The organism is Peteryoungia ipomoeae (assembly GCF_004912165.1).
GTDB classification, from domain to species: Bacteria; Pseudomonadota; Alphaproteobacteria; order Rhizobiales; family Rhizobiaceae; genus Allorhizobium; species Allorhizobium ipomoeae.
Genome location: NZ_STGV01000003.1, coordinates 438443 through 495628, shown reverse-complemented (window position 1 = coordinate 495628; position 57186 = coordinate 438443). Strand labels below are relative to the sequence as shown.

The 57186-nt window shown below is 61.4% G+C and carries 52 protein-coding genes, 1 tRNA gene and 1 riboswitch (2 of these 54 only partly in view); of the genes, 28 read left to right on the top strand and 25 right to left on the bottom strand.

Features of this window, described 5'->3' with window-relative positions:
• On the top strand, positions 1 to 708 hold the final stretch of the coding sequence (gene secD, locus FAA97_RS12215; protein WP_136598797.1) for a protein translocase subunit SecD. Its footprint begins 1809 nt before the window's first position; the window shows 708 of its 2517 coding nt (coding positions 1810-2517); the start codon falls outside the window, past its left edge; the stop codon is at positions 706 to 708.
• 40 nt (positions 709 to 748) lie between these two features.
• Here secD and FAA97_RS12210 read toward each other — a convergent pair whose 3' ends face one another.
• Positions 749 to 1006: a helix-turn-helix domain-containing protein gene (locus tag FAA97_RS12210; RefSeq protein ID WP_136598796.1), complete on the bottom strand. Its 258-nt coding sequence runs from the start codon at positions 1004 to 1006 to the stop codon at positions 749 to 751.
• Positions 1007 to 1118: 112 nt separating this feature from the next.
• Between FAA97_RS12210 and FAA97_RS12205 the strand changes: the two genes are divergently transcribed.
• From FAA97_RS12205 to mnhG, 6 genes are read left to right on the top strand one after another with little or no spacing between them, the layout of a single operon-like run.
• The gene (locus FAA97_RS12205) at positions 1119 to 4040 is read left to right on the top strand and encodes a monovalent cation/H+ antiporter subunit A (RefSeq protein ID WP_342774469.1); all 2922 of its coding nucleotides are present in this window, start codon (positions 1119 to 1121) and stop codon (positions 4038 to 4040) included.
• A complete protein-coding gene (locus tag FAA97_RS12200; protein ID WP_136598794.1) occupies positions 4040 to 4372 on the top strand; it encodes a Na+/H+ antiporter subunit C in 333 nt (110 codons plus the stop codon). The genes FAA97_RS12205 and FAA97_RS12200 overlap by 1 nt, the downstream gene beginning before the upstream one ends.
• A 2-nt stretch (positions 4373 to 4374) precedes the next feature.
• Positions 4375 to 6009 carry a monovalent cation/H+ antiporter subunit D gene (locus FAA97_RS12195; protein WP_136598793.1) on the top strand — a complete coding sequence of 545 codons (1635 nt, stop codon included), beginning with the start codon at positions 4375 to 4377 and terminating at the stop codon, positions 6007 to 6009.
• Positions 6006 to 6482, top strand: a complete 477-nt coding sequence (locus FAA97_RS12190; protein ID WP_136598792.1) for a Na+/H+ antiporter subunit E — start codon at positions 6006 to 6008, stop codon at positions 6480 to 6482. The genes FAA97_RS12195 and FAA97_RS12190 overlap by 4 nt, the downstream gene beginning before the upstream one ends.
• Positions 6479 to 6760, top strand: coding sequence for a K+/H+ antiporter subunit F (locus FAA97_RS12185; RefSeq protein WP_136598791.1), 282 nt, complete (start codon positions 6479 to 6481; stop codon positions 6758 to 6760). Before FAA97_RS12190 ends, FAA97_RS12185 begins: the two co-directional genes overlap by 4 nt.
• On the top strand, positions 6757 to 7107 hold the full coding sequence (mnhG, locus tag FAA97_RS12180; protein ID WP_136598790.1) for a monovalent cation/H(+) antiporter subunit G: 351 nt from the start codon (positions 6757 to 6759) through the stop codon (positions 7105 to 7107). The genes FAA97_RS12185 and mnhG overlap by 4 nt, the downstream gene beginning before the upstream one ends.
• 82 nt (positions 7108 to 7189) lie before the next feature.
• Here mnhG and FAA97_RS12175 read toward each other — a convergent pair whose 3' ends face one another.
• Together FAA97_RS12175 and FAA97_RS12170 are read right to left on the bottom strand one after the other, a co-directional pair.
• Complete coding sequence (locus FAA97_RS12175; protein ID WP_136598789.1) at positions 7190 to 9313, bottom strand: sensor histidine kinase; 2124 nt, start codon at positions 9311 to 9313, stop codon at positions 7190 to 7192.
• Entirely contained in the window at positions 9310 to 10050 is a 741-nt protein-coding gene (locus FAA97_RS12170) for a response regulator transcription factor (protein WP_136598788.1), read from the bottom strand. Before FAA97_RS12170 ends, FAA97_RS12175 begins: the two co-directional genes overlap by 4 nt.
• Positions 10051 to 10318: 268 nt before the next feature.
• Between FAA97_RS12170 and FAA97_RS12165 the strand changes: the two genes are divergently transcribed.
• The 5 genes from FAA97_RS12165 (at position 10319) to FAA97_RS12145 (ending at position 16621) form a co-directional block, all read left to right on the top strand.
• A complete protein-coding gene (locus FAA97_RS12165; protein ID WP_168800990.1) occupies positions 10319 to 11287 on the top strand; it encodes an ABC transporter substrate-binding protein in 969 nt (322 codons plus the stop codon).
• Positions 11288 to 11394: 107 nt separating this feature from the next.
• The gene (locus FAA97_RS12160; RefSeq protein ID WP_136598787.1) at positions 11395 to 12420 is read left to right on the top strand and encodes an ABC transporter substrate-binding protein; all 1026 of its coding nucleotides are present in this window, start codon (positions 11395 to 11397) and stop codon (positions 12418 to 12420) included.
• 78 nt (positions 12421 to 12498) lie between these two features.
• Positions 12499 to 14730: an ABC transporter permease gene (locus tag FAA97_RS12155; RefSeq protein WP_136598786.1), complete on the top strand. Its 2232-nt coding sequence runs from the start codon at positions 12499 to 12501 to the stop codon at positions 14728 to 14730.
• Positions 14727 to 15785, top strand: a complete 1059-nt coding sequence (locus FAA97_RS12150; protein WP_136598785.1) for an ABC transporter ATP-binding protein — start codon at positions 14727 to 14729, stop codon at positions 15783 to 15785. The genes FAA97_RS12155 and FAA97_RS12150 overlap by 4 nt, the downstream gene beginning before the upstream one ends.
• A gap of 32 nt (positions 15786 to 15817) precedes the next feature.
• The gene (locus FAA97_RS12145; protein ID WP_136598784.1) at positions 15818 to 16621 is read left to right on the top strand and encodes an inositol monophosphatase family protein; all 804 of its coding nucleotides are present in this window, start codon (positions 15818 to 15820) and stop codon (positions 16619 to 16621) included.
• A 122-nt stretch (positions 16622 to 16743) separates the two neighbouring features.
• On the opposite strand, the gene FAA97_RS12140 is transcribed toward FAA97_RS12145, so the two are convergent.
• The 9 genes from FAA97_RS12140 to FAA97_RS12100 all read right to left on the bottom strand — a co-directional run bounded on the left by FAA97_RS12140 (position 16744) and on the right by FAA97_RS12100 (position 26702).
• Entirely contained in the window at positions 16744 to 17793 is a 1050-nt protein-coding gene (locus FAA97_RS12140) for a sn-glycerol-3-phosphate import ATP-binding protein UgpC (RefSeq protein ID WP_136598783.1), read from the bottom strand.
• The gene (gene ugpE / locus FAA97_RS12135) at positions 17793 to 18641 is read right to left on the bottom strand and encodes a sn-glycerol-3-phosphate ABC transporter permease UgpE (protein WP_136598782.1); all 849 of its coding nucleotides are present in this window, start codon (positions 18639 to 18641) and stop codon (positions 17793 to 17795) included. The genes FAA97_RS12140 and ugpE overlap by 1 nt, the downstream gene beginning before the upstream one ends.
• 10 nt (positions 18642 to 18651) lie before the next feature.
• Complete coding sequence (gene ugpA, locus FAA97_RS12130) at positions 18652 to 19533, bottom strand: sn-glycerol-3-phosphate ABC transporter permease UgpA (protein ID WP_136598781.1); 882 nt, start codon at positions 19531 to 19533, stop codon at positions 18652 to 18654.
• 77 nt (positions 19534 to 19610) lie between these two features.
• The gene (ugpB, locus tag FAA97_RS12125) at positions 19611 to 20918 is read right to left on the bottom strand and encodes a sn-glycerol-3-phosphate ABC transporter substrate-binding protein UgpB (RefSeq protein WP_136598780.1); all 1308 of its coding nucleotides are present in this window, start codon (positions 20916 to 20918) and stop codon (positions 19611 to 19613) included.
• A gap of 378 nt (positions 20919 to 21296) precedes the next feature.
• Positions 21297 to 21935 carry a 3,4-dihydroxy-2-butanone-4-phosphate synthase gene (gene ribB, locus FAA97_RS12120; RefSeq protein WP_136598779.1) on the bottom strand — a complete coding sequence of 213 codons (639 nt, stop codon included), beginning with the start codon at positions 21933 to 21935 and terminating at the stop codon, positions 21297 to 21299.
• 116 nt (positions 21936 to 22051) lie between these two features.
• Positions 22052 to 22196, bottom strand: a riboswitch (FMN riboswitch).
• Positions 22197 to 22357: 161 nt separating this feature from the next.
• Complete coding sequence (locus FAA97_RS12115; RefSeq protein WP_136598778.1) at positions 22358 to 23146, bottom strand: SDR family oxidoreductase; 789 nt, start codon at positions 23144 to 23146, stop codon at positions 22358 to 22360.
• Between the two features lie 18 nt (positions 23147 to 23164).
• Positions 23165 to 24658: a sugar ABC transporter ATP-binding protein gene (locus tag FAA97_RS12110; RefSeq protein ID WP_136598777.1), complete on the bottom strand. Its 1494-nt coding sequence runs from the start codon at positions 24656 to 24658 to the stop codon at positions 23165 to 23167.
• 21 nt (positions 24659 to 24679) lie between these two features.
• Complete coding sequence (locus tag FAA97_RS12105) at positions 24680 to 25615, bottom strand: substrate-binding domain-containing protein (RefSeq protein WP_136598776.1); 936 nt, start codon at positions 25613 to 25615, stop codon at positions 24680 to 24682.
• Between the two features lie 112 nt (positions 25616 to 25727).
• Positions 25728 to 26702 carry an ABC transporter permease gene (locus FAA97_RS12100; protein WP_136598775.1) on the bottom strand — a complete coding sequence of 325 codons (975 nt, stop codon included), beginning with the start codon at positions 26700 to 26702 and terminating at the stop codon, positions 25728 to 25730.
• 204 nt (positions 26703 to 26906) lie between these two features.
• Here FAA97_RS12100 and FAA97_RS12095 point away from each other — a divergent pair, with 204 nt between their 5' ends.
• The 5 genes from FAA97_RS12095 to FAA97_RS12075 all read left to right on the top strand — a co-directional run bounded on the left by FAA97_RS12095 (position 26907) and on the right by FAA97_RS12075 (position 32033).
• Positions 26907 to 27716, top strand: a complete 810-nt coding sequence (locus FAA97_RS12095) for a transketolase (RefSeq protein ID WP_136598774.1) — start codon at positions 26907 to 26909, stop codon at positions 27714 to 27716.
• Entirely contained in the window at positions 27716 to 28684 is a 969-nt protein-coding gene (locus FAA97_RS12090; protein WP_136598773.1) for a transketolase family protein, read from the top strand. Before FAA97_RS12095 ends, FAA97_RS12090 begins: the two co-directional genes overlap by 1 nt.
• A 69-nt stretch (positions 28685 to 28753) precedes the next feature.
• Complete coding sequence (locus FAA97_RS12085; protein WP_136598772.1) at positions 28754 to 30223, top strand: FGGY family carbohydrate kinase; 1470 nt, start codon at positions 28754 to 28756, stop codon at positions 30221 to 30223.
• Positions 30224 to 30245: 22 nt separating this feature from the next.
• Positions 30246 to 31196 carry a sugar-binding transcriptional regulator gene (locus FAA97_RS12080; RefSeq protein ID WP_136598771.1) on the top strand — a complete coding sequence of 317 codons (951 nt, stop codon included), beginning with the start codon at positions 30246 to 30248 and terminating at the stop codon, positions 31194 to 31196.
• Positions 31197 to 31247: 51 nt separating this feature from the next.
• Entirely contained in the window at positions 31248 to 32033 is a 786-nt protein-coding gene (locus FAA97_RS12075; RefSeq protein WP_136598770.1) for an SDR family NAD(P)-dependent oxidoreductase, read from the top strand.
• A 347-nt stretch (positions 32034 to 32380) separates the two neighbouring features.
• On the opposite strand, the gene FAA97_RS12070 is transcribed toward FAA97_RS12075, so the two are convergent.
• Positions 32381 to 32454: transfer RNA gene (locus FAA97_RS12070), tRNA-Gln, on the bottom strand.
• A gap of 274 nt (positions 32455 to 32728) precedes the next feature.
• Here FAA97_RS12070 and FAA97_RS12065 point away from each other — a divergent pair.
• The 3 genes from FAA97_RS12065 to FAA97_RS12055 all read left to right on the top strand — a co-directional run bounded on the left by FAA97_RS12065 (position 32729) and on the right by FAA97_RS12055 (position 36372).
• A complete protein-coding gene (locus FAA97_RS12065) occupies positions 32729 to 34408 on the top strand; it encodes a Ppx/GppA phosphatase family protein (RefSeq protein WP_168800983.1) in 1680 nt (559 codons plus the stop codon).
• A 2-nt stretch (positions 34409 to 34410) separates the two neighbouring features.
• On the top strand, positions 34411 to 35190 hold the full coding sequence (locus FAA97_RS12060) for an RlmE family RNA methyltransferase (RefSeq protein ID WP_136598768.1): 780 nt from the start codon (positions 34411 to 34413) through the stop codon (positions 35188 to 35190).
• A 201-nt stretch (positions 35191 to 35391) separates the two neighbouring features.
• Positions 35392 to 36372, top strand: coding sequence for an MBL fold metallo-hydrolase (locus tag FAA97_RS12055; protein ID WP_136598873.1), 981 nt, complete (start codon positions 35392 to 35394; stop codon positions 36370 to 36372).
• A gap of 45 nt (positions 36373 to 36417) precedes the next feature.
• Here the strand turns inward: FAA97_RS12055 and FAA97_RS12050 are convergent, their stop codons facing one another.
• Entirely contained in the window at positions 36418 to 36729 is a 312-nt protein-coding gene (locus FAA97_RS12050; protein ID WP_136598767.1) for an ATPase inhibitor subunit zeta, read from the bottom strand.
• 278 nt (positions 36730 to 37007) lie between these two features.
• Here FAA97_RS12050 and guaB point away from each other — a divergent pair, with 278 nt between their 5' ends.
• From guaB to adhP, 4 genes are all read left to right on the top strand, one after another.
• A complete protein-coding gene (gene guaB / locus FAA97_RS12045; protein WP_136598766.1) occupies positions 37008 to 38498 on the top strand; it encodes an IMP dehydrogenase in 1491 nt (496 codons plus the stop codon).
• 82 nt (positions 38499 to 38580) lie between these two features.
• The gene (locus FAA97_RS12040) at positions 38581 to 38994 is read left to right on the top strand and encodes an MAPEG family protein (RefSeq protein WP_136598765.1); all 414 of its coding nucleotides are present in this window, start codon (positions 38581 to 38583) and stop codon (positions 38992 to 38994) included.
• A gap of 79 nt (positions 38995 to 39073) precedes the next feature.
• Positions 39074 to 39949, top strand: coding sequence for a dienelactone hydrolase family protein (locus FAA97_RS12035; RefSeq protein ID WP_136598764.1), 876 nt, complete (start codon positions 39074 to 39076; stop codon positions 39947 to 39949).
• Between the two features lie 173 nt (positions 39950 to 40122).
• The gene (adhP, locus tag FAA97_RS12030) at positions 40123 to 41151 is read left to right on the top strand and encodes an alcohol dehydrogenase AdhP (protein WP_136598763.1); all 1029 of its coding nucleotides are present in this window, start codon (positions 40123 to 40125) and stop codon (positions 41149 to 41151) included.
• A gap of 65 nt (positions 41152 to 41216) precedes the next feature.
• Here the strand turns inward: adhP and FAA97_RS12025 are convergent, their stop codons facing one another.
• Positions 41217 to 41672 carry a hypothetical protein gene (locus FAA97_RS12025; protein WP_136598762.1) on the bottom strand — a complete coding sequence of 152 codons (456 nt, stop codon included), beginning with the start codon at positions 41670 to 41672 and terminating at the stop codon, positions 41217 to 41219.
• 185 nt (positions 41673 to 41857) lie between these two features.
• Between FAA97_RS12025 and FAA97_RS12020 the strand changes: the two genes are divergently transcribed.
• Positions 41858 to 42988 carry a patatin-like phospholipase family protein gene (locus FAA97_RS12020; RefSeq protein ID WP_136598761.1) on the top strand — a complete coding sequence of 377 codons (1131 nt, stop codon included), beginning with the start codon at positions 41858 to 41860 and terminating at the stop codon, positions 42986 to 42988.
• Positions 42989 to 43194: 206 nt separating this feature from the next.
• The gene (locus FAA97_RS12015) at positions 43195 to 43827 is read left to right on the top strand and encodes a TetR/AcrR family transcriptional regulator (RefSeq protein WP_136598760.1); all 633 of its coding nucleotides are present in this window, start codon (positions 43195 to 43197) and stop codon (positions 43825 to 43827) included.
• Between the two features lie 3 nt (positions 43828 to 43830).
• Here FAA97_RS12015 and FAA97_RS12010 read toward each other — a convergent pair whose 3' ends face one another.
• Positions 43831 to 44784: a LysR substrate-binding domain-containing protein gene (locus FAA97_RS12010; RefSeq protein WP_136598759.1), complete on the bottom strand. Its 954-nt coding sequence runs from the start codon at positions 44782 to 44784 to the stop codon at positions 43831 to 43833.
• Between the two features lie 182 nt (positions 44785 to 44966).
• Here FAA97_RS12010 and FAA97_RS12005 point away from each other — a divergent pair, with 182 nt between their 5' ends.
• Both FAA97_RS12005 and FAA97_RS21390 read left to right on the top strand, forming a co-directional pair.
• Positions 44967 to 45251: a YjiS-like domain-containing protein gene (locus FAA97_RS12005; RefSeq protein WP_136598758.1), complete on the top strand. Its 285-nt coding sequence runs from the start codon at positions 44967 to 44969 to the stop codon at positions 45249 to 45251.
• A 210-nt stretch (positions 45252 to 45461) separates the two neighbouring features.
• Entirely contained in the window at positions 45462 to 47987 is a 2526-nt protein-coding gene (locus FAA97_RS21390; protein WP_136598757.1) for a methyl-accepting chemotaxis protein, read from the top strand.
• Positions 47988 to 48071: 84 nt separating this feature from the next.
• On the opposite strand, the gene FAA97_RS11995 is transcribed toward FAA97_RS21390, so the two are convergent.
• The 9 genes from FAA97_RS11995 to FAA97_RS11955 form a co-directional block, all read right to left on the bottom strand.
• Entirely contained in the window at positions 48072 to 48983 is a 912-nt protein-coding gene (locus FAA97_RS11995) for a DUF937 domain-containing protein (protein ID WP_136598756.1), read from the bottom strand.
• 116 nt (positions 48984 to 49099) lie between these two features.
• On the bottom strand, positions 49100 to 50473 hold the full coding sequence (locus tag FAA97_RS11990; RefSeq protein WP_136598755.1) for a glutamate--cysteine ligase: 1374 nt from the start codon (positions 50471 to 50473) through the stop codon (positions 49100 to 49102).
• Positions 50474 to 50631: 158 nt separating this feature from the next.
• Positions 50632 to 51369, bottom strand: a complete 738-nt coding sequence (locus FAA97_RS11985; RefSeq protein WP_136598754.1) for a 16S rRNA (uracil(1498)-N(3))-methyltransferase — start codon at positions 51367 to 51369, stop codon at positions 50632 to 50634.
• 19 nt (positions 51370 to 51388) lie between these two features.
• A complete protein-coding gene (locus tag FAA97_RS11980) occupies positions 51389 to 52894 on the bottom strand; it encodes an inorganic phosphate transporter (protein WP_136598753.1) in 1506 nt (501 codons plus the stop codon).
• A gap of 168 nt (positions 52895 to 53062) precedes the next feature.
• The gene (locus tag FAA97_RS11975; RefSeq protein WP_206110005.1) at positions 53063 to 53572 is read right to left on the bottom strand and encodes an NUDIX hydrolase; all 510 of its coding nucleotides are present in this window, start codon (positions 53570 to 53572) and stop codon (positions 53063 to 53065) included.
• 190 nt (positions 53573 to 53762) lie between these two features.
• Positions 53763 to 54521 (bottom strand): HAD-IIB family hydrolase, encoded by a 759-nt coding sequence (locus FAA97_RS11970; RefSeq protein WP_246041423.1) that lies wholly within the window; start codon positions 54519 to 54521, stop codon positions 53763 to 53765.
• Positions 54503 to 55834, bottom strand: a complete 1332-nt coding sequence (locus FAA97_RS11965) for a glycosyltransferase family 4 protein (protein ID WP_136598752.1) — start codon at positions 55832 to 55834, stop codon at positions 54503 to 54505. Before FAA97_RS11965 ends, FAA97_RS11970 begins: the two co-directional genes overlap by 19 nt.
• 110 nt (positions 55835 to 55944) lie before the next feature.
• Positions 55945 to 56634: a LutC/YkgG family protein gene (locus FAA97_RS11960; RefSeq protein WP_136598751.1), complete on the bottom strand. Its 690-nt coding sequence runs from the start codon at positions 56632 to 56634 to the stop codon at positions 55945 to 55947.
• 3 nt (positions 56635 to 56637) lie between these two features.
• A protein-coding gene (locus tag FAA97_RS11955) for a LutB/LldF family L-lactate oxidation iron-sulfur protein (protein ID WP_136598750.1) crosses the window boundary here: on the bottom strand, positions 56638 to 57186 show its final stretch. Its footprint extends 876 nt past the window's final position; only the last 549 of its 1425 coding nucleotides appear in the window; its start codon lies beyond the right edge, outside the window — the gene reads right to left on this strand; it ends in the stop codon at positions 56638 to 56640.

The window sequence follows — 57186 nt, the reverse complement described above, 5'->3', positions numbered from 1 at the left end:
CAGGAGTTTGGGGACAGCAATCACGTCATGCTGCGGCTTGAGCGGCAGCCGGGTGGAGAGCAGGCCCAGACGGATGCGGTGACCAAGGTCCGCCAGACAATCCAGACGATCGATCCCTCGGCCAAGATCGAACGCACGGAAGTGGTTGGCCCCAAGGTCAGTGGTGAACTGGCGACAGCAGGTCTGACGTCGGTCATCCTCGCATCGCTCGCCATGCTCGCTTACATCTGGGTGCGGTTCGACTGGCCCTTTGCCGTCGGCGCGATTGCCACCCTGATCCTCGACGTGACGAAAACGATCGGCTTCTTTGCGTTGACCGGATTGGACTTCAACCTGACCGCGATTGCCGCCTTGCTCACCCTGGTCGGCTACTCGGTCAATGACAAGGTCGTGGTCTATGACCGGATGCGCGAAAACATGCGTCTCTACAAATCGATGCCGTTCCGCGATCTGATCAACCTCTCGATCAACGAGACGCTGGCCCGAAGCCTCTATACGTCGGCGACGGCGTTCCTCGCCATGCTGCCTATGGCGATCTGGGGCGGCAGCGCGGTCGAAAGCTTTGCCGTACCCATGGTGTTCGGCATTTTCATCGCCGCATCGTCGTCGGTCTTTATCGCAGCGCCGATCCTGCTCTTCCTCGGAGACTGGCGGAGCCGGCGAAAGGCGCGCCTAGGAGAGGTCGTAGCCGAGCAGCAGGCTGCCTGAAATTCTGAGGCGGGCCTGCCTGAAACAGGTCCGCCTCAGGTCAATCTACGCTCGACATGAAGCAAAGGCCGGGACAACCTTGCGCATTGGTGAATCGCAGTCCGGCCTTTTCAAAAGCAAGCTTCAATTGCGCTTCCGTCGAGCGATGCATGCCGTGCCGCTGGCCTTCGAAGTCGCGGATCGTACTGCGGGAAACCTGCGAGTGGGTCGCCAGGTCTTCCTGTGTCCAGGCGAGATATCCGCGCGCCGCTCGGCAGAGCGCCGGGGAAAAAACGGGGTCAGATTGGGGTTGATCCATGCTCAAACCTGCCTACATAGGGTGATATCACCCATTTAGGGTGAGAATCTGGTATTTCTAGGTTCGAGACATGGTTCTCGGTTAATGTGGTGAAGGGGGACCGGATTTTGGGATAACGCTGGACGCTTCGATGCTCTTGCTGCTGATGCTGGTGCTCCCCTTTGTGGGTAGCCTTGTCTCGGCCTTTATTCTCAACACGACATCGCGCGATTTGCCAGTTCTCGTGGCTGGCGCCTCGACGCTGCTGGCGCTCATTGTCACCGCGTCTGCCTATCCTTTCGTCACCCATGGTGGTGTGTTGCGGTTCACGGCAGAGTGGCTGCCGCAGTTCGGGCTCGATTTTGCCCTGCGGCTGGACGGCTTCGCATGGATCTTTTCCATGCTCGTCACGTCGATCGGCCTCCTCGTCATCCTCTATGCCCGCTACTACATGGGCAAGGACGACCCCATTCCGCGCTTCTTCTCGTTCCTGCTCGCCTTCATGGGGGCGATGCTCGGCATTATCGTGTCCGGCAATGTCATCCTGCTGTCGATCTTCTGGGAACTGACCAGCATCTTTTCCTTCCTGCTGATCAGCTACTGGCACACGAATGCTGCGGCCCGCGATGGCGCGCGCATGGCGCTGACGATTACCGGCATCGGCGGTTTCTGTCTGCTGATCGGTATGCTCCTGCTGGGCAAGATCGTTGGCAGCTATGACCTCGACAAGATCCTGGCTTCGGGCCAGATCGTGCGCGAGCATCCGCTCTATCTGCCGACGCTGATCTTCATCCTGCTCGGTGCGCTGACCAAAAGCGCCCAGTTCCCATTCCATTTCTGGCTGCCGAATGCGATGGCGGCGCCAACGCCCGTCTCGGCCTTCCTGCATTCCGCCACCATGGTGAAGGCCGGCGTCTTCCTGCTCGTGCGCTTCTGGCCGGTCCTTTCCGGCACCTACGAGTGGTTCATCCTGGTCGGCCTTGCCGGCGTCTCGACCCTGCTGCTCGGCGCCTTCCTCGCGATGTTCCAGCGCGACCTCAAGGGCCTGCTCGCCTATTCGACGATCAGCCATCTCGGGTTGATCGTCACGCTTCTCAGTCTCGGCAGTCCCCTGTCGACGGTGGCGGCGATCTTTCACATGCTCAATCACGCGACCTTCAAGGCCTCGCTTTTCATGGCGGCCGGCATCATCGATCATGAGACGGGCACGCGCGACATGCAGCGCCTGAGCGGCCTCTATCGCTTCATGCCGGCAACGGCGACGCTTGCCATGGTCGCAAGTGCCGCCATGGCTGGGGTGCCGCTGCTGAACGGTTTTCTCTCCAAGGAGATGTTCTTTGCAGAAGCGGTCGAGACGCATGCCAATTCCTATCTCGACGTGATCCTGCCTTATGTGGCGACGCTCGCGGGCCTTTTCAGCGTCGTCTATTCGCTGCGCTTCATTCACACGGTCTTCTTCGGGCCGCCGCCGGTTGGTCTGCCCAAGGAAACACTGCATGAGCCGCCGCGCTGGATGCGGGTGCCGATTGAAGTGCTGGTGGTCGTCTGCCTCGTGGTCGGCATTATTCCCGCGATGACGATCGGGCCATTTCTGCAGACAGCCGTCGAGAGCGTGCTCGGAGCCCGTACGCCGCAATACAGTCTCAGCATCTGGCATGGCATCAATCTCCCGCTCGTGATGAGCCTTGTCGCGCTGGTCGGCGGTTTCCTGCTCTACATGGCGATGCGCGACTATCTCTCGCGCTGCGAGGATGGGCCGCCCTATCTGCGGCGCCTGCGCGGGCAGCGCCTGTTCGAGCGCGTTCTGGTTGCCGTTTCCTGGCGCTGGGCGCGTATTGCCGAAAGCCGGCTCGGCACGCGCAAACTTCAGCCGCAGCTCAGATGGATTGTTGCCATGGGCTTCATCGCGGCAAGCCTGCCGCTCTATCTCTCCGGCTTCGAGCGAAGGCCGATTGTTTTCTCGGCGATCGATCCGTCCTTCGGACTTTTGTGGATCGTCGGCATGGCACTGGCCATCGGGGCCGCCGTTGCCGCCAAGTATCACCGTCTGGCCGCGCTCATCATGCTCGGCGGGGTAGGACTCATTGTCTGCATGACCTTTGTCTGGCTGTCAGCGCCGGATCTTGCGATCACCCAGCTCCTGGTCGAGATCGTGACAACGGTTCTGATCCTGCTCGGTCTGCGCTGGCTGCCGAAGCGTTCTCCCGATCTCGGCGATGTCATGACCCTGCGCAGCCGCTTCCGGCGCTTCCGCGATCTGGCGCTCGCAATCACCTGCGGTCTCGGCATGTCGGTTGTCGCCTTCACGGTCATGACAATGCCGGTGCCCGATGCCATCGCAAGCTACTTCCTGCAGAATGCCTATACGGAGGGTGGCGGTCGCAATGTCGTCAACGTGATCCTTGTCGACTTCCGAGCCTTCGATACCTTTGGCGAAATCGCCGTTCTCGGCATCGTCGGGCTCACGGTCTATGGCCTGCTGCGCCGCTTCCGTCCGGCCGAAGACAGCATGGAACTGCCAGAGCAGCAGCTGACACAGAACCGCTTCGATGCCGATCAGCCGGAGCGTTCACCGGGCGACATGATGCGCGATTATCTGCTCGTCCCATCGGTGATCATGACATGGCTCTTCCCGGTCATTATCACGCTTGCCGTCTATCTCTTCATCCGCGGGCACGATATGCCCGGCGGCGGCTTCTCGGCCGGTCTTACCCTGTCCATCGCCTTCCTCCTGCAATATCTGGCGGGCGGCACGCGCTGGGCCGAGGACCGGATCCGCATCCTGCCCCTGAGATGGATGGGAGCGGGAATATTGACGGCTGCGGTCACGGGCATCGCTGCCTGGCTTCTCGGCTATCCCTTCCTGACAACGCATTTCCGCTATCTGGAGATCCCCCTGATCGGAAAAGTGCCGGCTGCCTCCGCGCTTCTTTTCGATCTCGGTGTCTTCATGCTGGTGGTCGGCGCCACGGTCCTGATCCTGGTCGCCCTTGCGCACCAGTCCATCCGCATCAACCGCCTGAGGGCACTCGACGCCAAGGGGGAGAAGCGCTGATGGAAATCATCCTGTCGCTCGCCATCGGTCTGATGACCACCTGCGGGGTCTGGCTCATTCTGCGGCCTCGGACGTTTCAGGTCATCATTGGATTGTCGCTGCTCTCCTATGCCGTCAACCTGTTCATCTTTGGCGTGGGCGGCGTCAAAAGCAACATGCCGCCGATCCTGGAAGACGGGGTGGTGTCGACCACCCTTACCGATCCCGTTCCGCAAGCACTGGTGCTCACGGCCATCGTCATCGGCTTTGCCACCACCGCTCTCTTCCTCGTCGTGCTTCTCGCCGCTCGCGGCCTGACCGGCAACGACCATGTTGACGGGAGGAACGAGTAGTCGTGCTTGACTGGAGCCATCATCTCATCATCACCCCCATTCTCCTGCCGATGGCAACGGCAGCCCTTCTGTTGTTCATTGACGAGCGCAGCAGAACGATAAAGGCACTCGTGAGCCTTGTTGCTGTCGTCATACTGTTGGCAAACGCCGCCATGCTGTTTGCGATCGAAAGCGGCCCGAACGCCTTCGAGAATGTCTACCTGCTCGGCAATTGGTCGGCACCATTCGGCATCGTGCTCGTCGTCGACGGCCTTTCGGCCATGATGCTGTTGCTGACATCCATCCTGGCGCTGGCCGCGCTGGTGTTCTCGCTTGCCAAATGGCACGCCGTCGGCGCGCATTTCCACAGCCTGTTCCAGCTCCTGCTGGCCGGTGTCAACGGTGCGCTGTTGACGGGTGACCTGTTCAATCTCTTCGTCTTTTTCGAAGTCATGCTCGCCGCCTCCTATGGCTTGCTGCTGCACGGCACGGGAACGCTGCGCGTCAAGGCAGGGCTGCACTACATCGCCATCAATCTTGTGGCGGCGCTCTTCTTCCTCATCGGGGTGAGCCTCGTCTATGGCACCGCGGGAACGCTCAACATGGCCGACCTTGCCATGCGCATGCCCGAGATGGAGCCGGATCGGCTGATCCTGATGGAGGCGGGGGCCGCCGTGCTTGGCGTGGCGTTCCTAATCAAGGTCGGCATGTGGCCCCTCTGCTTCTGGCTGCCGACCGCCTATAGCGCTGCATCCGCGCCGGTGGCCGGCATGTTCGCGATCCTCAGCAAAGTCGGCATCTATGTCATCCTGCGCCTGACCATGCTCCTCTTCGGCGATGGTCCGTCAGCAGGCTTCGGTGCGGAAGTGCTTCTGATCGGCGGGGCGGCGACACTCGTCTTCGGCACCATCGGCGTCCTGGCGTCCCAGGCGCTTGGGCGACTTGCCGGATATTCTGTTCTCGTGTCATCCGGCACGCTTCTGATGGTGCTTGGCATCAATGACGGTGTCGTGTCCTCAGGCGCACTGCTCTATCTGGTCAGCTCCACCTTGACCATCAGTGCCTTCTTCATGCTGATCGAGCTTGTGGAACGGGGACAGGATGCTGGCGCCAACGTGCTTGCCGTCACCATGGAAGCCTATGGAGACGGGGAGGAAGCCGATATCGAGGACGGCAATGGCACGGCCATGCCGGGCACGATGGCGATCCTCGGCATCTGCTTTGCCGCTTGCGGCATTCTGCTATCCGGGCTTCCGCCGCTTTCCGGGTTCATTTCCAAATTCGCCATGCTGTCTGCCATGATGGGCACCGGCTCGATCGGCACAACCCCCGATGCAGCCGTGTGGGTTCTGATCGTGCTTGTCATCCTCTCCGGCCTTGCGGCCCTGATTTCGATGACGCGCGCCGGGATCCGGACATTCTGGGGCTCGATAGAGGGGGCGGTTCCGCGGGTCCTCGTCGTCGAACTGGTGCCGGTGATGATCCTGCTCTTGCTGACGCTGGTTCTGACGATCGAGGCAGGCCCTGCCATGACCTATATGGATACGACGATCAGAAGCCTTGCCGATCCATCCGCCTATATCGACGCGGTCCGCAATGCTGACGTTGTCGCCGATCAAGGTCCGGTCACCGTGGAAGAGGGGGCAGGCGAACCATGATCCCCTATCCGCTGCTCAGCCTCTCCTTGCTCGCCATGTGGCTGCTGCTCAACGATTTCACGCTTGGCCATCTGGTCCTTGGATCGGTCGTTGCGACTTTTGGCGGCTGGGCCATGGCTTCCCTGAGGCCCGACAAGCCGAAGCTGAAGAAATGGTATCTGCTGCCCAAGCTCCTTGTGTTGGTCTTCGTCGATATCATCCGCTCGAATATTGCGGTCGCCGCATTGATGATCAGTGGCAAGCGCCAGAAACACACTTCAGCCTTCATCACGATTCCGCTGGAGATCGAGCATCCGACAGCGCTCGCCATCATGGCCGTCATCCTGACAAGTACGCCGGGTTCGGCCTGGCTTGCCTATGACGCCCGCCGCAAGACCGTTCTGATCCACGTCCTCGATCTGGTCGACGAGGAACAATGGGTAGAAAACATCAAGCATCGCTACGAACGCCTGTTGCTGGAGATCATCGAATGAGTGCCATCATTCTTTTCACCGCCGTCTCGATTGCCAAGGTGCTGCTAGGGCTCGCCCTGATGATCGCGGTCGTGCGCATCTTTATCGGTCCGCGCGCGCAGGACCGTATCCTTGCCCTTGATGCGGCTTATGTGATCGCAATGCTGATGCTTGTCACTTTCGGAATTGGCAGTGGCAGAACCGTCTATTTCGAGGCGGCCTTGGTGATCGGCCTCCTGGGTTTCGTGGCAACCGTGGCGCTGGCCAAATTCCTGATGCGCGGGGAGGTGATCGAATGACCATGCCTGTCGCCGATCTTCCGCTCTGGGTGGTCATCGCCGTTTCCACGTTTCTGCTGCTCGGCTCCGGGCTGACGCTGCTCGGTGCCATCGGACTTCTGCGCCTGCCGACGTTCTACGAACGCATTCACGCACCGACGCTCGGCACAAGCTGGGGTGTGGGGGCCATCATGCTGGCCTCGATCCTCTACTTCTCGATTGTCGGCTCCCGAGCGATCTTGCACGAAGTTCTCATCGGCATATTCGTCACCCTGACGACCCCGATTACCCTCATTCTCCTCGCCCGCGCCGCCCTCCATCGCGATCGCACCGAGGGCAACCCCTCTGTCCCGGTGGATGGCTCTTGAGACCTGCCCGGTAGCGGTTGATCCTCAGCGGGCGATGGCGACAGGAACTGCCATTCGACGGATCGCTCGGCTCCGCTCGTGTTCAGTTTGCGCTGGCGTTCCATCCCACCTCGACGAATGGGAAGGAAAGCTCCACGCGAGTGCCGTCGCCCAGGCGCGATGCAATCTTCACCTCACCGCCTGACTGGCGGACGAAGCCGTAGACCATGGCGAGCCCAAGCCCGGAGCCGCCGGTTTTCGAGCGGGTGGTGAAATAGGGCTCCATCGCCTGGTCGAGGACTTCGGGCGACATCCCGACCCCTTCGTCGATGACGGCGATCACCAGATCCTGACTAGCCCTTCGCGCCTCGACACGGATCGTCCCGCCCTCCGGCATGGCGGCGGAAGCGTTGAGGCAGAGGTTGAGAACGGATTGCTCCAAGAGGGCGGGATCGAGATTGACGGTCGGCAGATCTGTGGCCAATCCCAGCTCCAGCCGGTTGCGGGAGCCGATCGCCATTTCCAGGACGTCCGACATGCCATGCAGGATGGTCGCGACATCGATCGAGGCCGGACGGATCTGCTGCTGGCTGCCGACCGACAGCATGCTGGAGGCCAGCGCCCGGCCACGCTCGGCCGCCTTGCGGATGCGCCCGAGATGGCGCTTCTGCCGTTCGGTGAAGTCCGGTTCGCGCTCGAGAAGCCCGAGACTGCCCGTGATGATGCCGATCATGTTGCCGACCTCGTGGCTTACCTGATGGGTCATGCGCATCACCACATCCAGACGCTGGGCACGGGCCGCCTCCACCTCCTGTCGGTCCATGGCGGTGACGTCGCGGGCCAGCAGCACCACGCCGCCATCGGGTTGCCGCGAGGCGGAGATCTCGACCACCTGATCGTCGACGAAGCGATGCCGGAGAACACGGCGCTCGACGAGCGAGCCGCCGTCGCCCTCCGTCGGCATCAGCAGCGGATCGATCTCCGGCACGGTCCCGACAAAGCGCCTGAGCGGCATCTTGCGGGAGGAGCCCGTCTGCCGCATCAGTTCGATGATGCGGCGGTTCATCGTGATCGGCCGGCCCTTGGAATCGAAGAGGGCAATCCCCTCGTTCATGGTCCGGAAGGTCGAGCGGATCGTGCGCGCAGCCGCTTCCGCCGTCCGGCGAAGACGGGATACGCGATCGACGCTTTCCTTGAAGGCGCGGAAGGCATCCAGCAACCGGATCAGCTCAGTCTCCGTCCCGGCATAGACGGGCGGGCCGACATTTTCCTCGCCGCGGGCCAGCGCATTCATGCCCCGCGAGAGGTCGCCGATCCCGTGCGACACGCGCATGACCGAGCGGATCGAGAGGATGGCCAGGATGACGACGGCGAAGGAGGCAAGCACGATCATGCCGAGCAATTGGCGCAGCGCCTTCGACGTCGCCTCGAGGTTCTTGTTCAGGGCGCCGGCGACCAGTTCGCTCTGGGTCTCGGTCGCATGCGAAAGATCGCGCGAGATGGTATGCAGGCGCGAAACGGACGCGCGGATCGTGAACATTTCAAGCAGGTAGCGCGTCTGCGCCTCGAAGATCCGTCGATAGGGTTCCAGCTGCTCCGCTGACACCCTAAGGTCTGGCCCCGGTACGATCATCCTGGCGGAGGTTTCGGCAACGAAGCGTCGTTGCAACTCGCCAAGCTGGAAGAGGCTGTCCGACGTCGACGCCGATTGGGCGATGCCGTTCAGACGCTGCCGCAGATCCTGATCCTGGATGACCTGGGCTGTCGCGATCTCTCCAAGCGCCACCGCCGCCTCGGCCTTGTGGTCCTGCGCCGCATCGGCATTGGCGGCGAGCGCCAGTGTCTGGACCTCGATGCTTTCAAGAAGGTCGATGATCCGCCGCGCACCGTTGCCCTGTAGGGATGGCCCCGGCTGGTCGGGAGACATGGTGTTGAGCAGCGCTTCGACCTGCGCCACCACTGCACGGCTTTCGCTGGAGACCCGATAGGGCGAGGTCGCATTCATCAGAAACGGTGCACTCGAGACGAGGTCAGACACCTGGCGGGAGACAAGCGAGGCCTTGGCCAGGCTGGAGAAGGCCTGCACGCTGTAGGCCGACATCTCGTTACGCGCCCTCTGAAGGCCATAGATTGCCACAGCCGAAAGGATGAGGACCGAGACGCAGATGAAGGTGATCGCAAAGGGCAATCGAAAGGCGATGGAGGAGAGGAAGGCCCGGTTGATCAAGGTGAAGACCCGGCCTCGTCCGTATGCAGTACATAGCCCTTGCCGCGGCGGGTCTGGATATGCCGTGGCAGGTCGGGGTTACGCTCGATCTTGCGCCTCAGGCGCAGAACCAGGACATCGACGTTGCGATCGACGAAGCGCTCGGTCTCGGCGCCCATCCGATCAAGGATCTGCGATCGGCTCACCGGGATGTTCGGCGTTTCGGCGAGGATCTCCAGCAGGGCGAATTCCGCCGTGGTAAGCGTCCGTGTCGGATCGGCAAGACAGCGGGCGCGCCGTTGGCCCAGATCGATCGACCACTCGCCAAGCCTGAGCTCCGTTGGGGACTGCTCCCGCTCAACCTCCCGTTCGTGCCGCAGTTGCGGATGCGTGCGGCGGAGCACCGCCTTGATCCGCGCGGTCAATTCATTGGGTTCGAACGGCTTGACCACATAGTCGTCGGCGGCGGTTTCGAGGCCAAGCACCCGGTCCGTGGCGCTTCCTGCGGCCGTCACCATGACGATGCCGACATCGGTCTGGGCGCGCAGTCGCTGGGCAAAGGCGCGGCCCGAAAGACCGGGCAGGTTGTGATCGACGAGGACAAGCTGAACGGTTTCACGCTGCAGCAAGGTCTGGGCCGCCTCGGCAGACGGAGCCGTCACGGGTGTCCACCCCTCGGCCTCGACAAGGTCGCAGATAAGCTCCGCCATATCCGGATCGTCCTCGACGATCAGAATTTTCACGCTCTGATTCAGCACGGTGTAGTCCTCCCAGGCCCAGCATAGTCCCACCGGGTGAAAACGCCAAAGGCTTGGTGATTATCGAACACTGTCACAATTGTAATATTTGAAATCTCTGAAACGGCTGGAGAGGTGCCTGTTGAAAAATCGGTAACCATTCTCCGATTGAAAGCATGAGAGGATCCGGCGATGCTGGTCTCATTGGAACGGGGAGGTTCCAAGGGAGGATGACTTGACGTTATTGACCGCCATCGGTGCCGGGGTTCTTGCGACCCTCGCCACGGCCATGACCTGCCAGGCTGCCGAACCGCTGAACGTTCTGTGCGGCGTCGACGAAGTCTGGTGTGCGGTGATGGAGCAGACCTACGAGGCGAAGACGGGTCTTGCCGTCAACATGCCCCGCTTGAGCACCGGCGAAATTCTGGATCGCGTTCGCGCCGAACGTAGGGCGCCGACCTTCGATGTCTGGTTGGGCGGCACCGGTGTCACGCATTTGCAGGCAGCTTATGAAGGATTGCTCGAGCCGTATCGCCCGAAGCAGGAAGCGGACCTTCTGCCCTGGGCACGCAATTTCTTCTCGCTCTCCAGCGGCAAGTCCGCCGGCCTTTATGCCGGTGCGCTCGGTTTTGCGTATAACGAGGATCTGCTGGCATCGGCAGGTCTGCCCGCGCCGAATTGCTGGAAGGATCTCGCCAAGCCGATCTATCGCGGCCATATCCTCTCCGGCAATCCGCATTCCTCAGGGACGGCGTTCACCACGCTCGTGACGCTGGTGCAATTGCTCGGCGAGGACGAGGCCTTTGCCTATATGCGTGCGCTTGGTCAAAACATCACCGAATACACAAAGGCCGGTGCCGAGCCGGTCAAGGCGGCTGGACGGGGAGAGATCACCATCGGCATCTCCTTCATGCATGACGCGGTGACGCAGAAGCAGGCCGGTGCGCCCCTCGTGATCGTCGCGCCTTGCGAGGGGACCGGCTACGAAATCGGTGCGGTCAGCATCGTCAAGGGCAGCCGCAATCTGGAGGATGCCCGCCGTTTCGTCGATTTCGCATTGAGCCCGGAAGGGCAGGCGACCGGCGCTGCGGCCGGCCAAAACCAGGTGCCGTCGAATGCGAAGGCCATGCTGCCGCCGGCCGCGCCCGACATCTCGATGATCAAGATGGTCGATTATGATTTCGCCACCTTCGGTTCCCCCGAACAGCGAAGTCGGCTCTTGAGCCGCTTCGACAGCGAGATCAATCCGACGAACTGATTTTTCACGACCGGACCTCGCCTGGCACAGCGCCCCAGGGACGCTGCCGCCGAAGGCTTGTCCAAATTCCACGACTTCCATCAGACGCAAGCAACAGGAGGATACCCATGCGACTGACAGTGCTTTCCACCCTTTTTCTCGCCACGACGAGCCTTGCTGCCGGCTCGGCGCTCGCCGCCGGCGACCTGAACCTCATCTGCGCGGCGGATGTCGTCATCTGCGAGCAGATGAAGGGGGATTTCGAGAAGGACCACGACATCAAGGTCAACATGGTGCGCATGTCCTCGGGCGAGGCCTATGCCAAGATCCGCGCCGAAGCCCGCAATCCGAAAACTGACCTCTGGTGGGCGGGCACCGGCGACCCGCATCTTCAGGCCGCATCCGAAGGCCTGACGGAGGAGTACAAGTCCCCGATGCTCGACCAGCTGCAGGATTGGGCGAAGAGCCAGGCCGAAAGCTCGGGCTTCAAGACGGTCGGCGTCTATGCCGGTGCGCTCGGCTGGGGCTACAACACCGACATCTTCAAGCAGAAGGGCTACAAGGAACCCAAGTGCTGGGCTGATCTGCTGGCGCCGGAACTGAAGGGTGAGCTCCAGATCGCCAACCCGAATTCCTCGGGCACCGCCTATACGGCGCTTGCCTCGCTGGTGCAGATCATGGGCGAAGACAAGGCTTTCGAGTATCTGAAGGCGCTTAACGCCAACATCTCGCAGTATACCAAGTCCGGCTCGGCACCGGTCAAGGCGGCAGCCCGCGGCGAGACCGGCCTCGGCATCGTCTTCATGCATGACGCCGTCGCGCAGATCGCCGAAGGCTTCCCCGTCAAGTCGATCGCGCCTTGCGAGGGAACCGGCTACGAGATCGGCTCCATGTCGATCGTCAAGGGCGCTCGCAACATGGAGAACGCCAAGATCTGGTACGACTGGTCGTTGAAGCCGGAAGTCCAGTCCCGCATGAAGGATGCCAAGTCCTTCCAGCTCCCGTCCAACAAGACCGCCGAAATCCCCAAGGAAGCGCCGCGGTTCGAGGACATCAAGCTGATCGACTACGACTTCAAGACCTATGGCGACCCGGAAAAGCGCAAGGCGCTGCTCGAGCGCTGGGATCGTGAAATCGGCGCCGTCGCGAACTGACGCTGCGTCCCTCCGGCCGGCAGTCCGATGACTGCCGGCCCCCTCCCATCTTTGCTTTCCCCTTTGACGAGGTCGACCATGAGACATGGCAACCGCAGACTGGACCTGTTGCTGGCCTTTGGCGCTGGATCCTTCACTCTGCTTCCCTGGTACAGGCAGGAGTCCGGCTTTTTCGGCCTGAACTGGCTCGGCGATTTTCCGTTTTCGGCGGAGACCGCGCCGGGGATCCTGCAGCTCTTCGGCCATGGTCGCCTCTGGCTCTTCGGCGTCGTCCTCTTCTTCGGTCTCGGGGTCGCCGCGCGCTTCATCGCAGACCCGATGCGGCGCGGCGCGTTTCTTGCCGCGGCCGGTGCCGCCGGTCTCGTCTATCTCTGCCTGCAAGGCGTGGCGATCGGGTTTTCGGGCTGGACGTGGGGGATCAGCGAGGGCCTTTTTGGAGCGCTTTCCGACGGACAGCCCTCCATGGGCGCTGGTGCCGTCTGCATGGCGATTTGCTTCGTCCTGATGTTCGCCTTCGGGCTTGTCGAGCGGGGCGTGATGAAGGGGGATGCCTTTGTCGTCGGCTCGATCTCGATGCTCGTCTTCCTCGTCTTCGTCTTCGTTTTCTACCCGATCGGCAGCATGCTTGTGGCGGCAGTGCAGGATTTCGACGGTTCGTTCAAGCCAGATGGCTTCATTCGCAATCTTCAGGATCCCAGCATCTGGAGCCTGAACTGCGTGATCGGTGACGGCCGCTGCGGTGTCGCCTGGCGCACGTTCACGCTTGCCATCATGACCGCTTCTGCCTCCACCCTGCTGGGTCTTGCCTTCGCACTGGTTGCCACGCGCACCCGCTTTCCCTTCAAGAAAGGCCTGCGGCTTCTGACCGTTCTTCCAATCATCACACCACCCTTCGTCATCGGTCTCGCGCTCGTTCTGCTGTTCGGCCGGGCCGGCGTCGTCACCGAGACACTGTCCAGCCTGTTCGGCGTCGAGCCCGGTCGCTGGCTTTACGGCCTGACCGGCATCTGGATCGCGCAGGTATTGTCCTTCACCCCGATCTCCTTCCTCGTGCTGATCGGCGTCGTCGAGGGTGTCAGTCCATCGATGGAAGAAGCGTCGCAGACCCTTCGCGCCGATCGCTGGCGCACCTTCTGGCGGGTATCGCTGCCGCTGATGAAGCCGGGTCTTGCCAATGCATTCCTCATCGGTTTCATCGAAAGCATGGCCGATTTCGGCAATCCGCTGGTGCTCGGCGGCAGCAATGGCGTGCTCTCGACCGAAATCTTCTTCGCCGTCGTCGGATCGCAGAACGATCCGTCGCGCGCCGCCGTGCTGGCTCTGGTGCTGCTCTTCTTCACGCTGTCGGCCTTCCTTGCCCAGCGCGTCTGGCTCTCCGGCAAGAACTTCGCCACCGTGACGGGCAAGGGTGACAGTGGCGCGCATATCGCCCTGCCGCGCGGCATCTCGATCGGCGTGCACGCCATCGTCATTCCGTGGATGATCTTCACCGTCGTCGTCTACGGCATGATCCTTGTCGGCGGATTCGTCACCACCTGGGGCCTCGACAACACGCTGACGCTCAGCCACTACGCCCGCGCCTTCTCGGTGAGCTTCGAGAACGGCTCGATCGCCTGGACGGGTGTCGCCTGGAACTCCTTCTGGACGACGATGGAGATTTCGCTGATCTCCGCGCCGCTGACTGCTGCCGTCGGGTTGCTCACCGCCTACATCATCGTCCGGCAGAAGTTTGCCGGCCGGAACCTCTTCGAGTTCGCGCTGATGATGAGCTTTGCCATTCCCGGCACGGTCATCGGCGTCAGCTACATCATGGCCTTCAACCTGCCGCCGCTCGAAATGACAGGCTCCGCCCTGATCCTCATCGCCTGCTTCGTCTTCCGCAACATGCCGGTCGGCGTGCGCGGCGGGATCGCGGCGATGAGCCAGCTCGACAAGAGCTTGGACGAAGCCTCGCTGACGCTTCGGGCCAACAGCTTCCGCACGGTGCGCAAGATCATCCTGCCGCTTTTGCGGCCGGCGATCACGGCGGCACTGGTCTACTCCTTCGTCCGCGCCATCACCTCCATCAGCGCGGTCATCTTCCTCGTCAGCGCCGAACACAACATGGCGACCTCCTACATCGTCGGCCTCGTCGAAAACGGCGAATACGGCGTGGCGATTGCCTACTCCTCGATGCTGATCCTCGTGATGATCACCGTCATCGCCGGCTTCCAGCTGCTTGTCGGCGAACGCAAGCTGCGCCGCGAAAATCGTGTCGCCGGTCTCGGCGACAACCGTCCCGTTCCTCTCGGTCAGGAGAAAACCGCATGATCACCGTCAAAGCCGGATCCGTCACTTTCCAGAATGTCCGCAAGACCTTCGGCGCCTTTACCGCCATTCCCGATCTGTCGCTCACCATTGAGCCAGGCACGCTGGTGACGCTGCTCGGACCTTCAGGCTGCGGCAAGACGACGACGCTGCGCATGCTGGCAGGGCTCGAACATCCGACCTCGGGCAGAATTCTGATCGGCGGCAAGGACGTCACCATGCTGCCGGCCAACGAGCGGGACGTCTCGATGGTCTTCCAGTCCTATGCGCTTTTTCCGCACATGACGTCGCTCGAGAACGTCGCCTACGGCCTCCAGTCGTCGGGGCTGGCCAAGAAGGAGGCGCGGGAAAAAGCCGAGGAGGGACTGAAGCTCGTGGGGCTTGCGGGGATGGGGCATCGTCTGCCGGCAGAGCTTTCCGGCGGACAGCAGCAACGTGTGGCCGTGGCGCGGGCGCTGGTGCTGGAGCCGCAGGTCCTGTTGCTCGACGAGCCGCTCTCCAACCTCGACGCGCGTCTGCGCCGCCGCGTTCGCACGGAGATCCGCGACCTGCAGCAGCGGCTCGGCTTTACCGCCGTCTATGTCACGCATGACCAGGACGAGGCGCTGGCCGTTTCTGACCGGATCATCGTGATGAAGGATGGCGAGATCGCCCAGTCGGGCGCGCCGCGCGAGATCTACGAGGCACCGGCCTCGCCGTTTATCGCAGACTTCATGGGAGAGGCGAACGTGCTGCCGTGTGAGGTGGTTCAATCGGATGCCGGCGAGGTTGTGGTCCGGGTCAGCACTATCGAGCATCGCCTGCGCTCCGGGGCAGGGCGGGGTCTCGCGAAGCTCGCCGTCAGACCCGGCGCCATCCGGATCGATGCTGCAGGTGCGGAGGGCCTCAGAGGCCGCGTTCTTCACTCCGCCTATCTCGGCGGCCATGTCGAATACGAAGTCGAGACCGATGTCGGAACGCTCTTCGTCATCGACCATGATGTCGACCACGCCCATGCCGCGGCAAGCGACGTCACACTCGCGTTCAAGAACCGTGGCATTGCCGTCATCAGCGGCTGACGAATTATCAAGCTGACCAAGGAACATTAGGAATGACAATGGATGAAAAGGCCCTCGCCGCGCGGTTTGCACTCGCCAAGACGCTGACAGCCGAAGCGGGCGCCATGGCGCTCGACTATTTCAATCGGCGCGACACCCTGGTGATCGAGACGAAGCGCGACCTGCAGGATGTGGTCTCGATCGCCGACCGCAATGTCGAGACCTTCCTGAAGGAGCGCGTCGCGGAAATCTATGCCGATGACGGGTTCCTCGGCGAGGAGTTCGGCCATGACGAAGGCAGCTCCGGCTTTACTTGGGTCGTGGATCCGATCGATGGTACAGCACCCTTCGTAAACGGCATGCCGACCTGGTGTGTCTCGGTCGCGATCGTGCGGGATGGCCAACCGGTGGTCGGCGTGATCCATGTCCCGTGTTCGGACGAGCTTTATGCTGCGGCCCATGGCTTTGGCGCATCGCTGAACGACCGTCCGCTGCGTCTTGACCCCAGCCGCAACCTGCAGAACGCGATGACGGGGATCGGCTGCAACAACTATGTAACCCCGGAGCGCGTCGGTGCGATCATTGCCGGCCTGATGCAGCGCGGCGGCAACTTCATCCGCAATGGTTCGGGTGCGCTGATGCTCGCCTATGTCGCCGCCGGTCGGCTTGTCGGATACTACGAGCCGCATATGCGCGCCTGGGATTGCATGGCCGGCTTCTGCCTCGTGCGGGAAGCGGGCGGCAAGACTCTCGCCTTTCCGGGAAGCGGTCCGGAGTTCCTCAACGGCCATCCGGTGCTTGCTGCGAACCCGTCCTGCTATGACGAGCTCCTGGAGCTTCACGTGAGCAATCGTTGAAACCCTGGCAGTTCCAGCGCCAAGCAGCAGCCGAGAGAGCCTAATCTCCCGGGGATGACATCCGACGTGGTGCGGAGTGAAGCGGGGCGGAGAACGCCCCGCTTTTCTTCATGGGGACAGCGTCAGCCGAGACGCGCACCGTTCGCATCGAAGAAGTGCAGATCCGAAGCCTTCGCACCGATCTCGACCATGTCGTCCATCTCGATGCGCGAGCGACCCGCCACACGGAACACGATGTCGCTGCCGTCGGCCAGCGTTCCGTGCACGTAGCTCTCGGCACCGACGAGTTCGACGGCTGCCACCTTGACGCTCGCGGTGAAGATCGCGTCTGCCGATACCTCCGTGATCAGGTGGAGGTCTTCGGGGCGAATGCCGAGGGTGGCCGTGCCGGACGGAACCGGCGCATCTGAAAGCATCGACCAGTTGCCCGTCGCCTTCGCCATTGGCAGCAGGTTCATCGACGGTGAGCCGATGAAGGTCGCGACGAACGTGGTGGCCGGACGTTCGTAAAGCTCGATCGGGGTGCCGACCTGTTCGATCCGACCGGCATTCAGCACCACCAACCGGTCGGCCAGCGTCATGGCCTCCATCTGGTCGTGCGTTACGTAGACGCTGGTCGTGGCAAGAGAACGCTGCAGCCGCTTGATCTCGACGCGCATCTGCACGCGAAGTTTGGCGTCGAGGTTCGACAGCGGCTCGTCGAACAGATAGGCAGCCGGTTCGCGCACGATGGCGCGGCCCATGGCCACGCGCTGGCGCTGGCCGCCGGAGAGCTGCCGCGGCTTGCGCTCGAGAAACTGCTCGATCTCCAGAGCCTTCGCTGCCTGCGCGATGCGCCGGTCGATCTCGTCCTTCGGCGTGTTGCGGTTCTTCAGGCCATAGGCCAGATTCTGGCGAACCGTCATGTGCGGATAAAGCGCATAGTTCTGAAACACCATGGCAATGTCGCGCTCCGAGGGTTCCAGCTCGTTCACCACCCGGTCGCCGATCGAGATCGTGCCGCCGGAAATCCCTTCGAGACCGGCGATCATGCGCAGAAGCGTGGACTTGCCGCAGCCGGAGGGGCCGACGAGAACCACAAGCTCCCCATCGCCGATCTCCAGGGATACGCCTTTGATGGCTTCGACATTGCCATACATCTTGCGGACATCATCTAAAACAATCTGGGCCATTACTTTTCTGTCTCCACAAGACCTTTGACGAACCATCGCTGCATCAGAACCACAACGATGATGGGAGGAATGATGGCGAGGATCGCCGTAACCATGACGTAATTCCAGGGCGTGGAGGCGTCGGTGAAGTCGACCATCCGGCGCAGGCCGATGATGATCGTGTTCATCTTGGCGTCGTTCGTCACCAGAAGCGGCCACAGATACTGCGTCCAGCCATAGATGAAGAGGATGACGAAGAGGGCCGCGATGTTCGTGGTGGAGAGTGGCAGCAGGATATCCCGCATGAAGCGGAACGGACCGGCATTGTCGATCCGTGCCGCTTCCACCAGTTCGCCGGGGATCGTGAGGAAGAATTGCCGGAAGAGGAAGGTCGCGGTGGCCGAGGCCATCAGTGGCAGCGTCAGGCCCGCATAGGTGTCGATCAGCCCGAGATCCACGATGACCTTGTAGGTCGGCAGGATGCGCACCTCGACCGGCAGCATCAGTGTGATGAAGATCATCCAGAAGAAGAACATCCGGAAGCGGAAGCGGAAGAAGACGATCGCGAAGGCCGACAGGAAGGAGATGATGATCTTGCCGACGGCGATCGCGACGGCGACCACGAAGGAGTTGAACAGCAGCCGTTCGAGGCTGACCCCGACCACGCGTTCGACGCCGCCGGACATGGCTTCCGTATAGTTTTCCACCAGCCGGTCGCCCGGCAAGAGCGACATCGGCGGCCGGATGATGTCCTGCGAGCTCATCGAGGACGCGATGAAGGTATAGTAGATCGGAAAGGCAACGATGATGATGCCGATTACGAGGATCAGATGGCCAACAAGGCTGGCGATGGGGCGTTTTTCAATCATGTGCGATCCCTCAGCCGTAATGGACCCGCTTCTCGACGAAGCGGAACTGGAAGGCCGTCAGGCCGATCACGATGATCATCAGGATGACGGACTGGGCGGCAGACGAACCGAGGTTCAGGTTGACGAAGCCGTCGTTGTAAACCTTGTAGACCAGCGTTTCGGTCGCCTTTGCGGGGCCCCCGCCGGTCACGGCATGGATGATGCCGAAGGTATCGAAGAAGGCGTAGACGGTGTTGACCACCAGAAGGAAGAAGGTCGTCGGCGCCAGAAGCGGGAAGATGATCGTCCAGAAGCGGCGGCTGCCTCGGGCACCATCGATCGATGCCGCCTCGATCAGCGATTTCGGGATGGCCTGCAGGCCGGCGACGAAGAAGAGGAAATTGTAGCTGATCTGCTTCCAGGCGGCCGCGACGACAATCAGGCCCATCGCCTGGTCGCCCTTCAAAAGCGGATCCCAGGCAAAGCCGGTCGAACGCAGGAGATAGGCAAGCGTGCCCATCGCCGGGTTGAACATGAAGAGCCACAGCATGCCGGCCACCGCCGGTGCAACGGCATAGGGCCAGATCAGCAGCGTGCGGTAGAATGTCTGGCCGCGAACCACCTTGTCGGCGGCAGTCGCCAGAAGCAGGGCAACCGCCATCGAGACCAGCGCGGTCAAGACGCTGAACACGATCGTCACCTGGAACGACTGGAGATAGTTCTGGTCCGAGAGAATGGCGGAGAAATTGGCAAAGCCCACGAAGGTGCTTTTCAGCCCGAACGGATCTTCCCGCAGCATGGACTGGTAGATGGCCTGGCTGGCGGGCCAGAAGAAGAAGACGAGTGTCAGGATGATCTGCGGCGCCAGCAGCAGGTAGGGCAGAATTTTGTTCGGGAAGTGAACCGTGTGCAAGGCGATGCTCCTCAGCCGGCCAGGGAAAAAGCACTGCCCGCACGGTGAAGCGCGGGCAGTCTCTTCGAGTGGTCAGGTCAGTTGCTGGAGACGGACGCGATTGCGGCGTTGCCGCGCTCGACGATGCGGTCGAGTGCTGTCTTGGCATCCTGCGAGCCGGAGAGCATGGCTTCGAACTCTTCGTTCATGATGTCGCGAACCTGCGGCAGGTTCGGCAGGCGCACACCCTTGGAGTTTTCGGTCGGTGCCTTGCCGGTCATCTGCAGGATCGGCGTCTCGCGGGCCGGATTCTTCTCATAGAAGCCGGAGGACTTCGTCGCCTCATAGGCTGCATTGGTCACGGGCAGGTAGCCGGACACCTGATGCAGGCGGGCCTGGATTTCCGTCTGCGACAGGAAGTTGAAGAACTGGGCGATGCCCTTGTATTCTTCGTCGCTCTTGCCATCGAAGACCCAGAGGCTGGCGCCGCCCGGAATGGTGTTCTGCGGGCCCTTGCCTTCATAGTAGGGAAGCTGGCCGATACCGTAATTCATGCCGGACTTCACGATGTCGCCAAGACCGCCGGAGGATTCCGTCAGGATGGCGCATTCGCCGGAGAGGAACAGCTGCTTTGCCTCGGAGGTACGGCCGCCGTAACGGAACGCGCCGTCCTTGGCGAGGTCGGCGATCGACTGGAAGTGCTCGACGAAGAGCGGCTCGTTGACCTTCAATTCGACGGTGCCTTCCGCCAGGCCGTTCTCCTGCGTGCCGTAGGAGACGTTGTTCCAGGCGGCGAAATTCTCGGTCTGGATCCAGGTCAGCCAGGTCGACGTCATGCCGCAGGCCGATGCACCGCTTTCCTTGATCTTGCGGGCGGCTTCAAACACTTCCGGCCAGGTCTTCGGCGGGTTTTCCGCATCGAGGCCGGCCTTGGTGAAGGCGTCCTTGTTGTAATAGAGGATCGGCGACGAGGAATTGTAGGGGAAGGACAGCATCGTACCGTCCGGCTTCGAGTAATAGGCGACGATACCCGCGAGGTAATCGGCCTTGTTGAATTCGAAGCCGCCCTTCTTGAGCACGTCCGCCACAGGAACGATGGCGCCTTCGGCACCCATCATCACGCCCGACCCGGCATCGAACACCTGGATGATGGCCGGTGCCTGCTTGGACCGGTAGGCGGCGATGCCGGCGTTCAACGTTTCTGGATAGGTGCCCTTGAAGACGGGTGTGATCTTGTAGTCGCTCTGGCTCTCGTTGAACTCTTTCGCAAGCTGATCGACAACTTCGTTGTTCGCGCCCGTCATCGCGTGCCACCACTGCAGCTCGGTGGCCGCGAAGGCGTAAGAGCCGAAAGAAAGCGAAAGAGCGAGGGTTGCTGCGGATGCAGCGAAACGTTTCGTGGACATGGTGCCTCCCTGATGTTCCACCTGATCCAGCGATTCGCTGGCCAAGCACTTATCGCGTCAGAACCTCCCAGAACTGACGTGATCCGGCTTCGTTTGAAGCGCCTCACATACAAAACGAAAAAAAGTGAACCCGCAACGAAATTATGACAGGCGGTTGTCGCGAGGGGCGCGCAATCAGCGGTTTGCCTGATGAACTCACGAGAATATGAAGATTTTTTTCAAACTGCGGCCTGACCCGCGGTCTTGAGGCCTGATCGTCGGCAGCGACTTGCAGGGTCAACCCGTCGCCATCCTCAAAAGACCGCCAAAGCAGCCCTGCTGCTCTGGCGGTTCTTGTGTTTATTCGCTCCGCACGATGCTGGCTAAGAGCCTGGCCGTTCAGGCAGCAGCAGCGGGCTGAGGCGTATCGCTGTTGACGGCCCTGTAACGGATCAGGTCTTCGATCGAAATCAGCGGCAAACCATGCAGCTTGCAGAACTCGATCAGGTCGGGCAGCCGCGCCATGGTGCCATCGTCGTTGGCAACCTCACAGATCACGCCGGATGGTTTGGCGCCAATCAGGCGAGCGAGATCGACGGCAGCCTCCGTGTGTCCCGGACGCCCGAGGACGCCGTCGGGATGGGCGCGCAGCGGGAAAATGTGACCCGGGCGCGCAAAGTCTTCGGGCTTGGTCGCCTCATCCATCAATGCCCGGACGGTCGCGGCTCTGTCTGCCGCAGAGATCCCGGTGGTCGTCCCGTGAATATAGTCCACGGATACGGTGAAGGCCGTCTTAAGGTATTCCGTGTTGTTCGGAACCATCAGCGGGATGTCGAGTGCATCCAGCCTTTCGCCTTCCATGGCAATGCAGACGAGCCCGCGGGCATGCTTCATCATGAAAGCGATGGTCTCGGGCGTTACGTGATCGGATGCGACGATGATGTCGCCTTCATTTTCGCGATCCTCGTCGTCGACAACCACAACCATGCCGCCGCGCGCGAGGGTATCCAATGCGTCTTCAATTTTCGAAAGTGTCATTCCAGTGCCTTTCAAGGGTAACCGCGTAAGCGGCAAAACCACGACCTTCCGGCCGCCATCCATCCCTTGGGCGAACACAGCATGCACGCCTCCCCGGCGAGGGGAGCCGCAACAGCCGATATTCTCTTTCATCCGGACTCTAACCGTCGGCTCCGGCATCGCACCGGATCTGCTGCCTTTCACCGAGATGAAAGCGCTCGCGGGCTCCCGGCAATGCCGGATACCGCCGGTGGGGAATTTCACCCCGCCCTGAGAACCCTTTTAAGGTAGGGGAGAAGGCACCGACATTTCAAGCTTAAACTCCGGAAAAACGGCAATTTTCCATACTATGTCGCATCTGCCATGCTCAAAGTCGCGAAATAAAAAAAGCACGGTGCGCAAGCACCGTGCAGGCTTGGGAGGCCTTTTGTCTTGAGCGCTGATCACCAGCAGCAGAAGCCACCGTCGACGAGGAGGTCGACACCGGTGACGAAGCTTGCAGCATCGGAGAGCAGGAAAACGGCGGGGCCGACCATCTCGTCCACATTTGCCATGCGCTGCATCGGGGTCTGCTCTTCGAACAGTTTCGTCTGGTGAACCATTTCCGGCCGGGTGTTCATCGGCGTCGCCGTGTATCCGGGGCTGATGGTGTTGACGCGGATGCCGCGCCCCACCCACTCCATCGCCATGGATTTCGACATGTGGATCACGCCCGCCTTGGAGGCGTTGTAGTGGCACTGGTTGAGACCGCGATTGACGATCACGCCCGACATGGAGGCGATATTGATGATCGAGCCGCGGCCGTTCTTCAGCATGGCCCGGGCTTCCGCCTGGCAGGAGAGAAAGACACCCTTGAGGTTGATGTCCATCATGGTCTGGAATTGCGTTTCTTCCATCTCCTCGGCCGGATTGGCGTTGGCGATGCCGGCCGCATTGACGGCGAGCGTCAGCGGCCCGAGTTCGGCTTCGGTCCGTGAAACGGCCTCGGTCAGCGCCGTGGCTTGGGTGACATCTGCCGCGATCTCGATGCTGCGGCGACCGGCCGCCTTTACGTAACGCGCAGTGGTGGCGAGGCCGTCATCGCTGCGGCGGTCGAGGAGAGCAACGTCCGCCCCGCACTGCGCAAGCCCGATCGCGATCCGCTGGCCGATGCCGCTGCCGGCTCCCGTCACCAAAGCCACATTGCCCGAGAGATCGAAGAGCTTCGGGGCGTTCAAAGTCATGTCCGACATGGGTCGTTCTCCTGCAGTTCAGATCGTGGCCAGTTCCATGACCGACACGTCGTTGGCGTCTTTCCGGTCGAGGATGCCAGCCTGTTTTCCTTGCGCCATCACCATGATCCGGTTGGAGACGCCAAGCACCTCTTCCAGATCCGAGCTGACGACAATAACGGCGATGCCCTGGCGGGCGAGCTCCATAATGGTATCGTAGATCGACGAGCGTGCGCCGACATCGATGCCGCGGGTCGGTTCGTCCAGCACGACCACCTTGGGATTTCTGGCCAGCCACTTGGCAAGAACCACCTTCTGCTGGTTGCCACCCGAAAGCTCGCCGGCATTCTGCTCGCCGCGACCCTTGACGCCGAACTTTTTGATATAGCCGTCGGCGAATTGGTTGAGCCGTTTCGAGGTCATCCAGCCGGTCTTCGACACCGCGTCGAAATTGGCGTAACCGATGTTTTCCGTGATCGAATGTTCGAGGACGAGGCCCTGAAGCTTGCGGTCTTCCGGCACAAGCACGACACCGTTCCGTATCGCGTCTCTCGGCGATCGCGGCGTGATCACCTTGCCGTCGAGCACGACGTCGCCGGTTGCGATCGGATCCGCACCGGTGATCGCGCGCACGAGTTCGGTACGGCCAGCGCCCACCAGGCCTGCAATGCCGAAGACTTCGCCGCGCTTTACCGCGAAATCAATGTTGCGGAAGGTGCCGAATGGCGATGAAAGACCGCGGACTTCGAGCATGACATCGTCGGACGGTGCCGGGATGGCGGGGAACATGCGGTCGAGCGAGCGGCCGACCATCGCCTCGACAATGGTACGCACGGGCACGTCGCCCGTGTCGAATTCCTGCACCTTGGCACCGTCGCGCATCACCACGATGCGGTCTGCGATCTGCCGAATTTCCTCAAGTCGATGCGAGATGTAGATGATGCCGACGCCATCGGCCTTCAGGCGCTCGATCTGGCGGAACAGCAGCTGCGTTTCTTCACCACCGAGCGCTGCCGTCGGCTCGTCAAGAATGAGCAGGCGCGCATTCAGGGTCATCGCCTTGGCGATTTCGATCAATTGCTGCTTGGCCGTGGACAGACCTTCCACCAGTCGGCGCGGGGAGACGTCGAGGCCCAGCCTCTGCAGGCCGGCATGCGCGCGTTCCTCCATTGCCTGGCGATCGACGCGTCCTGCCTTGGTGAGGTAGCGACCGACGAAGACATTCTCGGCGATCGACAGTTGCGGCAGGAGCTTCAGCTCCTGATGGATCATGCCGAGACCGGCATCCATGGCGGCGCGGGGAGTGGCCGGCGCGTATGGCGCGCCGAACCAGGTCATGGTGCCGGAAGTCGGCTGGACAGCGCCGGAAATGATCTTCGACAGGGTCGATTTTCCGGCGCCGTTTTCACCCAGCAGCGCCACCACTTCACCCGCTCTCACATCGAGGTCGATGCCGTGCAGGACCTCAAGTGATCCGTAGACCTTGCGGATCTGCCGGAGTGAGAGGATGGGAGAGAGGTCGTTGGCAGTCATGGCGCTGTCTTCCAGTGATGATCAGGGATGCTCGGCGACGAACTTCGCAGCGTTCTCAGGCGTCGTCAGGAAGCCCGGGAGCAGCTGTTCGGCCGGCAGCTTTTCGCCAGCAGCAAGCTTGATGGCGCTATCGACCGCGAGGCGGCCGATGCCACGCACTTGCTGTGTTGCTGTCGCGTCAAAGCCTTTCTCTGCGAGGATCGGCAGAGCCGTCGTGTCGCCGTCGAAGCCGCCGACATAGACGCGCTGCGAAACGCCGGAGACCTTGACCGCCTGTGCTGCGCCGAGAGCCAGGCCGTCAGCCTGTGCGAAGATCAGCGAGACGTCCGGATGGGCCTGCAACAGGTTCTGGCCGATGTTGAGACCCTCGGCCTGCGACCACTGCTCGCTCCACTGCTGTGCCACTAGCTCGACGCCGGAATTCTCCTCGATCGCCTTCATGCAGCCCTTTGTCCGCTCGACCTCGGGCGTCGTGCCCTTCTGCCCGTGGATCATCAGCATCTTGCCCTTGCCACCGGCCAGGCCGATGATGTGCTTGCAGACTTCGTAGGCCGATGTCGCGTTGTCGGTTGCAATGAAGGTGTCGCCCGGCGCTTCATCGGCGTTGCGGTCGACGTTGACGACCGGGATGCCGGCTTCCTTGGCAAGACGGGTCGGGACGGCGGCAGCCGCAGCGCCGGCCGGGATGTAGATGAAGGCGTCGATGTCCTGCGTCAGCAAGTCCTGCACCTGGCTGACCTGGGTCGCGCTGTCGTTCTTTGCGTCGACGGTGATGACTTCGATGCCCTTTTCCTTGGCATAGCTTTCGACACCGATCTTGATCTGGTTGAAGTAGTCTGCCTGCAGGTTCGAGACGGCGAGCCCGATCTTCTTCACCTCTTCGGCGGATGCGCCGAGGGGATTGAGGGCCGTTGTCGCCAGGGCTGCAGCAGCCAGAAGCATGGTCTTGAGTTTCATGGTAGATCTCCTCCGTTGTTTCGGGACCCTGCTACCATCGCAGGACCGACGTTTTGCCAGGCACACGCCGGGCATTGAACTGGCGGCTAGGCCGCCAAACTGACCCGAAGCATCACTTCCTCTTGATGGCTTCGGCTGCGACTGCAAGGGCGATGACGACGCCGATCACGACGGCCTGCGTAAAGGGCGAGACACCGAGAAGGTTCAGACCATTGCGCAAGACACCGATGATCAGCACGCCGATGATGGTGCCGAGAATGCCGCCCTTGCCGCCGCTCAGGCTTGTTCCGCCAATGACGACGGCTGCGATCGTATCCAGTTCGTACGACACGCCGGCCGTCGGCTGAACGGAGTCGAGCCGCATGGCAAGTACGATGCCCGCAAGCCCGGCGAGCAGGCCGGAGACGACATAAACGCCGATTGTGTAGAGGTTGACGTTGATGCCGGCGAGGCGGGCGACTTCCTGATTGCCGCCGATTGCATAGAGCGAGCGTCCGCCTGTCGTGTAGCGCAGGTAGAGCCAGCCGAGCACGAAGACGACAAGCATCACGGCCACGGTCAGCGTCAGGAAACCGCCAAAGCGGGTATAGGCAAGCAAGCTGAACCAGGAGGGGAAGCCGACGATTTGCTGGCCGTCGGTGATCATGTTTGCAAGTCCGCGAGCGACCGACATCATCGCGAGCGTCGCAATGAAAGCTGGCACCCCGAGCGCAGTGATGAGCAATCCGGAGACCGCGCCTGTTGCTGCAGCCACAACGAGAGCAAGCAGGATGCCGACGGGCAGGGGCAGGCCGACCTGGTTGGCGAGATAACCCATCACCATCATGGTGAGGGCCAGAACCGAGCCGACGGCGAGGTCGATGCCACCGATCAGGATCACCATGGTCATGCCGACCGCCATGATCCCGAGAACCGTGATCTGGTCGAGAATATTGAGCAGGTTGCGCGCCGACATAAACTTGTCAGTGGCAAACGAGAGGAAGAGGCACAAGAGAATGAGGCCGATCAGGGGGCCTGTCGTTCCTCTCAACGCCGCCAGCGCATTTACGCCTGCACCGCGATCCTGGTCTGTCGCTGACACCGACATGCACTCCTCCCATGCTGCTACCTGCCGAACACGACATAGTATAAATATTCATTGATGTCTGTAAATTCGTAACCTAGGCATCATTCAGCTGTCAACTGCACATCTGTGGCGATCGGGAGATTTAATTTCACGTCTCCAGCTTGACAGTCACGGACAGAATGCAATTATATGACGTAGAGTATATTTATTCACAATGAGGTTTCCATGCAGCCGAATGATCTCGACCGCATTGCGAGGCAGATACGCCTTCGCGATCTTCAGGCGGTTTACGAAGCGGGCGCTGGCCATATCGGCGGCGAGATGTCGGCGATCGACATCCTGACGGCGCTGTATTTTCAGGTCCTGAGGGTCTGGCCAGACCAGCCGAAGCATCCGGAGCGTGATCGTTTCGTGTTGTCGAAGGGCCATGTCGCCCTGGCGTTTTATGTGACGCTGGCGAAGCGCGGCTTCTTCCCCGAGGAGGAGCTTTCGACCTTCCTGAAGCCGCATTCGCGTCTCAACGGGCACCCGAACTGCAACAAGGTGCCGGGCGTCGAGACCAATACCGGGCCTCTCGGCCATGGGCTGCCCGTTGCGGTCGGCATGGCAAAGGCGGCCAAGCTGACAGGTGCTGCCTATCACACCTATGTTCTGACCGGTGACGGCGAAATGCAGGAAGGCTCCAATTGGGAAGCCATTTCCTCGGCCGCCCAGTTCGGTCTCGATAATCTCACGCTGATCATCGATCACAATCGCTTCCAGCAGGGGGCGGCCCTCAGTGATACCAACAACATGGCGCCGTTCGGCTCGAAGCTTCAGGCCTTCGGCTGGGAGGTGACGGAGATCAACGGCAACGCCATGGCCGAAATCGTGCCGGCCTTGCAGCATCGCTCCGGTCGTCCCCACTGCATCGTCGCCCACACCAACAAGGGGCACGGCATTTCCTTCATGCAGGACAGGGTGGACTGGCATCACAAGGTGCCGAATGCCGAACAATACCAGATTGCCCTGGCCGAGCTCGCGGAGGTGCTGTGATGAATGCCGTGACCATGACCGAAAAACTGCATGACTGCCGTGACGCCTTCGTTTCCGTGCTTGAGCGCCTCGGTGCCGAAAACCCCAAGGTCGTCGCCGTCTGCAACGACTCCGTCGGCTCCTCCAAGCTCGGTGGCTTCAAGTCGAAATGGCCGGAACGGCTGGTGAATGTCGGTATTGCCGAACAGAACATGGTCGGCGTCGGCGCCGGCCTTGCAAATGGCGGCCTGTTGCCTTTCGTCTGCGGCGCCTCCTGCTTCCTGACGGGGCGCTCGCTCGAACAGGTCAAGGCCGACATCGCCTATTCGAACGCCAATGTGAAGCTGGTGGGTATCTCCTCGGGCATGGCCTATGGCGAGCTCGGCCCGACACATCACTCGATCGAGGATTTCGCCTGGATGCGGGTGCTGCCCAATCTCCCGGTGATCGCGCCCTGTGACTCGATCGAGACGGCAGCCGCCGTTGAATGGGCCGCACGCTACGAAGGCCCGGTCTTCCTGCGCCTGTCGCGCGTTGGCGTGCCGGACCTGCTTCCTGCGGGGCATGTGTTCGAGCCCGGAAAGGCCAACCTCCTGCGTGACGGTGATGCGGTTACCCTGATTGCCAATGGCACCTTGACCCACCGCGCCATGAAGGCGGCCGCTATCCTTGCTGCCCGCGGCATCGAGGCGCGCGTACTCAACATGGCGACCGTGCGACCGATCGACGTTGACAGCATTGTTGCTGCAGCGCGCGAAACGGGCGCCATCCTGACGGCCGAGGAGCATTCGGTCTATGGTGGTCTCGGTTCGGCTGTCGCCGAAGTCGTCGTGGCGGAAGCCCCTGTGCCGATGAAGATCCTGGGTGTGCCTGGTATCTTCGCGCCGACTGGATCGGCCGAGTTCCTGCTCGACGAATTCGGTATGGCACCGGAAGCCATGGCGACGGCGGCAGAAGAACTGCTGGCGCGCAAGGGCGCTCGTGGCTGACGGCTGCGGAACCATATCTTGGATGCCGCCGATGAAGTCCGGCGGCATTTGCCAACATCCGGAGCCCACATGACCACCGCCATCCTCGCGATCGATCAGGGAACCACGAACTCGAAGGCCGTGCTCGTCTCCTCCAAGGGGGAGATCCTGGCCCGAGGGTCTTCCCCCGTCGGCATCTCCCATCCGCAACCGGGCTGGGTGGAACAGGATCCCGATCGTGTCTGGCAGTCCGTGCTGGAAGCGATTGCTGCCTGTCTCGCCGCCGCCTCTGACGTGACCATTGCGGGGATCGCGATCTCGAACCAGCGCGAATCGGTAACGATCTGGGATGGTGAAACCGGAAAGCCGCTCGGTCCGGTCGTCAGCTGGCAGTGCCGCCGCAGCGCGCCTGTCTGTGCCGAACTCAACGCGGCCGGTCATTCTGCGCGCGTCGAGGCGCTCACCGGCCTGCCCATCGATCCCATGTTCCCCGGTCCCAAAATGAAATGGCTGCTCGATCGTGCCCCGAGTGGCCGCCCGCTGCGGCTCGGCACGGTCGATTCCTGGCTCATACATTGCTTTACCGGCGGCAAAACCCATGCCTGCGATGCATCCAATGCGGCGCGAAGCCAGCTGCTCGATCTGAACAGAAATGTCTGGAGCGATGAGCTCTGCGATCTCTTTGGAGTACCGAAAGCCTATCTGCCGGAGGTCCGCGACAGCGCATCCCGTTTCGGCGTAACGCTTGATGTCCCCGGCCTCGCCGACGGCATCCCGATTGCCGCCGCCATCGGAGACAGCCACGCAGCGCTTTTCGGCCATGGCGCCTTTGAGCCCGGTGACGGCAAGGTCACCTTCGGCACCGGCTCATCGATCATGACGACCCTGCCGCACTTCATCGCGCCTCAAAGCGGCATCACCACGACGATTGCCTGGTCGCTCGGTGGTAAGCCGACCTATGCCTTTGAAGGCAATATTCTGGTTTCGGCCGCCTCGCTGCCCTGGATGGTCAATATCCTCGGACTGCCCGATGTCCGGGCGTTGATCGATCTCGCGGAGACAGCAGAACCGCAGGGGCCGGGCTTCGTCCCCGCTTTCGTCGGCCTCGGTGCACCCTATTGGCACGCGGACGCACGGGCGCTGTTTTCGGGTATAACCTTCAACACCACCCGGGCGCAGATGGCACGCGCCGTCACAGATTCCATCGCCTTTCAGGTGCATGACGTGTTCAAGGCCATGGCCTCGCAGTCACCGGCACCGCTCGGGCGATTGTTCGTCGATGGTGGACCGAGCAAGAATGCCTTCCTCATGCAGTGCGTTGCCGACATGCTTGCGCATCCCGTCATCCAGTGCGAGGCGGCGGAAGCCTCTGCGCTCGGGGCGGCCTATCTCGCCGGCCTGACGCTCGGTCTGTGGGCTGATCTCGACGCCGTGAGAATGCTGCCGCGAAAGACGGAGGTTCTGGCGCCGAAACCGACCGATACAACCGAACGCATCTCCACATGGCAAGACGCAATCTTCCGCTCGACGGTATCAATGACATCCTCTATGGGTGAATAAAAATTCACCCACCGGAGGGTTCATGGGACGTCTCAACGAGCTTCGACTTATCGCCCGCGTCGCGCAGATGTATCACGCCGAGGGCAAGCGACAGGCAGAGATCGCAGAGATCATGCACATGTCGCAGGCAACGGTATCCCGGATGCTCAAGCGCGCCGAGATGGAGGGGATCGTCCGCACGACGATCATTCCGCCGCCTGGCACCTTCGCCGATCTGGAAACCGGCCTCCGCGAACGCTACGGCCTGACCGAGGCAATCGTGATCGACTGTTCGGAGGATCGCGACGGCGCGATCATGGCGCGCATCGGCGAGGCGGCAGCGCATTTCGTCGAGGTGACGCTGCAGCAGGACGAAATCATCGGCGTCTCCAGCTGGAGCCAGACCATCCTGCGCATGGTCGACAACATTCACCCGCTGAAGTCCGGCCGCGCCAAGTATATCGTGCAGATCCTCGGCGGCATGGGGGAAGCCTCGGTCCAGACGCATGCAACCCAGCTGACGGCACGGCTGGCAAAATTGACCGGCGGCGAACCGCGATTGCTGCTCGTCCAGGGCATTACCTCCTCCCGCGAGGCAAAGCTCGTGATGCTGGCCGACCCCGTTGTCCGTGGAACGATGGATCTCTTCGGCCGCTTGAGCCTCGCCATCATCGGCATCGGCGCCGTTGAGCCGTCGGAACTCCTGGCCCGCTCCGGCAACGTCTTCTCACGCCAGGAGATGGCGATGTTGCACGATGCGGGTGCCGTGGGCGAGATTTCGTTCCGCTTCTACGATCGGGACGGCAAGCCGGTTGAAACGCCGCTGAACGAACGCGTCATTGGCATTTCGCTCGAGGACCTGCGCAAGGCGGACCGCGTGATCGCGTTGGCGGGAGGCGAATCGAAGACCGAGGCAATCGCCGGTGCCCTGAGGATGGGCATCATCGACGTGCTCGTCACGGATAAATTTACCGCAGCCCGACTGACAGCCTGAACGTCCAATCCGGGGCGAGGGTCTGATCGGCTGCCTATTGAGGAGTAGACCATGCAGCGTTTTGTCGGACAGGCCGTCTTTGTCACCGGTGGCAACAAGGGGATTGGCCTCGGTATCGCCCGCCGCTTCGCCGAAGAGGGGGCGAAGGTCGCAATCGCCGCGATCGAGGCCGATACCAGCGAAGTGGCGCGTCGGCTGGCCGATGACACGGGCGCAGACGTGTTCGGGCTGCAGCTCGACGTCACGAACGCCTCCGCCGTCCGCGAAGCCTATGGGGAGGCGGAAGCCCGTCTCGGTCCGCTCAATGTCTCGGTCCAGAATGCCGGCGTCATCACCATCGCCAAGGTCGAGGATTTGAGCGAACGCGAGTGGGATCTCAACCTCGACGTCAACACAAAGGGTGTTTTCCTCTGCTGCCAGGAAGCGATTGCGCGCTTCCGGTCAAACGGCATCAAGGGACGGCTGATCAACACGGCATCCGGCCAGGCCCGTCAGGGTTTCATCTACACGCCCCATTATGCCGCCTCGAAATTCGGTGTCGTCGGCCTGACCCAGAGCCTTGCCAAGGAACTGGCGAAGGAAGGCATCACGGTCAATGCCATCTGCCCCGGCATCATCCACACCGAAATGTGGGACTACAACGACCGCGTCTGGGGCAAGATGCTCGGCGAATACGGTCCGGGCGAGTTGATGAAGGAATGGGTCGAAGGCATTCCGATGGGCCGCGCCGGCACTCCGGCCGAAGTCGCCGCCCTTGTCGCATTCCTGGCCTCAGCCGATGCGGCCTATATTACCGGCCAAACTATCAACGTCGATGGCGGACTGATCATGTCCTGACCCATCCACCACGGTCAACACGGCGGGGAGCTAAGAGCGGCCCCGCCTTTGCCATGGACGCTTCCATCAATCGCCCATCGAAGGGCCTTTTGCGGTGTGACACATCCCTGTCGGGGGCACTGCCGGGTGATCGCGCAAAATCGAACCGAACGGGACGATCGAGGCCTAAGGCGTCAGCCAAAGGTCCGAATCAGCCCGATCGGGACGCGCAGCGAGCGATGCGGAGAAAACCGCTGATATTGAGGGCATCCGGACGTTTACCCAGGTTCGGCGTGGTCCGGACACGTGTTCGGACAACTGCTCCGGTCGCCTTCGGCGTCGATAGAAGAAAATGTGGAGAAAAAAGTTGGCTGGGGAACCTGGATTCGAACCAAGATTAACGGAGTCAGAGTCCGTCGTTCTACCGTTGAACTATTCCCCACCAGGGTATCGCCGCGGCGATCGGTGAGCGGGCTTATAGCCAAAAGCTTCTGCGTTGCAAAGGCCGAATTTCAAAAAAATGACATGATCGTATCTCGGCGCCAATCGCCGGCAGCTCCATAGGCGTGCGGCCCCACGGATCTTCTTGCGTCATCTCTTCGAAAAACCGTTTGGCGCAAGGGAGTTGCGCTGTTATGCTTTTGCCAACGAAACGAATGATGCACCAGCGGCATGCGGCGGTTAAGGCGCGTTGCGCGGTGCGATGGAAGACTTCAGTGACAGACCCTGATCGCGGCGGACAGCCGAAGAACGACGGGGCGTCGCCAGGCAAGCGCAAGGGCGGGGGTTCCCGTCGGCGCGGCAAGGGCAGGCAATCGGCACCCGTGGCAAAGGGGGTCGATGGGTCCGCATCGGCAGCATTGGCGGCAACGCCAGGCGCCGACCGACGTTCCCCGACAGCATTTTCCGATGGCCCCGTGCGCAAGCGCAAAAGGCGCCGGCGCGGCAAGGCGGGCGTGAATGCCGGTGGCGTAGAGGACCCGGCCTTCGCAAAAGGCGCGCCAGACCCGCGCTCAGGTCCCACCGATCAGCACGGCGCAAGAGAGACTGCCGCAACCGCGTCTGAGCAGGATGGACGGTTGACCCGTGCGTCAGGCGCCGGTGAGCTGAAGTCCGATGCAGCGGGCGGTGTCGATAGCGAAAACCGGCCGGGCAAGAAGCGCAGGCGGAACCGCAATCGCCGGGGCGGCGCGCGCGCGGCCGCCAAGGGCGGCCATATCAGGCCGCTTGCCGGCTCCGAGCCGCCAGCCTCCGTGGCCCGCAAGACCAGGCCGTCGCTTGCTGTGGCCGCGCCCACACATGCCCCGCAACCGACAGGTCGGATCGATCGTCCCGTCTCTCCATCGCGGGCGCGGTCAGGCGAGGAGGGCGGTCAGGATGATCTTTACGCCGCGCTCGATCTTGGCACCAACAATTGCCGACTGCTGATTGCCCAGCCAACGCGCCCTGGACAGTTTCGTGTTGTCGATGCCTTTTCGCGCATCGTGCGGCTCGGCGAGGGGCTCGGTGCCTCCGGCCAGCTGTCCCAGGATGCGATGGACCGTGCGGTTGATGCCCTGCGCATCTGCGCCTCCAAGCTTTCGGGGCGCGAGATCCGCCGCATGCGGCTGATTGCGACGGAAGCCTGCCGTGCTGCCGAGAATGGCGAAGGATTTCTGGAGCGCGTCCGGGTCGAGACCGGACTGGAGCTTGAAATCATCAATCGCGAAACCGAGGCACGTCTGGCCGTCTCGGGTTGTTCTTCGCTGGTCGGTCGCGAGGCCCGCTCGGTCGTGCTGTTCGATATCGGCGGCGGTTCTTCCGAGATCGCGGTGATCCGCATTGCCGACAACAGGTCGAGCCGGCTTGCCAATCATATCACTCACTGGACCTCCTTGCCGGTTGGCGTGGTGACGCTGTCGGAGCGCCATGGCGGGCGTGATGTGACACCGCAGATCTTCGAGGACATGATCCAGGAAGTGGCCGGCATGCTGGCCCGCTTCGAATGCCCGGATCTGCCTTTGGGCGCGGATGGCTATCCTGAGGATTTCCACCTGATCGGCACCTCCGGCACGGTGACGACGCTTGCCGGCGTGCATCTTGATCTGCCGCGCTATGATCGTCGCAAGGTGGATGGTGTCTGGCTGTCGGATCAGGAGGTCTCCGCCATGCAGGCCAAGCTGCTCTCCTGGGATTATGCCGGGCGGGCTGCCAATCCCTGCATCGGGCCGGATCGGGCCGATCTGGTGCTTGCCGGCTGCGCCATTCTTGAGGCAATCCGTCGTCGCTGGCCGTCAAACCGCATGCGGGTTGCCGATCGTGGCCTGCGGGAGGGTCTGTTGACCGATATGATGGCCGATGACGGCGTCTGGCGCCGTGGCCGAATCCGAAGACCCCATACGCACAGGGAGCGCTGATCATGGCAAAGCCACCCATCGGGGGTAACCGAACCGGCCGCAAGCTTGGCCAGAAGGTCAAGAAGGGCAAGCTCAAGGCGTCGTCCCGGCGCTGGATCGAGCGGCATATCAACGACCCCTATGTCCAGAGGGCAAAGCTTGAGGGTTACCGCGCACGCGCGGCTTTCAAACTGCTCGAGATTGACGAAAAACATCAGATCCTGAAAGGGGCGAAGCGCATCATCGATCTGGGTGCGGCACCCGGCAGCTGGTCGCAGATTGCCGCCAAGGTGACCGATTCGACCGACGAGGATGTCCGCGTCGCCGCAATCGACTTTCTGGAAATGGCGCCGCTTCCCGGCGTGAAGATCCTGCAACTCGACTTCCTTGATCCGGACGCCCCGCGCCAGTTGATCGACGCGGTTGGCGGCACGCCCAATCTCGTCCTGTCAGACATGGCGGCGCCGACTACCGGCCACCAGAAGACCGACCATCTGCGCACCATGCATCTCTGCGAGGTTGCGGCCCACTTCGCCGTCGAGGTGCTGGCAGAAGGCGGCCATTTCCTCGCCAAGACCTTCCAGGGTGGCACGGAGAAGGATCTGCTCAACATGCTGAAGCAGAACTTCCGCCAGGTGCTGCATATCAAGCCGGCCTCATCGCGGCAGGAATCGGTCGAGATGTTCCTGCTGGCCAAAGGCTTTAAGGGGCGCCGGGATGGCGTGGCCAATGCCTCCGTCGACGAGGACGGCTTTGCCCGCGATCCACGCGAATTCGATGAAGCGGACGAAGCCGAGGAGTGATCCTCGGCTTCGTCCGGCCAGTTGAGTGCCTTTCTGCCGCCGGAACGCGCCTGATATAGGCTCTGTTGGCCATCAGGCCGCGAAAATTGCGGTTGCATCACGTTGCCGTGACAACGCTTTCCGGCGCGACCTCATGGCCTATCTCCAGCACAGCCCGTAGCCATGGGCGGGGATGTTGATGAGGAGATTGCCATGATAACAATGAATAGACGAATGCTTCTGGGAAGTGCCGGTGTTGCGCTGGCTGCCCCCACCATCATGACCCGCGCCGCCATGGCGCAAACCGCGACGCCGCAGACTTCGATGGATATAAATCACGCGATGCCACCCGAAACCCACCGCTTCAAGGTCGGTCAGTTCGAAGTGCTGGTGGTGAAGGATGGCGCACGGGCCTCCGATGCCCCGCAGGAAACCTTCGGCACCAATCAGTCTCCTGAAGACGTTGGCGCTTTGCTTGAGGCGAATTTCCTCCCGGCCAACGGGTTCGTCAATTCCTTCGCACCCGTCCTGGTCAACACCGGCAGCGATGTCATCCTGTTCGATACGGGCCTTGGCGAAGCCGGTCGCGCCAATGGCCTGGGCCGCCTTTCGGAAGGTTTGACCGCTGCCGGCTACAAGCCCGAAGATGTGACGATCGTGGTGCTGACCCATATGCATGGCGATCACATCGGTGGATTGATGGAAGGGGGCAAGCCTGCCTTCCCCAATGCGCGCTATGTGACCGGACAGACGGAGTATGACTTCTGGGTCGATCCGGCGCGCGTCGGCACGCCCGCCGAAGGTGGCCACAAGGGTGTCCTTACCAATGTACAGCCGCTTGCGGACAAGATGACCTTCATCGGCGATGGCCAGGAGGTCGTCTCGGGTGTGACCGGTATGGCAGCGTTCGGCCATTCGCCCGGACACATGATCTACCGTCTGGAATCGGAAGGGCGCCAGCTTGTGCTGACAGCCGATACGGCCAACCACTTCGTGCTGTCGCTGCAGCGTCCGGACTGGGAAGTGCGCTTCGACATGGACAAGGCGGCCGCGGCCGCAAGCCGCAAGAAGGTCTTCGACATGCTGGCGACCGATAAGCTCGCCTTTATCGGTTACCACATGCCGTTCCCGGCAACCGGCTATGTCGAAAAACTCGACCAGGGCTACCGCTTCGTGCCGAAGGCCTATCAGTTCGATCTCTGAGAGGTCTCGTAGATGCCAGATCAGCGCCCGGTTTCGACCGGGCGTTTATCCCTCGCGAAACACCCGATCCCTCGCGCGCTCCATGAAGTCATGCAGTCGGGCCGAGATCTCGTCATCGGAAACCGCAACCTTGGATGCTGAAAAATCCTGTTTGATGAGGTCAAATAGTCGGTGGGGCTCGACGACCTGGCGCATCGCAATGTTCCTTGCGTAGCTTTCCACATCGTCGACACCCATCTGATACCCGGCCCAACGACCGAGCATGGTGCCGCACAGAGCCTGCGTCTTGAACTGCTGCTCGGCTTGTCTGGCGAATTGCACTTCGTGCGCCTGTGCCCGCTTTTTCAATGGATTCATCACTCGCCCCCTCGTCCTGAAATCAGCCCGATTCCCAGCGCCAACAGGGATACCAGAGGAGGTTTTCAAGATTGAAAAAGAGAATTATAAAATTCTAATGTACCGGACTTGGGTGGAAAGTTCAGCCCATCTTGGGCATGGCAGGTCTTTTGCTATTTCCATCCTGTCATGAACGTGTTACCAGCCCTCGCCAACTTCCAAGCATTTCATGCAGGAACCACCGGACGGAATGTTTCGTCACCGGGAGGATTCTGCCTATTCAAACGAAGGAAATTGGCATGGCACGCATCGTAATGTCGGCAACCGGCGCAGAAGCGCTCACATTTGACGACGTCCTCCTGCAGCCGGGGCATTCCGAAGTGATGCCGGGGCAGACGAACATCGCCACGCGCATCGCCCGCGATATCGAACTCTCACTGCCGATCCTGTCGTCGGCGATGGACACCGTCACCGAAAGCCGGCTTGCGATTGCCATGGCCCAGTCCGGCGGCATGGGCGTCATTCACCGCAACCTGACGCCGATCGAACAGGCCGAGGAAGTCCGTCAGGTCAAGAAGTTCGAGAGCGGCATGGTGGTCAATCCCGTCACCATCGGTCCCGATGCCACGCTTGCCGAAGCCAAGTCGCTGATGAAGGCGCATGGCATTTCCGGTATCCCGGTCGTCGAGAACGGCGGTCGCCCGGGCCGCCTCGTCGGCATCCTCACAAACCGCGATGTGCGTTTTGCCTCCGATCCGAACCAGAAGATCTACGAGCTGATGACCCGCGAAAACCTGGTCACGGTCAAGGATGGCGTAGATCAGGGCGAAGCCAAGCGCCTGCTTCACGCACACCGCATCGAGAAGCTGCTGGTCGTTGACAATGACGGCCGCTGCATCGGTCTGATCACGGTCAAGGATATCGAGAAGTCGCAGCTGAACCCGAATGCCGCCAAGGATGCCCAGGGGCGCCTGCGCGTCGCTGCTGCCATCTCGACCGGCGATGACGGTGTCGAGCGCGCTGAACGCCTGATCGATGCCGGCGTTGATGTTATCGTCGTCGACACCGCCCACGGCCACAGCCAGAAGGTTCTGGATGCCGTCGCGCACGTGAAGAAGATGTCGAATGCCATCCGCATCATTGCCGGCAATGTTGCCACCTCTGAAGGCACCCAGGCCCTGATCGATGCCGGCGCAGACTGCATCAAGGTTGGCATTGGCCCAGGCTCGATTTGCACCACCCGCATCGTCGCCGGCGTCGGCGTGCCGCAGCTTGCTGCTGTCATGGCCGCCGTCGAAGCCGCCAACAAACACGACATTCCTGTCATCGCCGATGGTGGCCTGAAGTTCTCGGGCGATGTCGCCAAGGCGATTGCCGCCGGTGCTTCCGCCGTCATGGTCGGTTCGCTTCTGGCTGGCACCGACGAAAGCCCGGGTGAAGTTTACCTCTACCAGGGCCGTTCGTTCAAAGCCTATCGCGGCATGGGCTCCGTCGGCGCCATGGCCCGCGGTTCGGCAGATCGCTACTTCCAGGCGGAAGTGCGCGACACGCTGAAGCTCGTGCCTGAAGGCATCGAGGGCCAGGTTCCCTACAAAGGCCCGGTCTCGGCCGTGCTGCATCAGCTCGCCGGTGGCCTCAAGGCCGCCATGGGTTATGTCGGCGGCAAGGACATCAAGGATTTCCAGGAAAAGGCGACCTTCGTGCGCATTTCCGGCGCTGGCCTGCGCGAAAGCCACCCGCATGGCGTGACGATCACCCGCGAAAGCCCGAACTATCCCGGCTCGAACTGATCTTTGCGAGACGTCTTTCAAGAGGCCCGGGAAAACCCCATTCCCGGGCCTTTCCGCGACCACATATTGAAAGGATTTTCAGATGACCGGTTTTGAAATGTTCTGGCCGCTTGTGGCGCATGCCTTCCTGATCTTCTGCCTTTATGCGCTGCTCGTTGTCAGGCGCGCCGAGGTCGTCAAAAGCGGCGAAGTCGAGCGCGAAGCCTTCCGGGACAATCTGGCCGAGCCGCAGGCGAGCCGGGTGGTCAACAAGGCGATTGCCAACCAGTTCGAACTGCCGGTGCTGTTTTATGCCGTCTGCGTCCTGCTCTACATTGCCGAAGCAGACAACCTTCCGGCCGTCGTCGGCGCCTGGGTCTTTGTGCTGGCCCGCTATGTCCAGGCATACATGCAGGTGACCGGCAAGCTGCTGTTCCGGCGCCTGTCCTTCATGGCTGGTTTTGTCGTGCTCTTCCTCCTCTGGGTCTGGCTTGGCGCCTGGATGGCCTTCAGCTGATCCATCACGGCGTTTTGTCTGGTCTTGCGCCAATGGCAGCCTATCTTCCCGGGATCAGCGAAACCCGGGAGGACGTGTCATGGACAAGCCGACAATCACGCAGGCGATGATCGATGCCTATGACGAATACACCCACCTGACCCTGGATCGCCGCGGCTTCATGCAGAAGCTGACCTCGCTGGCCGGCTCGGGGGCCGCTGCCGCAGTCATCATGCCGATGCTCGCGGCGAATGCGGCCCATGCGACAATCATACCGGAAACCGACGAACGCCTGACCGCCGAAGACGTGACCTATCCCGGCAAGACCGGCGAGATGAAGGGTTATCTGGCCGTGCCGAAGGACGCTGCCGGCAAACTGCCCGCCGTCATCGTCATCCATGAGAACCGCGGCCTCAATGCGCATATCCGCGATGTCGCGCGTCGCATGGCGCTGGAAGGCTTCGTTGCGCTCGCGCCGGACTTCCTCTCGCCAAATGGCGGCACGCCGGCAAACGAGGACGAGGCCCGCGCCATGTTCCAGTCGCTCGACATGGCCGCCGCCGTTGCCAATGGCGAGGCGACCCGTGCCTTTCTCTCTTCCCATGAGAAGACCAATGGCAAGGTCGGCGCCATCGGCTTCTGCTGGGGTGGCGGCATGGTGAACCGGATGGCGGTTGCATCTCCAGATCTCGGTGCGGGCGTCGCCTATTACGGCGCGCAGGTGCCGGCCGATCAGGTTCCTTCGATCAAGGCGCCCCTGATGCTGCATTATGGTGGGCTCGACGAACGCATCAATGCCGGCATCGACGCCTATAAGGCGGCGCTTGATGCCAACGGCAAAACCTATGAGCTGTTCATGTACGACGGCGTGAACCATGCCTTCAACAACGACACCTCGGCTGCCCGCTATGACAAGGCTGCTGCCGATCTCGCCTGGTCGCGCACGGTGGAATTCCTGAAGAAGAACCTCGCCTGAGCGCTTCGCCCGCATCTGTCCGGGCTGCGTCACGCATGCCCGGACGTGACATCTGGATGAAATCTGCCCCTCCTTGATACCGATCAAACGGCCGCAGGCCAGACACTCCTAAGCTCCTCCCATGGACACCGGTGAGCCCGGTGCCGACAGATCAACACGTATGGGAGAGTGATATGGCATCGACAATGAAGGCAGCCGTCGTTCGTGGATTCGGCAAGCCGCTCGTCATCGAAGAGCGACAGATCCCGGAGCCCGGCCCTGGCCAGATCCTGGTCAAATACGAAGCGACAGGCGTCTGCCATACGGATCTCCATGCCGCCAATGGCGATTGGCCGGTCAAGCCCAATCCTCCGTTCATTCCCGGCCATGAAGGCGTCGGCTATGTCGCCAAGCTCGGCGCTGGCGTCACCCGCATCAAGGAAGGCGACCGGGTGGGCGTGCCGTGGCTGCACACGGCTTGCGGCTGCTGCTCGCCTTGCCGCACCGGCTGGGAAACGCTCTGCGGCAGCCAGCAGAACACCGGTTATTCCGTCAATGGCACCTTTGCGCAATACGGGCTTGCCGATCCGGATTTCGTCGGTCGTCTACCCGATAATCTCGATTTCGGTCCTGCAGCACCCGTGCTCTGCGCCGGCGTTACCGTCTACAAGGGCCTGAAGGAAGCCGAAGTGAAGCCGGGCGAATGGGTCGTCATCTCCGGCATTGGCGGGCTCGGCCATATGGCCGTGCAATATGCAAAGGCCATGGGCATGCATGTCGTGGCCGCCGACATCTTCGACGACAAGCTGAAGCTTGCCAGGGAACTCGGCGCCGATGTCGTGGTCAACGGCCGCGACAAGGATGCGATCGAGCAGGTACAGAAGGCAACCGGCGGCGTGCATGGCGCGCTGGTCACGGCGGTCTCGCCCAAGGCCATGGAACAGGCTTACGGCTTCCTGCGCTCCAAGGGCACGATGTCGCTGGTTGGCCTGCCGCCGGGCTTCATCTCGCTCCCTGTCTTTGAAACCGTGCTGAAGCGCATCACGGTGCGCGGTTCGATTGTTGGCACGCGGCAGGATCTGGAGGAAAGCCTGCAATTTGCCGGTGAGGGCAAGGTTGCCTCGCATTTCAGCTGGGACAAGCTGGAGAACATCAACGAGATCTTCCGCCGCATGGAAGAGGGGAAGATCGACGGCCGGATCGTGCTTGATCTCGCGGCCTGATGAGCGGTCCTTGTGGGGTGGGCGGCATCGCCGATGCCGCCCCTCCACCATTTCCGCGGTGAGGACTAGTTTGCCGTTTGGATGACGGTGACACGGGGTGGCGCACTGGTGCAGGCGCTATCCTCGCAGATGCCCGAGATCCAGACTTCCCCATTGCCGATCATCACGCCTTCGGAATTGACGAAAAGATCGCCATATTCCTGGTTCGACACCGCCTCGACGATCGGCTCTATGAAGACGGAATCGTAGGCGTCTAGCAATTCTTGCTCTGTGTCATAGGCTGCCTCCTCGCCATCGATGGTAACGGTCAGCGGATAGGTCACGAGGCTGACGACAATGTCGGATTGTCCCTCTTCAAGCGCCACCTTGAAGGCGTAGAACAACTCCTTGTAGTCAGCAGCATCTCCAAGCAGCGTCTCGATCTGGCGATCGACGGAGGCCTCGTCGGCGCGGCTTGCACCGGCAACGCCAAGGGTCGCTGCAAACAGGAGAGGCACGATCAGGGCGGCGAAGCGGGGCATCTGATATCCTTGAGGTAGGAGGGGCTGTGCCTTTCTTACTCCGGGCAAAGGCGGTCCGTATCGCATTTCTTTTGGGTCCGACAAGGTACAGGCTCCCGTCACAACGCCTGCCAGCTGCAGTCTGCGGACTGGCGTCGACCTGTCGCCTGACCTATATTGCACTGCGGCATAAACAGGGATGCGCCATGGCGGAAGATCAACGCAATGCAGCGACCGAGCAAATCTTCGTCTTTCAAGGCGGCGGGGCGCTTGGGGCCTATCAGGCAGGCGCCTACCAGGCGCTTCACGAGCAGGATGTCGATCCCAGCTGGCTTGCCGGCATCTCGATAGGTGCGGTCAATGCCGCGATCATCGTGGGAACACCGCGTGAGCAAAGAATCGCCCGTCTGGAAGAATTCTGGCAGCAGGTCTCCTCCTGGCTGGACTTTGGCCCGTCCGCGCCCGGCGAGGATAATCGCCGTCTGGCCAATGATGCGGCAGCGCTTGCGAGTGCGATCATGGGCGTGCCGGGCTTTTTTTCGCCGCGCTTTCAGTCGCCCTTTCACTGGGTCGCGGACCCACAGAGCAGGATCAGCTTCTACGACACAGAACCCTTGATGCACACGCTGGACCGCCTGGTGGATTTCGACCTGTTGAACAGCTGCAAGACGCGGCTGAGCGTCGGGGCGGTGGACATACACTCCGGCAATTTTGCCTATTTCGACAATCGCACCCGCCGTCTCGATGCCCGCCATATTGCAGCGTCCGGGGCTCTTCCGCCAGGCTTCCCGCCGGTGGAAATCGACGGTCGCTATTATTGGGATGGCGGCCTGGTCTCCAACACGCCGCTGCAGCATGTCCTGAACGCCAACGATGCCAGCCGCGATCTGGAGATTTTCCAGGTCGATCTCTTCAACGCAAGGGGCGATATGCCGCGCGATCAGTTCGAGGTGGAAAGCCGTATCAAGGAAATCCGCTATTCCAGCCGCACGCGCATGAATACCGATGATTTTGCAAGACGCCAGATCGTGCGACGGGCGGCCAAGCGGTTGCTCGAAAAGTTGCCGCCGGAACTGAAGGATGATGAAGATGCAGGAATACTGCGCTCCATCGGCCACGAATATGATGTGACCATCGTCCATCTCATTCATCGCCGGGCCTCACACGCCACCCATGCGATGGATGTCGAGTTTTCGCGGCGCTCCGTCGAGGAGCATTGGCGGGCCGGGTATGATGATGCCCGCTTCACGCTTGAGCATCCGCGCTGGCGGGAGCGTGGACGGCCCCACAACGGCATCCAGATCTTCGATCTTGCGCGCGAGCGCCAGCGGGGGTGAGGATGCGTCCTTGCGAGGGAGGGGTGATGATCCTGCGGGAGCCTCTTACTGTTTGCCGCTGCAGGTAGCAAAATCCTGACCTTTTTGGGATTATGCCCCAAATAGGCCCAGCTTTGCTCAACCGTTAACATTTTCGCCAGAAGCCGTCCCTAATGCGATTGGCGGAACAATGAGACCTGGCACATGAAGTGCAGGGCAGGTGAACAGTGAACGAGCAGATCGTCCATCGACGTCTCCAGCAGCGCAAGAAGCCGCGCCAGGAGCGAAGCATCCAGAGACTGGAAGCCATCATCGAGGCCTCCATTGCGCTGTTTCTTGAAAAGGGCGTGAATGAAGTCACGATGAGCGAAATCGCCCAGAGAGCCGGCATTCCAATTGGCTCTCTCTATCAGTTCTTCCCACAGAAGGCCGCTGTCATCAAGGCGTTGCATGATCGGCTGGCGATGCAGATAGACGCCTACATCCTGCGCATCTTCGCCGGCATAACGACGCTAGACGCCGCTTCCGCCCGCGCAGCCGACTGCCTCTTCGAACTGCACGACCTGTTTCGCAAGGAGCCGATCTACACCGTCCTTTGGCAGGCGATCATCACGGACAAGGACCTGCGGTTCCTGTCGGCAGGCTTTCACGAGCGGCTGATCGCGGCATTCTACCAGGATCTCTCGCATCTTCTGACTGAGGTTCCGCGCGAACGCTTCAACGTCAATCTCAAGCTGATGATCGTATCGACCAGCGAAGTCTTCCGGATGACAAGCCATCTCGGCGAGGATGAGGCGAGGGTGCACCTCAGCCGCTGGCGTGAGATCATACGGTTGTCGATCTTCGACTTCTCGGACTGAGGCTTACCAGCCCGGAACCATCGCGCCTGCACGACCACGCGCTGCGCTGCGCGCATAGGCCTTGCTGTCGCCGTCCAGATCATCCTCCGCCTGGGTGAGCGTGATGTTGTCGAGGCAGGCCGTGATGTGATCGGTAATCGCATTGACAAGCGAGGACGACAGGCCGGCGCGCTTCATCAGGCCGATCTGCACCGGCGGCAATGGCGGAAAGCCGTCCGCCGCCGTCAACACTTTCATGCCCGTGCGCAGCGCGGATTCCGGCAGGATTGAGACCGCCATCCCGGCAAGCACTGCGGACGCAACGACCGTCGAAGACCAGCTCGTAAACAGGATCTGATAATCACGCCCATCGGCATCGAGAGCCGAGCAGGCCAGCTGCCGCCATTGGCAGTCGCGACGACCGACGGCAAGTGGCACAGGGGCATCGTCGCGAAGCGGATGGTTGACGGAACCGACCCAGCAGAGCGGTTCGGTGCGCACCACATCGGCCTGTCGCAGGCGGGGATTATGGGTCACGAGGGCGATATCCAGTTCGCCCTTGGCCATCTTCTCGCCAAGGTCCATCGAGGGCTCGCAGACGATGTAAAGCTCGACATTCGGGTGCGTCTTTGCAAAGCGCCCGATGATCTCCGGCATGTAGCGATCGGCATAGTCGTCAGGCGTTCCGATGCGGAGCGTGCCCTCCAGCCGGTTGTCGTCGAAGGCTGCCATGGCCTCTGAATTCAGGCGGATGATCCGGCGCGCATAGTTCAAGAGCTTGTCGCCCTCCGCCGTCAGCCTGTTGCCACGACCGTCCTTGACGAAAAGCTGTTTGCCGATGCGTTCCTCCAGCCGTCGCATCTGCATGGAGACGGCCGACTGTGTCTTGAACACCCGGCCAGCAGCCTTGGTAAAGCTCCCGGTGTCCACGATTGCGACGAAGGTCTGTAGTTGGTCGATGTCCAGTGCAGCCGACATGGGGTCATTCCATCAGAAGGGTTGATGCTAATCATTAGAAACATTCGCTGGACTGATCAATATGCTTGCCGCACATTTCAACTCTCGCTGGAACCAGCGGAAAGAAGCACCCCCATACTCCGTCACCCCTTGGTCATGCCGTGGGGAACGGAATTCCCGTGCCGCTCGAAAGGAAAAGGACCATGCGCACGACTGCCCCAATGATCGCCCTCGATCTTCCAAGCCCCAAGCGGACGCTTGCCGAGGCTATGCGCAATCGTTCAGCAGATGTCGTCACCTGGGTGAAGTCCTTGATCAATCGTCGCGCTGCCAATCGCCTCCTGGATCTTGATGATCATATCCTCGCCGATATCGGTCTGTCGGCTTCCGAGGTGCATGAGGTCCTGAGAAACCATCGGATGCATCAAGACCCCTCCATGCAGTTAACGATGCTGGCGCGGAAGCGGGCCTTGCGCTGCCTGATCTGAGCCGTTTTGGCGCATTTTTATCCCCGCAGAACCGGAAGCCACTGGTTCTGCCCCTTGCCCGATTTGGTTTTGTTCCAAATCGGGCATTTTTATTATCGCTAAATTAACCGCAAAGCCCTTCAAATACTGGGGATTGGCCGCGGGAAGTAACGACTTTCTAACGCCGTATGTGGCAGCTGAAACCTGTCATTCTCTCGGGGAAAAGATTACATGCGGATCTCGAAAAAGCTGCCTGTTGCGGCGGCAGTGTTCGCTCTGGTCGCACTCAGCGCCTCGGTGGCAATCGGCCTTGTCCAACAAAGTGCGGCCCTGCGCGCGCAGGTCTATCAGAAGCTGGAGGCGACGGCCGACGGGCGGCGCAATGAGGTTCAACGCTATTTCGAGTCGATCAAGCTCGACGCGCATTCCACGGCGTCCGCCATGACCACCCAGCAGGCCTTGTTCGGTATCACGGGCGCATGGGCCAAGCTTGAACAGGATCCAGCTGGCGAACTGCAAAAACGCTACATAACGGATAACCCCAATCCGAAGGGCGAAAGGTTCAAGCTCGATAGCGCCAAGGTCGATAGTTACGACCGGGCCCATCGTCAGGCGCATTCAACATTCCTCAAGCACCTGCAACGCATCGGATACTACGACATCTTCCTGATCGATGCCGACGGCAATGTCGTCTATTCGGTGGCCAAGGAAGATGATTTTGGCACCAATCTGGTGTCCGGTCCTTACAAGGACAGCGGACTTGCCGCCGTCTACACGTCCGTGATGTCAAGCGATGACCCGGAAGCCTTCGCCAATTCCGATTATGCCGCCTATGGCGCGTCTGATGGTGCGCCGGCTGCCTTTGTCGGCGCGCCGATCATCATGAGCGACCGCAAGATCGGCGTGCTTGCCTTCCAGCTGCCGACCGATCAGCTCAATGCGATCTTCTCCAATACCCGCGGCCTTGGAACGACCGGCGAAACACTCTTGGTCACCGACCAGGGTATGGTGATCAACGACAGCATTCGCACCACAGACATCGACAGCCTGCAGGTGAGCATACAAAGTCCCGTCATCGGGGCCGCCATCACAACGGGCGAAAGCTCGGGCGAAATCGAAGGCTATCGGGGCATGGCAAGCCTTGCCTCTGCGGTTCCGCTGGAGTTCGGAGACAAGAAATGGGCGGTCGTCGCCCTGTTGGGCGAATCTGAGGTCTGGAACGAACTCCAGCTTGCAGCAATGAAGTCGATTGGCTTTGGCGCAGCACTGGTGCTTGTCGGCTCGCTGGTCGGCCTTCTGTTCTCCCGCTCGCTGACGCGTCCCATCACCGACCTGGTGTCCGCAATGCGAGAGCTTGCCGCCGGCAATACCTCGATTGATCTCAAAGGCACGGCAAGAAACGACGAAATCGGCGATATGGCTCGCTCCGTCGCCGTCTTCCGTCAGGCTGAAATCGACAAGCGGCAACTGGAGGCCGATGCCGAAATTCGCCGTTCGGCCGGTGAGGCGGAGCGCCATCAGCGCGATGCCGAGCGGGCGGCTGCGCAGGCCGAACTGACAGACGCGATCAACATCCTCGGAGCCGGGCTCCAGCGCCTGGCGAACGGGGATCTGTCCACGCCGATCCGCCAGTCGCTGAGCGGCAACCTTGACCGGCTGCGGCTCGATTTCAACGCCTCGCTGGAGCGCCTCTCGGCAACCGTTTCCGCCGTGCATGGCAATGTCGCGGAAATCAACCGCAAGAGCGCAGCCGTAGGCGGCTCGACGGCGGATCTTTCGCATCGCACCGAGCAGCAGGCTGCCGCACTGGTGGAAACCTCGACGGCAATACGCCAGATCATGGATGCGATCCGTCATTCCTCGGAACGCGCCGAAAACGCCTCGAAACTGGCGCTCGAAGCTCGCGCCAATTCCGATCGCTCCGGCGAGATCGTGGGCGGCGCCGTTGATGCGATGCAACGCATCGAAAACGCCTCCGCCGAGATATCCAAGATCATCAACGTGATCGATGAAATCGCTTTCCAGACCAATCTTCTGGCGCTGAATGCCGGCGTTGAAGCCGCCCGTGCGGGTGAGGCGGGCAAGGGCTTTGCGGTGGTTGCGCAGGAAGTGCGTGAACTTGCCCAGCGCTCCGCCAATGCTGCCAAGGATATCAAGGCGCTGATCACCAAGTCCGGTACGGAAGTCTCGGCGGGTGTCGGCCTTGTGCGCGAAACCGGCTCTGTCCTTTCCTCCATCGCCGGACAGGTGGTGGAGATCGGCGATCACATCCACTCGATCGCCTCCAATGCCCGGCAACAGTCCGCGACACTCAAGGAGATCAACGCCGCCGTGTCGCGCATGGAAGACGTGACGCAGCAGAATGCGAGGGCTGCCGAGCAGACCAACAGCGAAATGGCCGGTCTGTCTCGTGATGCCGAGATGCTGTCGGATCTGGTTGGCCAGTTCACGCTGGAAGGGACTGCAAGCGGCTTTCAAAACCGCTTTGCCGATCAGCGTGACACGTCCTTCACCCGCCCTTCCGGACTTTCTGGCGCAAGCATGCAACCGCCTCTATCGAGCTTGAGGTCAGGCGGAACCAGCGACGCCACACCCAATCGCAGCTTTGGAAAGCCGAAGGTCGCACCCGCCGAGGCCGGAAGCCGGGCCGTTGCCTCGCCGGCGCGGTCGCTGATGGACAAGATCTCGATCGGCCTCGGGGCCAAGATCAGTCAGGCCAAGGACAATCAGCCTGGCGGCGAGTGGGAAGAATTCTGATCGGCGCGGCGCACTGACCGCCCTGCTAACCAACACAAAAACGGCGCGGGCTCCGCGCCGTTGTTGTGTTTTGCATCGATTGCCTCAGGCCTTGCCCGGCGGATCTTCAGCCGGTGCCTTCGTCTCCGTCGGCGCTTGCGTCGATGAGACATAGCGATCGAAAATCTGCTCCATGCTCTTCTGATAGGTCTTCTGGACCTCAAGCCCGCTATCGAACAGCGTGTTGATCATTGCGGAAAACTGTTCGGCGGAGGCTGATTGTCCCTCGGAGGGGGGCTGGGGCGTGCTTGCGGGCTTCGGCGCTTCGGCGGTCTGGCCTGCCAGCGAGGCGCTATAGGTTGCGGCCATCTCCTGAAATGCCTTGGCAAAAGGGTTGTCGAGGAAGGGGTTCGCAGCCGGTTGCTGTTGCGGCGGTTGCGTTGATGCCCCCATCATCTCCTGAAAAGCCCGGGTAAACGGATTGTCGAACATGGTGGGCGGGGCAGGGCGCTTGGGCTGCAGCCCGGTCGTTTCCAGCCATTGCTGCATCATCGCCCCCATGGGTGTTGCAGCAAAGGCGTCCGCGGACGGGAATTGTCCTGTCGTCTGCTTGAAAAGCCCGCCCATCAGCGTATCGGCCATCGCAGGCATCATCTGCTTGAGAATGTCCTGCCCGATCCCCGTGAGCTGAGAGGCCTGAGCGGCAATCGCACGCGAGACGTCCTTGGAGCCAAAGATCTGCTGCAGGACCTGATTGCCATCCGCAATGCCCTGCGGCGTGAAGGCAGCACTCATATCTTCGAAATAGCGGGCGTAATTGCCCGATGACATCGCCTGCAGCAGCGCCGAGAAATCATAAGGATTGGCGGTGTTGCGCTTGAAGCCGGAGGCAAAAGCCGGCGTGAGGGCCGCCATGGCCTTGGCCGCCTGCTCCTGGGCAAGGCCAAACTGTTTGGCCATGGCTTCCATCGCCTTGCCGTTTTGCGCCTGGAGCATCATGTCGAACAGTGGCAGCATAAATCCCTCTCCCCGAATACGTGCAGCTTGTGCAACACTATAGATGCAAAGAGCCGTCGGCAAACCGCTTTTTAGCGGTCTGCCAGGGGCTTCAGGAAAGTTTCAGAGGTCAGCGGTCAGTACTGATATTCGGTGAACACCGGCTCGACGGAGCCGCCCCAGCGGCCGTGGTAAAGAGAGAGCAGGTCATCTGCGAGCGTCGACCGCTTGGCAAGAACTTCCTCGAGAGGGTTGAGGAAAACGCTTTCATCCTGACCGTCGCCGTTCAGCCGTGCCCGTGCCTGCAGGCCCTGTCGCGAAATCGCGATGACGTCGCGGGCAACGTCCAGGAGCGGTCGACCTGCAACAGAGGCTGCGAGGCCCTGCGCGGGCACGCTGTCGCGCAACGCCACCACGTCCTCCACGGACCAGTCGGCGGTGAGCGCATCGGCGGCCGCAAGCGCGGCGTCGTCATAGAGCAACCCGACCCAGAAGGCAGGGAGCGCGCAGATGCGCCGCCATGGGCCGCCATCGGCACCCCGCATTTCAAGGAAGCGCTTCAAGCGGACGTCCGGGAAGAGGGTGGACAGGTGGTTGGTCCAGTCGCCGAGCTGCGGCTGCCAATCGGCGATTTCGCCCTTCAACGCGCCGTCCATGAACTGGCGGAAGGTGATGTGGGTGCAGTCATGGTAACGACCGTCGCGTACGACGAAATACATCGGCGCCTCAATCGCCCAGGCAACGTAATCGCCGAAGCTGAAATCCGGCTTGAACGTGAAGGGCAGAACGCCGGCGCGCTGGTTGTCGGTATCGCGCCAGATGTCGCCGCGCCAGGACAGAAGCCCGTTGGGATTGCCTTCGGTGAACGGCGAGGAGGCAAACAGTGCGGTGGCGAGCGACTGCAGCTTCATCGAAACACGCATCTTGGCCCGCATGTCGGCTTCCGACGAGAAGTCGAGATTAACCTGGATGGTACAGGTGCGGTACATCATGTCGAGGCCCTGGCTGCCGACCTTCGGCATGTAGCGGGTCATGATGTCGTAGCGCGATTTCGGCATGCGCGGTGTTTCCGCAAGCGACCATTTCGGGCTGCCGCCAATGCCGAGGAAGCGGATGCCCATCGGTTCGGCAACATCCCTGAGGACCGCCAGATGCTGGTTGGATTCCTTGCAGGTCTCATGCAGCGTCTCAAGCGGCGCGCCCGATAGTTCGAACTGTCCGCCGGGTTCGATGGAGATTGCGCCCATGCCGGACTGCTCGCCAAGGCCGATGATGTTGTCACCATCCATGATCGGTTCCCAGCCGAGCTTCTCCTGCATCCCCTTTAGAAGTGCGGAAATGCTGGCCTCGCCGAAATAGGGAACCGGGCTGTTGTCAGCGCGGAAGAAGGCGAACTTTTCGTGCTCCGTCCCGATCCGGAACCGCTCTTTCGGCTTGGATCCCTCCGCCAGGTAAGCGGCCATATCGTCAACGGTGCCGAGCGGCGTCTGGTCGGTGGTGTCACGGGCCATGAGTAATACCTTTTTCGGGCGCCGGCGTTCGGCTTGCAATGCGTTGATACAGAGGCAAGTTTCGGGTTGATTGGACCGCTTTCATATGCGGTGCAAGTGAAAAACTCTCAAGCAGGGCTGGAAAAATCTGAACTGTTTGGAGGGACGGTCGGCGACCGTCAGTTCCAGTCGCCAATTGCGGCCTGAACGACGGCCAGCGCAGCAACGGCGGCGGTGTCCGCGCGCAGGATTCTCGGACCAAGGGGGATCGCCGTGACATGGGCCAGGCGCCTCAGAAGCTGGCGCTCCTCTTCGGAGAAACCACCCTCCGGGCCAACGAGAAGGGCAAGCTTTGGCTCGGTGATTTCGTTGAGGGCCGGTAGCGGGTTTTGCGTTGCGCTGTCTTCGTCGCAATAGATGATGCGTCGCTCCTCCGGCCAGCTTTCCAGCAGGTCCTTCAGCTTTACCGGCTCCCTGACGGTCGGAATGGCCAGGATGCCGCATTGCTCTGCCGCTTCGATGGCGTTGGCCCTGAGTTTGTCGAGATTGCCGATCTTGCCCTGCACATGCTGCGTCATGACGGGCTGCAGCACGCCCGCGCCCATCTCGACTGCCTTCTGCACGAGATAGTCCATTCGGCCGATCTTGAGCGGTGCAAAGAGGAAATGCAGGTCGCTGTCTTGCGGCTGCGGTCGGGTTTGCTCGAAGGGGAAGAGCAGGATGCGCTTGCGCGTCGGAAAGTCGAGCCGCGCCTTCCATTCCCCGTCCCGGCCGTTGAAAACGAGGATTTCCGCCCCGCTCTCCAGCCTAAGCACATTGGCGAGGTAATTGAACTGATCGGCAGAGACCTCGAAGGCGGTCTCCACCTTCAGGTCTCCGCTGACGAACAGCCGCTGCATCCGGTAGTTTGCGCGCATGTCTTGGGTGTCTCCAGCGTCAGAATGCGAGCTGAGACATAACCCAATAGAGAACGGCTGCAAGTCCTGCCGATGCCGGAACGGTGATGATCCAGGCCGCGACAATGGTCATGAAGTGCGACCGGCGAACGAGGTAGCGACGGCGCAACTCTTCCGGATTACGCTCGGGCTTCGGCTCGATCACCCATTTCTCCGATTTCATGCGCATGTATTCCATGCGGCGCTTTGAGTTGCGGGTGTACCATTCACGGAAGAAACCGACGCCGAACACGGCACCCACGGCAATATGCGTGGAGCTGACCGGAAGGCCGAGGGCGGACGCGACGATGACGGTAATAGCCGCCGAAAGCGAGACACAATAGGCGCGCATGGGGTTGAGTTTGGTGATCTGCTCGCCGACCAGCTTGATGAGGCGAGGGCCGAACAGCAGAAGGCCGAGCGAGATACCGGCAGCCCCGATGATCATCACCCAGAGCGGAACGATGACCTCGCCGGAAATCTCATGCGCCTGCGCCGCATGCACGATGGCCGAGAGCGGGCCGATGGCGTTTGCAACATCATTGGCGCCATGCGCGAAGGACAGCAGGGCTGCCGCGAAGATCAGCGGCAGGCGAAACAGTTTGCGCAGCGACTGGTTGCGGTTTTCCAGACCTTCGGACTGGCGGCGGATCAGCGGCCGGCTGAGCAGCCAGGAAATGATGCCGGCGAAAAGGCCGATGGCGAGCGATTGCCACAGGGTAACCGTCACCAGCTTGTTCAGGCCCTTGAGGACGAGATAGCTGATGAAGGCGCCCGTCATGATGCCGATCAGGATAGGCACCCAGCGGCGGGCAGCCTCGATCTTCTCATGCCGGTAGATGATGAATTCCTTGATGAAGGCAAGGAACAGCGCCGCAATGATGCCGCCGAGTACCGGAGAGATGATCCAGCTTGCAGCAATGCCACCCATCACCGACCAATTGACGGAAGCCATTCCGGCGGCGGCAACGCCGGCCCCCAAAACGCCGCCCACCACGGCATGCGTGGTCGAGACGGGCGCGCCGATCCAGGTCGCAAGGTTGACCCAGAGCGCCGATGAGAGAAGTGAGGCCATCATCGCCCACACAAAGACATCGGCACTGGGCATCTTGGCCGGGTCGACAATGCCGCGCGAAATGGTCGAGACCACGTCGCCGCCCGCGATCATCGCGCCAGCCGTTTCGAAGACGACAGCAATCGCCAGCGCGACGCCCATGCTCATGGCGCGTGAACCGACAGCTGGGCCAACATTGTTGGTCACGTCGTTGGCGCCGATGTTCATCGCCATGTAGGCGCCGATGGCAGCAGCGGCAATCACCATCAGCGAGCCGGGGCGATCCATGACGACGGCGCCGGCAAACACGGTCGCGGCAACCAGAAACAGGATGGCGATGCCAAAGGGCGCAAAGCCGCGCGACACGTGCTGTGCTGCTTCCTCGACAAAGGCGATCTTGTCGAGATCCTTGTCGAGGGTTGGCTTCAGAAGCTTGGGTGTGGATTTGCCCATGGTGCGAGGCCTCCGGGACAGGCCCGATGCGGCCTTCACGTTCGAACTTGTTTTGCTTTCCGAGATGGGAGCAAACCTGTCGGCAGCCTTCCGTCCATATCGGTCTTGCCGCGTCCCTAGCCCTAAATAGCCGGGGGTTCAATATGTCAGTTTTGTGACAGACTTAAATCAGGCGGCTTTCCCGGCTTTTTGGGAGTTCTGCACCGAATTTGCGACAGTTTTCGCAAAGTCGAGAAACAGGGTTCGCAGTTCCGGCTCTGCCACGCGGCTGGCTGCCTCTTCGCACGTCATCCATTCGAAACGCCGCATGCCCTTCTCCGGGAAGTCCTTGGCGATGCTCTTGACCTCAAGCGCGTGCACCTGGGCCCGGGTTGGCACTTTCAGTCCATTCTTCAATTTCTTGAAGTAGCTATAGTAGCCGATCGGCTCCACGGTCGCCTTGCCGCGGATGCCGGCCTCTTCAAAGGCCTCGCGTTCGGCAATGGCGTGCGGCTGCTTGCCGGGCATATGCCAGCCCTTCGGGATCACCCAGCGACCTGTTTCGCGGCTGGTGATCAGCAAAACCTCCAGTTCGCCGCTCTTCTTGCGCCGGCGATGGCAGATCGCGGCAAATTGCTGCCGCGGCGGACGCTGCAGCATGAGACGGAGATCGGATGTGATGCGACCAATGATACCCAAAGTTTCTCACCTCGATTCGGAGTCAATATTAGATCATTATTGTGAAAGTTCGAAATCGAACGCTTGCGTCCCCATTCGAACAGTTTTTGTGGTGAATGCTGTGCTAACAGCGACATCACCCAGAGATAGCCGCAGGACTGCGGCAAAGTCACGCCGGTTCGGCGTCAGACGGTGCCGATTGTGACATCCGTCATGGTTGCAGCCCGAATGCCCTAAGGCCCGCCAGGACACCGCGCGCCGCAAAGCCCGGCACCTGCACGATGCGCTCTGATGCCTGCGCGAAACTGACGAGTTCAGGCAAGGCATTTTCCGGCACGATGCCGCGAACGTCCTCGATTTCGAACATGGCAAGATCATTGCCCGTGTCGCCGGCAACGATCACTTCGTCGAGGGCAATGCCAAGCTTGCCGCAGAGCCAGCGCAGCGCCTGGCCCTTGTCTGCCATCTCCGGGATGACATCGAGGTCGCGGCTGCTGGAATAGACAATCCGCACGGGATGGCCCGCACTTCGCAACCGCTGTTCCAGCGCAATGACGTCCTCTTTGCTGGCATCATGCAGATACCAGCTTGATTTGAAGGCGTGCTGATACTTCGCCGGCTGCCGAGTCATCTGCTCGAAGGCAAACAGGTCGGCTTCAAGAAGGTCGACGTCGAACCGGCTGCCGAGCGTTGCAGCATAGGCATGCGCAATGTCCGGATCATGGTCGGCATGAAGCATGGTTCCGACGCCGCCGATGATGAAGTCGGCCCTGGGCAATCCCTCTTCCTCGGTAAAGGCCTGGATGTCCTCGATCAGGCGACCGCTGTTGTAGACGAGAAGCGGTCGCCGCTCTCGCGGCAGGTCCGACCAGAAGCGGCTGAAGGCAAGGCTGCCCTCGCGATCGCCGGCCAGTGTGCCGTCAAGATCCGAGGCAAACAGCCGGATGGGTTTCAATCCCCGTCGTTCCATGGTTCCGCCCAATCGCTTTCTTCCAGAGCCTGCGCTCCCGGACGCCCCTCGACCAGCGCCACAAGCTGCTGTGCAATGCCGGTCCAGGTGAACAGGCTGCGCGCCTTGTGGGCCCCCATCCGCGACAGGCGTCCGTATAAGCGTGGATGCTTGAGCGGTTTCATCATGGTGATCCCAAGATCGTATTTGTCAAATGGATCTGCAAACAGCGCGTGCCGGCCGTAGCTGATGGCGCGGAAAAGACCGCCATGCACGGTGACGATGGTCGGCGTGCCGCTCGCCATCGCCTCGATCGCCGTCATGCCGAAGGGCTCGTAGCGGCTGGACAAAACGAAGAGATCGGCGGCGCGATACATGTCGGGCAGGTCTTCGTCGGCAATGAACCCAGAGAACTCCACCTTGTCTGAAATGCCGAGGTCCTGCACCTGTCGCTTCAGCTGAGCGAGGATGGTCTGTTCCTGCTCGTCCATGTTTTCGCCGCCAAGCGCGAGGCGCAGACGCGCGTCCGGCATGCGCTCGGACAGAACCTGGAATCCGTCGATCAGCAGATCATATCCCTTGTTCGTTGCAAGGCGACCAAGCGCCAGCACCGTCCGCCCCTCGAAGCCGAAACGCTGACGCACCATCTGCCTTGAAGATTCCGAGACGGGGAAGAAGCGGTTGTCGTCATAGCCAGGCGGGATCATGTGCACCCGGTTGCGCGGAAGATTGTAGTCCTCCATCAGCATGTCGAGCTGGATCGGTGTCGTCGCGATCACCATCTGGCAGCTGCGATAGACGATCAGCTCATGCTGAATGCGTTCCTTGAAGTTGAATTCCGCTTCAAAACGGTCGGCCCGTTCAGGGTAATCCGTCTCCATCTGCCGCTTCTTCCAGAGTCCCAGTGAGTGCGGTGTGTGGATATGCGGAACTTTCAACGCCTCCGACAGGCGCTGACCGGCAACGCCGGCATCCCAGTAGTGGCTGTTGATGAAGAGGTAGTTGAGGTCTTGCTGCTTGATCCAGCGCAGCGCCTTTTCGTTCCACTCGGTCAGGTGACGGTGCAGATATTCCTTCGCAATAAAGTCCGGGCCACCGCAGGGAATGCGCACCACCCGCACATTCTCGTCGACCTCGTCGATTTCAGGCTGATCTTCAAAGCGGCGGGTAAAGATATCGACCTTGTGCCCCAACTGCGCCAGCTTCTTGGCCAGTTCCAGCACGTAGACCACCTGGCCACCGGTATCGGCGGCGCCAAGCGGCGGGTGGGCTGCGACATAACCATGGGTGGAAACGAGCGCAATACGCGGCGTTCCCTGCAAATGTGACTGCATCTTCTAGTCCCCACTTCAAAATTCATTTTTGGCAGAAGGGAAGTCGAACGGCGTTGCAGGTCAAATTGTTCCATCATTAGTCAATAAAAGCGCAATTCCTGGATGTGGGCTTATCCGGGCTCCCCAACCAAAACGATGTGCAAGGCCCGGGGGCCATGCGCGCCCAACAACAGGGTCTGCTCGATATCTGCCGAGCGTGACGGTCCTGTGACCAGGTTCACGGTACGCGGCATAGCCTGCCCAGAACGGGCCCTCAGCCGCGCCCAGATGGTCTCCATGTCACCCGCAATGTCGCGCGCTTCGACAACAACGATATGATGTTCGGGCAGGAAGGTCAGGGTCACCGGATTGTCCGGCCCCGACAGGAGGCATAGCGTGCCGGTCTCGGCAATGCCGCCAAAGGCATGGCTGACGGCGACGAGATCGGTTCCATCGGACGGGCCTGACGTCACTTCGAGGGCGCCAGCAGCACGCCAGTCCTGTCCAGCAAGGCGAGGATCCTCTCCGATGCGCACTCTGGCCGGCAAGTTGCGGTTCTGGAGATAGGCGCCAACGAGCACCGGCAGGCTGCTTGCATCGATGACCCGTTCCACGGTCGCATTGTATTTCTCTGCCATGGCGACAAAGAGGTTTACCCGCTCCTCCGGCGGCAATTGTCCGCGTTTCGGGATGATGCCCTGAGGGTGACTGGCCAGCCGCTCCTGCACGGTCGCGGCGCGGTTCCTGTCATGCTCGCCAACCTTGAGCGAGCTGCGGATGCGGGAAAGGATGGCGGCACGGCCGCTGCGTGGGCTGGTCATGGCTCAGTGTCCCGTCTTCTGGCGTGCCGCCCATTGCTGGGCAAAGGTTCGGCTCTCCGGTGCGGGCAGGTCACGGTATTTGGTCCATCCGCCTGCAAGCGGGAGAGCGGAGATGCGACCGCGCGCGCCACCGATCACGTTCAGCAGGCGTGCGCCAAGGCCGGTCGCCAGGCGATAAAGCTTCGGCCGCCGGGCAACGAAGGCCCAGAGACCAAGCCCGTAGCGGGTGGTGGCCGGGTTCAGATGCCGCTCGAATTCCCGCTCGCGCCAGTGGCGCATCATCTTCGGCAGCGGGATGCGCATGGGGCAGACACTTTCGCAGCGCCCGCAGAAGGTGGAGGCATTCGGCAGGTGGCCGGATTGATCGACCCCGAAGAGGGAGGGGGTGAGGACCGCCCCCATCGGCCCCGGATAGACGGAGCCATAGGCATGGCCGCCGACGGCATGATAGATCGGACAATGGTTCATGCAGGCGCCGCAGCGGATGCAGCGCAGCATGTCCTGGAAGTCACTGCCGAGCATCGCGGTCCGGCCATTGTCGAGCAGGATGAC

Coding starts and splice junctions, on each gene's coding strand:
- FAA97_RS11965 (WP_136598752.1), bottom strand. CDS start 55,834: ATGCAGTCACATTTGCAGGGAACGCCGCGTATTGCGCTCGTTTCCACC.
- FAA97_RS11985 (WP_136598754.1), bottom strand. CDS start 51,369: ATGCGCGCAAACTACCGGATGCAGCGGCTGTTCGTCAGCGGAGACCTG.
- FAA97_RS12185 (WP_136598791.1), top strand. CDS start 6,479: ATGAGTGCCATCATTCTTTTCACCGCCGTCTCGATTGCCAAGGTGCTG.
- ugpB (WP_136598780.1), bottom strand. CDS start 20,918: ATGTCCACGAAACGTTTCGCTGCATCCGCAGCAACCCTCGCTCTTTCG.
- FAA97_RS11990 (WP_136598755.1), bottom strand. CDS start 50,473: ATGGCCCGTGACACCACCGACCAGACGCCGCTCGGCACCGTTGACGAT.
- FAA97_RS12085 (WP_136598772.1), top strand. CDS start 28,754: ATGACCACCGCCATCCTCGCGATCGATCAGGGAACCACGAACTCGAAG.
- mnhG (WP_136598790.1), top strand. CDS start 6,757: ATGACCATGCCTGTCGCCGATCTTCCGCTCTGGGTGGTCATCGCCGTT.
- FAA97_RS12140 (WP_136598783.1), bottom strand. CDS start 17,793: ATGGCCCAGATTGTTTTAGATGATGTCCGCAAGATGTATGGCAATGTC.
- FAA97_RS12060 (WP_136598768.1), top strand. CDS start 34,411: ATGGCAAAGCCACCCATCGGGGGTAACCGAACCGGCCGCAAGCTTGGC.
- FAA97_RS11995 (WP_136598756.1), bottom strand. CDS start 48,983: ATGCTGCCACTGTTCGACATGATGCTCCAGGCGCAAAACGGCAAGGCG.
- FAA97_RS12110 (WP_136598777.1), bottom strand. CDS start 24,658: ATGACTGCCAACGACCTCTCTCCCATCCTCTCACTCCGGCAGATCCGC.
- FAA97_RS12150 (WP_136598785.1), top strand. CDS start 14,727: ATGATCACCGTCAAAGCCGGATCCGTCACTTTCCAGAATGTCCGCAAG.
- FAA97_RS12075 (WP_136598770.1), top strand. CDS start 31,248: ATGCAGCGTTTTGTCGGACAGGCCGTCTTTGTCACCGGTGGCAACAAG.
- FAA97_RS12040 (WP_136598765.1), top strand. CDS start 38,581: ATGACCGGTTTTGAAATGTTCTGGCCGCTTGTGGCGCATGCCTTCCTG.
- FAA97_RS11970 (WP_246041423.1), bottom strand. CDS start 54,521: ATGGAACGACGGGGATTGAAACCCATCCGGCTGTTTGCCTCGGATCTT.
- FAA97_RS12155 (WP_136598786.1), top strand. CDS start 12,499: ATGAGACATGGCAACCGCAGACTGGACCTGTTGCTGGCCTTTGGCGCT.
- FAA97_RS12035 (WP_136598764.1), top strand. CDS start 39,074: ATGGACAAGCCGACAATCACGCAGGCGATGATCGATGCCTATGACGAA.
- FAA97_RS12050 (WP_136598767.1), bottom strand. CDS start 36,729: ATGAATCCATTGAAAAAGCGGGCACAGGCGCACGAAGTGCAATTCGCC.
- FAA97_RS12020 (WP_136598761.1), top strand. CDS start 41,858: ATGGCGGAAGATCAACGCAATGCAGCGACCGAGCAAATCTTCGTCTTT.
- FAA97_RS12200 (WP_136598794.1), top strand. CDS start 4,040: ATGGAAATCATCCTGTCGCTCGCCATCGGTCTGATGACCACCTGCGGG.
- FAA97_RS12165 (WP_168800990.1), top strand. CDS start 10,319: ATGACCTGCCAGGCTGCCGAACCGCTGAACGTTCTGTGCGGCGTCGAC.
- FAA97_RS12005 (WP_136598758.1), top strand. CDS start 44,967: ATGCGCACGACTGCCCCAATGATCGCCCTCGATCTTCCAAGCCCCAAG.
- FAA97_RS12145 (WP_136598784.1), top strand. CDS start 15,818: ATGACAATGGATGAAAAGGCCCTCGCCGCGCGGTTTGCACTCGCCAAG.
- FAA97_RS11960 (WP_136598751.1), bottom strand. CDS start 56,634: ATGACCAGCCCACGCAGCGGCCGTGCCGCCATCCTTTCCCGCATCCGC.
- FAA97_RS12025 (WP_136598762.1), bottom strand. CDS start 41,672: ATGCCCCGCTTCGCCGCCCTGATCGTGCCTCTCCTGTTTGCAGCGACC.
- ribB (WP_136598779.1), bottom strand. CDS start 21,935: ATGACACTTTCGAAAATTGAAGACGCATTGGATACCCTCGCGCGCGGC.
- guaB (WP_136598766.1), top strand. CDS start 37,008: ATGGCACGCATCGTAATGTCGGCAACCGGCGCAGAAGCGCTCACATTT.
- ugpE (WP_136598782.1), bottom strand. CDS start 18,641: ATGATTGAAAAACGCCCCATCGCCAGCCTTGTTGGCCATCTGATCCTC.
- FAA97_RS12095 (WP_136598774.1), top strand. CDS start 26,907: ATGCAGCCGAATGATCTCGACCGCATTGCGAGGCAGATACGCCTTCGC.
- FAA97_RS11980 (WP_136598753.1), bottom strand. CDS start 52,894: ATGGGCAAATCCACACCCAAGCTTCTGAAGCCAACCCTCGACAAGGAT.
- FAA97_RS21390 (WP_136598757.1), top strand. CDS start 45,462: ATGCGGATCTCGAAAAAGCTGCCTGTTGCGGCGGCAGTGTTCGCTCTG.
- FAA97_RS12210 (WP_136598796.1), bottom strand. CDS start 1,006: ATGGATCAACCCCAATCTGACCCCGTTTTTTCCCCGGCGCTCTGCCGA.
- adhP (WP_136598763.1), top strand. CDS start 40,123: ATGGCATCGACAATGAAGGCAGCCGTCGTTCGTGGATTCGGCAAGCCG.
- FAA97_RS12100 (WP_136598775.1), bottom strand. CDS start 26,702: ATGTCGGTGTCAGCGACAGACCAGGATCGCGGTGCAGGCGTAAATGCG.
- FAA97_RS12160 (WP_136598787.1), top strand. CDS start 11,395: ATGCGACTGACAGTGCTTTCCACCCTTTTTCTCGCCACGACGAGCCTT.
- FAA97_RS12115 (WP_136598778.1), bottom strand. CDS start 23,146: ATGTCGGACATGACTTTGAACGCCCCGAAGCTCTTCGATCTCTCGGGC.
- FAA97_RS12105 (WP_136598776.1), bottom strand. CDS start 25,615: ATGAAACTCAAGACCATGCTTCTGGCTGCTGCAGCCCTGGCGACAACG.
- FAA97_RS12080 (WP_136598771.1), top strand. CDS start 30,246: ATGGGACGTCTCAACGAGCTTCGACTTATCGCCCGCGTCGCGCAGATG.
- FAA97_RS12090 (WP_136598773.1), top strand. CDS start 27,716: ATGAATGCCGTGACCATGACCGAAAAACTGCATGACTGCCGTGACGCC.
- FAA97_RS12190 (WP_136598792.1), top strand. CDS start 6,006: ATGATCCCCTATCCGCTGCTCAGCCTCTCCTTGCTCGCCATGTGGCTG.
- FAA97_RS12010 (WP_136598759.1), bottom strand. CDS start 44,784: ATGTCGGCTGCACTGGACATCGACCAACTACAGACCTTCGTCGCAATC.
- FAA97_RS12055 (WP_136598873.1), top strand. CDS start 35,392: ATGAATAGACGAATGCTTCTGGGAAGTGCCGGTGTTGCGCTGGCTGCC.